The sequence below is a fragment of the Rhizobium herbae genome (assembly GCF_017873135.1).
GTDB classification, from domain to species: domain Bacteria; phylum Pseudomonadota; class Alphaproteobacteria; order Rhizobiales; family Rhizobiaceae; genus Pararhizobium; species Pararhizobium herbae.
The window spans coordinates 1-55261 of the sequence record NZ_JAGGJV010000014.1 but is presented as its reverse complement, the minus strand read 5'-3'; the positions used below and the strand labels follow the sequence as shown (position 1 = coordinate 55261).

62 protein-coding genes are annotated in these 55261 nt (G+C 59.2%); 53 read left to right on the top strand and 9 right to left on the bottom strand.

The genetic code is table 11. The features are described 5' to 3' along the window. Window positions 1–318 precede the first annotated feature (318 nt). On the top strand, window positions 319–1689 hold the full coding sequence (locus J2Z75_RS28205) for a hypothetical protein (RefSeq protein ID WP_209857182.1): 1371 nt from the start codon (window positions 319–321) through the stop codon (window positions 1687–1689). Window positions 1690–2169: 480 nt separating this feature from the next. Here the strand turns inward: J2Z75_RS28205 and J2Z75_RS28200 are convergent, their stop codons facing one another. The 3 genes from J2Z75_RS28200 to traA form a co-directional block, all read right to left on the bottom strand. Next, window positions 2170–3084 carry a nucleotidyl transferase AbiEii/AbiGii toxin family protein gene (locus J2Z75_RS28200; protein WP_209857180.1) on the bottom strand — a complete coding sequence of 305 codons (915 nt, stop codon included), beginning with the start codon at window positions 3082–3084 and terminating at the stop codon, window positions 2170–2172. Further along, window positions 3071–3871, bottom strand: coding sequence for a type IV toxin-antitoxin system AbiEi family antitoxin domain-containing protein (locus J2Z75_RS28195; protein WP_209857179.1), 801 nt, complete (start codon window positions 3869–3871; stop codon window positions 3071–3073). The genes J2Z75_RS28200 and J2Z75_RS28195 overlap by 14 nt, the downstream gene beginning before the upstream one ends. Window positions 3872–4049: 178 nt before the next feature. Continuing rightward, window positions 4050–7367, bottom strand: a complete 3318-nt coding sequence (gene traA / locus J2Z75_RS28190) for a Ti-type conjugative transfer relaxase TraA (RefSeq protein ID WP_209857177.1) — start codon at window positions 7365–7367, stop codon at window positions 4050–4052. Between the two features lie 291 nt (window positions 7368–7658). On the opposite strand from traA, the gene J2Z75_RS28185 reads away from it, so the two are divergent. The 3 genes from J2Z75_RS28185 to J2Z75_RS28175 are packed head-to-tail and all read left to right on the top strand — an operon-like array spanning window position 7659 to window position 9873. After that, a complete protein-coding gene (locus J2Z75_RS28185; protein ID WP_209857176.1) occupies window positions 7659–7958 on the top strand; it encodes a mobilization protein in 300 nt (99 codons plus the stop codon). Next, window positions 7955–9529 carry a type IV secretory system conjugative DNA transfer family protein gene (locus J2Z75_RS28180; protein WP_209857175.1) on the top strand — a complete coding sequence of 525 codons (1575 nt, stop codon included), beginning with the start codon at window positions 7955–7957 and terminating at the stop codon, window positions 9527–9529. The genes J2Z75_RS28185 and J2Z75_RS28180 overlap by 4 nt, the downstream gene beginning before the upstream one ends. After that, complete coding sequence (locus tag J2Z75_RS28175; RefSeq protein WP_209857174.1) at window positions 9526–9873, top strand: hypothetical protein; 348 nt, start codon at window positions 9526–9528, stop codon at window positions 9871–9873. Before J2Z75_RS28180 ends, J2Z75_RS28175 begins: the two co-directional genes overlap by 4 nt. 22 nt (window positions 9874–9895) lie before the next feature. Here the strand turns inward: J2Z75_RS28175 and J2Z75_RS28170 are convergent, their stop codons facing one another. Further along, window positions 9896–10810 carry a LysR family transcriptional regulator gene (locus J2Z75_RS28170; protein WP_209857173.1) on the bottom strand — a complete coding sequence of 305 codons (915 nt, stop codon included), beginning with the start codon at window positions 10808–10810 and terminating at the stop codon, window positions 9896–9898. A 267-nt stretch (window positions 10811–11077) separates the two neighbouring features. Between J2Z75_RS28170 and J2Z75_RS28165 the strand changes: the two genes are divergently transcribed. The 3 genes from J2Z75_RS28165 (at window position 11078) to J2Z75_RS28155 (ending at window position 13032) form a co-directional block, all read left to right on the top strand. Next, entirely contained in the window at window positions 11078–11260 is a 183-nt protein-coding gene (locus J2Z75_RS28165) for a hypothetical protein (protein WP_234937623.1), read from the top strand. A gap of 507 nt (window positions 11261–11767) precedes the next feature. Further along, the gene (locus tag J2Z75_RS28160) at window positions 11768–12004 is read left to right on the top strand and encodes a hypothetical protein (RefSeq protein ID WP_234937622.1); all 237 of its coding nucleotides are present in this window, start codon (window positions 11768–11770) and stop codon (window positions 12002–12004) included. Continuing rightward, window positions 12001–13032, top strand: coding sequence for a tyrosine-type recombinase/integrase (locus J2Z75_RS28155; RefSeq protein ID WP_234937621.1), 1032 nt, complete (start codon window positions 12001–12003; stop codon window positions 13030–13032). Before J2Z75_RS28160 ends, J2Z75_RS28155 begins: the two co-directional genes overlap by 4 nt. Window positions 13033–13610: 578 nt before the next feature. On the opposite strand, the gene J2Z75_RS28150 is transcribed toward J2Z75_RS28155, so the two are convergent. Beyond that, on the bottom strand, window positions 13611–14123 hold the full coding sequence (locus tag J2Z75_RS28150) for a helix-turn-helix domain-containing protein (RefSeq protein WP_209857171.1): 513 nt from the start codon (window positions 14121–14123) through the stop codon (window positions 13611–13613). Between the two features lie 158 nt (window positions 14124–14281). On the opposite strand from J2Z75_RS28150, the gene J2Z75_RS28145 reads away from it, so the two are divergent. From J2Z75_RS28145 to J2Z75_RS28090, 12 genes are all read left to right on the top strand, one after another. Continuing rightward, window positions 14282–14575, top strand: a complete 294-nt coding sequence (locus J2Z75_RS28145) for a helix-turn-helix domain-containing protein (RefSeq protein ID WP_209857170.1) — start codon at window positions 14282–14284, stop codon at window positions 14573–14575. Continuing rightward, window positions 14572–15081, top strand: coding sequence for a hypothetical protein (locus J2Z75_RS28140; RefSeq protein ID WP_209857169.1), 510 nt, complete (start codon window positions 14572–14574; stop codon window positions 15079–15081). The genes J2Z75_RS28145 and J2Z75_RS28140 overlap by 4 nt, the downstream gene beginning before the upstream one ends. Continuing rightward, window positions 15078–15263 carry a hypothetical protein gene (locus tag J2Z75_RS28135; protein WP_209857167.1) on the top strand — a complete coding sequence of 62 codons (186 nt, stop codon included), beginning with the start codon at window positions 15078–15080 and terminating at the stop codon, window positions 15261–15263. The genes J2Z75_RS28140 and J2Z75_RS28135 overlap by 4 nt, the downstream gene beginning before the upstream one ends. Window positions 15264–15390: 127 nt before the next feature. Beyond that, window positions 15391–16374, top strand: coding sequence for a ParB/RepB/Spo0J family partition protein (locus J2Z75_RS28130; protein ID WP_209857165.1), 984 nt, complete (start codon window positions 15391–15393; stop codon window positions 16372–16374). Between the two features lie 2 nt (window positions 16375–16376). Continuing rightward, a complete protein-coding gene (locus tag J2Z75_RS28125; protein WP_209857164.1) occupies window positions 16377–16838 on the top strand; it encodes a hypothetical protein in 462 nt (153 codons plus the stop codon). After that, window positions 16835–18952 carry a Mu transposase C-terminal domain-containing protein gene (locus J2Z75_RS28120; RefSeq protein ID WP_209857163.1) on the top strand — a complete coding sequence of 706 codons (2118 nt, stop codon included), beginning with the start codon at window positions 16835–16837 and terminating at the stop codon, window positions 18950–18952. The genes J2Z75_RS28125 and J2Z75_RS28120 overlap by 4 nt, the downstream gene beginning before the upstream one ends. Before the next feature lie 27 nt (window positions 18953–18979). After that, on the top strand, window positions 18980–19747 hold the full coding sequence (locus J2Z75_RS28115) for an AAA family ATPase (protein ID WP_209857161.1): 768 nt from the start codon (window positions 18980–18982) through the stop codon (window positions 19745–19747). After that, a complete protein-coding gene (locus J2Z75_RS28110) occupies window positions 19747–20349 on the top strand; it encodes a hypothetical protein (protein WP_209857159.1) in 603 nt (200 codons plus the stop codon). Before J2Z75_RS28115 ends, J2Z75_RS28110 begins: the two co-directional genes overlap by 1 nt. Beyond that, window positions 20331–20714, top strand: a complete 384-nt coding sequence (locus J2Z75_RS28105; RefSeq protein ID WP_234937620.1) for a helix-turn-helix domain-containing protein — start codon at window positions 20331–20333, stop codon at window positions 20712–20714. The genes J2Z75_RS28110 and J2Z75_RS28105 overlap by 19 nt, the downstream gene beginning before the upstream one ends. After that, complete coding sequence (locus J2Z75_RS28100; protein ID WP_209857157.1) at window positions 20704–20925, top strand: hypothetical protein; 222 nt, start codon at window positions 20704–20706, stop codon at window positions 20923–20925. Before J2Z75_RS28105 ends, J2Z75_RS28100 begins: the two co-directional genes overlap by 11 nt. Beyond that, window positions 20915–21139, top strand: coding sequence for a hypothetical protein (locus J2Z75_RS28095; RefSeq protein WP_209857156.1), 225 nt, complete (start codon window positions 20915–20917; stop codon window positions 21137–21139). The genes J2Z75_RS28100 and J2Z75_RS28095 overlap by 11 nt, the downstream gene beginning before the upstream one ends. Beyond that, window positions 21136–21786, top strand: coding sequence for a DUF3164 family protein (locus J2Z75_RS28090; protein WP_209857155.1), 651 nt, complete (start codon window positions 21136–21138; stop codon window positions 21784–21786). The genes J2Z75_RS28095 and J2Z75_RS28090 overlap by 4 nt, the downstream gene beginning before the upstream one ends. A gap of 106 nt (window positions 21787–21892) precedes the next feature. On the opposite strand, the gene J2Z75_RS28085 is transcribed toward J2Z75_RS28090, so the two are convergent. Continuing rightward, entirely contained in the window at window positions 21893–22504 is a 612-nt protein-coding gene (locus J2Z75_RS28085) for a hypothetical protein (protein WP_209857154.1), read from the bottom strand. A 367-nt stretch (window positions 22505–22871) separates the two neighbouring features. On the opposite strand from J2Z75_RS28085, the gene J2Z75_RS28080 reads away from it, so the two are divergent. From J2Z75_RS28080 to J2Z75_RS28040, 9 genes are all read left to right on the top strand, one after another. Beyond that, window positions 22872–23264, top strand: a complete 393-nt coding sequence (locus J2Z75_RS28080) for a regulatory protein GemA (RefSeq protein WP_209857153.1) — start codon at window positions 22872–22874, stop codon at window positions 23262–23264. Then, the gene (locus J2Z75_RS28075) at window positions 23261–23653 is read left to right on the top strand and encodes a helix-turn-helix domain-containing protein (protein WP_209857152.1); all 393 of its coding nucleotides are present in this window, start codon (window positions 23261–23263) and stop codon (window positions 23651–23653) included. Before J2Z75_RS28080 ends, J2Z75_RS28075 begins: the two co-directional genes overlap by 4 nt. A gap of 83 nt (window positions 23654–23736) precedes the next feature. Beyond that, window positions 23737–24786 carry a peptidoglycan recognition protein family protein gene (locus J2Z75_RS28070; protein WP_209857151.1) on the top strand — a complete coding sequence of 350 codons (1050 nt, stop codon included), beginning with the start codon at window positions 23737–23739 and terminating at the stop codon, window positions 24784–24786. Beyond that, window positions 24783–25115, top strand: a complete 333-nt coding sequence (locus tag J2Z75_RS28065) for a hypothetical protein (RefSeq protein ID WP_209857150.1) — start codon at window positions 24783–24785, stop codon at window positions 25113–25115. Before J2Z75_RS28070 ends, J2Z75_RS28065 begins: the two co-directional genes overlap by 4 nt. 2 nt (window positions 25116–25117) lie before the next feature. Next, complete coding sequence (locus J2Z75_RS28060) at window positions 25118–25618, top strand: DUF1804 family protein (RefSeq protein WP_209857148.1); 501 nt, start codon at window positions 25118–25120, stop codon at window positions 25616–25618. After that, window positions 25615–27270: a phage terminase large subunit gene (gene terL, locus J2Z75_RS28055; protein ID WP_209857146.1), complete on the top strand. Its 1656-nt coding sequence runs from the start codon at window positions 25615–25617 to the stop codon at window positions 27268–27270. Before J2Z75_RS28060 ends, terL begins: the two co-directional genes overlap by 4 nt. Further along, the gene (locus J2Z75_RS28050) at window positions 27267–28637 is read left to right on the top strand and encodes a phage portal protein family protein (RefSeq protein WP_209857144.1); all 1371 of its coding nucleotides are present in this window, start codon (window positions 27267–27269) and stop codon (window positions 28635–28637) included. Before terL ends, J2Z75_RS28050 begins: the two co-directional genes overlap by 4 nt. A gap of 35 nt (window positions 28638–28672) precedes the next feature. Next, on the top strand, window positions 28673–30193 hold the full coding sequence (locus J2Z75_RS28045) for a PBECR2 nuclease fold domain-containing protein (RefSeq protein WP_327791309.1): 1521 nt from the start codon (window positions 28673–28675) through the stop codon (window positions 30191–30193). Between the two features lie 86 nt (window positions 30194–30279). Further along, on the top strand, window positions 30280–30735 hold the full coding sequence (locus J2Z75_RS28040; RefSeq protein WP_209857142.1) for a phage virion morphogenesis protein: 456 nt from the start codon (window positions 30280–30282) through the stop codon (window positions 30733–30735). 20 nt (window positions 30736–30755) lie between these two features. On the opposite strand, the gene J2Z75_RS28035 is transcribed toward J2Z75_RS28040, so the two are convergent. Then, window positions 30756–31568 carry a HEPN domain-containing protein gene (locus tag J2Z75_RS28035; protein WP_209857141.1) on the bottom strand — a complete coding sequence of 271 codons (813 nt, stop codon included), beginning with the start codon at window positions 31566–31568 and terminating at the stop codon, window positions 30756–30758. 3 nt (window positions 31569–31571) lie between these two features. After that, window positions 31572–32762: a DUF262 domain-containing protein gene (locus J2Z75_RS28030; protein ID WP_209857139.1), complete on the bottom strand. Its 1191-nt coding sequence runs from the start codon at window positions 32760–32762 to the stop codon at window positions 31572–31574. A 334-nt stretch (window positions 32763–33096) separates the two neighbouring features. On the opposite strand from J2Z75_RS28030, the gene J2Z75_RS28025 reads away from it, so the two are divergent. The 17 genes from J2Z75_RS28025 to J2Z75_RS27945 all read left to right on the top strand — a co-directional run bounded on the left by J2Z75_RS28025 (window position 33097) and on the right by J2Z75_RS27945 (window position 46298). Next, the gene (locus J2Z75_RS28025) at window positions 33097–34134 is read left to right on the top strand and encodes a PIN domain-containing protein (RefSeq protein ID WP_209857137.1); all 1038 of its coding nucleotides are present in this window, start codon (window positions 33097–33099) and stop codon (window positions 34132–34134) included. Window positions 34135–34424: 290 nt separating this feature from the next. Then, window positions 34425–35534, top strand: a complete 1110-nt coding sequence (locus tag J2Z75_RS28020) for a phage protease (protein WP_209857135.1) — start codon at window positions 34425–34427, stop codon at window positions 35532–35534. An 11-nt stretch (window positions 35535–35545) separates the two neighbouring features. Further along, window positions 35546–35884 (top strand): DUF2190 family protein, encoded by a 339-nt coding sequence (locus tag J2Z75_RS28015; RefSeq protein WP_209857133.1) that lies wholly within the window; start codon window positions 35546–35548, stop codon window positions 35882–35884. An 11-nt stretch (window positions 35885–35895) separates the two neighbouring features. Continuing rightward, window positions 35896–36846: a major capsid protein gene (locus J2Z75_RS28010; protein ID WP_209857131.1), complete on the top strand. Its 951-nt coding sequence runs from the start codon at window positions 35896–35898 to the stop codon at window positions 36844–36846. Next, complete coding sequence (locus J2Z75_RS28005; RefSeq protein WP_209857129.1) at window positions 36846–37271, top strand: hypothetical protein; 426 nt, start codon at window positions 36846–36848, stop codon at window positions 37269–37271. The genes J2Z75_RS28010 and J2Z75_RS28005 overlap by 1 nt, the downstream gene beginning before the upstream one ends. A gap of 75 nt (window positions 37272–37346) precedes the next feature. Continuing rightward, window positions 37347–37811, top strand: a complete 465-nt coding sequence (locus tag J2Z75_RS28000; RefSeq protein WP_209857127.1) for a phage protein Gp36 family protein — start codon at window positions 37347–37349, stop codon at window positions 37809–37811. A gap of 2 nt (window positions 37812–37813) precedes the next feature. Beyond that, window positions 37814–38305 carry a Gp37 family protein gene (locus J2Z75_RS27995; protein WP_234937619.1) on the top strand — a complete coding sequence of 164 codons (492 nt, stop codon included), beginning with the start codon at window positions 37814–37816 and terminating at the stop codon, window positions 38303–38305. 11 nt (window positions 38306–38316) lie between these two features. Further along, window positions 38317–38535, top strand: a complete 219-nt coding sequence (locus tag J2Z75_RS27990) for a hypothetical protein (protein ID WP_209857126.1) — start codon at window positions 38317–38319, stop codon at window positions 38533–38535. Window positions 38536–38546: 11 nt separating this feature from the next. Then, window positions 38547–39806 carry a phage tail sheath family protein gene (locus tag J2Z75_RS27985; protein ID WP_209857124.1) on the top strand — a complete coding sequence of 420 codons (1260 nt, stop codon included), beginning with the start codon at window positions 38547–38549 and terminating at the stop codon, window positions 39804–39806. 15 nt (window positions 39807–39821) lie between these two features. Next, the gene (locus J2Z75_RS27980; RefSeq protein WP_209857122.1) at window positions 39822–40334 is read left to right on the top strand and encodes a phage major tail tube protein; all 513 of its coding nucleotides are present in this window, start codon (window positions 39822–39824) and stop codon (window positions 40332–40334) included. Between the two features lie 54 nt (window positions 40335–40388). Beyond that, a complete protein-coding gene (locus J2Z75_RS27975; RefSeq protein WP_209857120.1) occupies window positions 40389–40736 on the top strand; it encodes a hypothetical protein in 348 nt (115 codons plus the stop codon). A gap of 243 nt (window positions 40737–40979) precedes the next feature. After that, window positions 40980–43859 carry a tape measure protein gene (locus J2Z75_RS27970; RefSeq protein WP_209857119.1) on the top strand — a complete coding sequence of 960 codons (2880 nt, stop codon included), beginning with the start codon at window positions 40980–40982 and terminating at the stop codon, window positions 43857–43859. After that, complete coding sequence (locus J2Z75_RS27965) at window positions 43859–44068, top strand: hypothetical protein (RefSeq protein ID WP_209857117.1); 210 nt, start codon at window positions 43859–43861, stop codon at window positions 44066–44068. The genes J2Z75_RS27970 and J2Z75_RS27965 overlap by 1 nt, the downstream gene beginning before the upstream one ends. Continuing rightward, a complete protein-coding gene (locus J2Z75_RS27960; RefSeq protein WP_209857115.1) occupies window positions 44065–44553 on the top strand; it encodes a phage tail protein in 489 nt (162 codons plus the stop codon). Before J2Z75_RS27965 ends, J2Z75_RS27960 begins: the two co-directional genes overlap by 4 nt. Continuing rightward, on the top strand, window positions 44550–44819 hold the full coding sequence (locus J2Z75_RS27955; protein ID WP_209857113.1) for a tail protein X: 270 nt from the start codon (window positions 44550–44552) through the stop codon (window positions 44817–44819). The genes J2Z75_RS27960 and J2Z75_RS27955 overlap by 4 nt, the downstream gene beginning before the upstream one ends. Further along, window positions 44819–45817, top strand: coding sequence for a phage late control D family protein (locus tag J2Z75_RS27950; protein ID WP_209857111.1), 999 nt, complete (start codon window positions 44819–44821; stop codon window positions 45815–45817). The genes J2Z75_RS27955 and J2Z75_RS27950 overlap by 1 nt, the downstream gene beginning before the upstream one ends. Next, window positions 45804–46298, top strand: a complete 495-nt coding sequence (locus J2Z75_RS27945; RefSeq protein WP_209857108.1) for a phage baseplate assembly protein V — start codon at window positions 45804–45806, stop codon at window positions 46296–46298. The genes J2Z75_RS27950 and J2Z75_RS27945 overlap by 14 nt, the downstream gene beginning before the upstream one ends. Here J2Z75_RS27945 and J2Z75_RS27940 read toward each other — a convergent pair. Then, entirely contained in the window at window positions 46295–47167 is an 873-nt protein-coding gene (locus J2Z75_RS27940) for a hypothetical protein (protein ID WP_209857106.1), read from the bottom strand. The genes J2Z75_RS27945 and J2Z75_RS27940 overlap by 4 nt on opposite strands. A gap of 122 nt (window positions 47168–47289) precedes the next feature. On the opposite strand from J2Z75_RS27940, the gene J2Z75_RS27935 reads away from it, so the two are divergent. The 8 genes from J2Z75_RS27935 to J2Z75_RS27900 all read left to right on the top strand — a co-directional run bounded on the left by J2Z75_RS27935 (window position 47290) and on the right by J2Z75_RS27900 (window position 54937). Next, complete coding sequence (locus J2Z75_RS27935; RefSeq protein ID WP_209857104.1) at window positions 47290–47697, top strand: GPW/gp25 family protein; 408 nt, start codon at window positions 47290–47292, stop codon at window positions 47695–47697. Continuing rightward, window positions 47690–48823, top strand: coding sequence for a baseplate J/gp47 family protein (locus J2Z75_RS27930; RefSeq protein WP_209857102.1), 1134 nt, complete (start codon window positions 47690–47692; stop codon window positions 48821–48823). The genes J2Z75_RS27935 and J2Z75_RS27930 overlap by 8 nt, the downstream gene beginning before the upstream one ends. Next, a complete protein-coding gene (locus J2Z75_RS27925) occupies window positions 48816–49679 on the top strand; it encodes a phage tail protein I (protein ID WP_209857100.1) in 864 nt (287 codons plus the stop codon). Before J2Z75_RS27930 ends, J2Z75_RS27925 begins: the two co-directional genes overlap by 8 nt. Continuing rightward, a complete protein-coding gene (locus J2Z75_RS27920) occupies window positions 49676–50278 on the top strand; it encodes a phage tail-collar fiber domain-containing protein (RefSeq protein WP_209857098.1) in 603 nt (200 codons plus the stop codon). The genes J2Z75_RS27925 and J2Z75_RS27920 overlap by 4 nt, the downstream gene beginning before the upstream one ends. Window positions 50279–50293: 15 nt before the next feature. After that, window positions 50294–51070, top strand: coding sequence for a hypothetical protein (locus J2Z75_RS27915; RefSeq protein ID WP_209857096.1), 777 nt, complete (start codon window positions 50294–50296; stop codon window positions 51068–51070). Window positions 51071–51085: 15 nt separating this feature from the next. Further along, window positions 51086–51490, top strand: coding sequence for a hypothetical protein (locus tag J2Z75_RS27910; protein WP_209857094.1), 405 nt, complete (start codon window positions 51086–51088; stop codon window positions 51488–51490). Window positions 51491–51503: 13 nt separating this feature from the next. Beyond that, entirely contained in the window at window positions 51504–53960 is a 2457-nt protein-coding gene (locus tag J2Z75_RS27905) for a heparin lyase I family protein (protein WP_209857092.1), read from the top strand. Window positions 53961–54133: 173 nt separating this feature from the next. Beyond that, window positions 54134–54937 carry a DNA adenine methylase gene (locus J2Z75_RS27900; protein ID WP_209857090.1) on the top strand — a complete coding sequence of 268 codons (804 nt, stop codon included), beginning with the start codon at window positions 54134–54136 and terminating at the stop codon, window positions 54935–54937. Window positions 54938–55261 lie beyond the last annotated feature (324 nt).

Sequence of the window (55261 nt, the reverse complement as noted above, 5' to 3'; positions counted from 1 at the left end):
CGGCATACGCTTTTGGTCGCGGGTCCAGTCGGCGATGACGGATGGTCTGGGTGGGTATTGGGAGGGGCAGGTACGTCTTACCTGATCGCTAATGAAACGGGCGGACGTTTCATTGATGCGACGAGGTTCGACATCGAAGCATCACAGGCCGGGAGGATGCAACGGGAGAAGCGTAGCGGGTCTCCCTTGCCAAGAGATGCGTGGTAGTACCACGCACATCTTGCGACCAGCGCTATTTCTATGAATTGATGTAACCCTGAAACCATTCGCCAGTAGTGGCGCGTCAGGATTGTCATGGTATGAAGAATACGAGGAATTATGAAACCCATACCGCTCATTAGATTCGATGCATTTGCGGCCTATGCCCGGCAACCGCTGATCCGATTTCTCTGTGACGAGCTTTCCTGGTTCGAGCATGGGAATGAGCGTGTCCTCGGCCTTACCGTCAAAGATCGGACAGACCATGATTTCGGAGGGCATATTTTCGGCAAGGACCGCAAGGGTCGCTACCGTTGGGTCAGCGGAACGGGATTTTGCGAGCGGAAGCGGCACGCCGAAGTCGAACTGAGACGCGAAATGGAGCGCATGGCGGCGCTTCCGGACGAGGATTATTTCCAGGGCGACGAACAGGGTCAGCCGGTAGATTTTTTCGCAGCGCATGCCGAGGAGAACAAGGTCCACCCGGCATTCAAGGCTCTCCGGGACATAGAGGCTTATTCGGCGGCGCGCGGTATTATCGAACCGATGATGCGATGGTACGAAGATGCCGACGGGAATTTCATCGAGCAGTTTCAAACCACGGGGTTCGATTCTCGTATCTGGGAATTGTATCTTTTCGCGGCATTCACGGAGATGGACTATGAGATTTCGCGCATCCACGCCGTGCCGGATTTTTGCTGCGGCAATCCTGTCGGCGAGTTTACCGTGGAGGCCGTTACCGTGAACGCATCGCGCGACGCTAAAGGAGCGATCGTAGCACCGCCGCCGACCGATACGCCTGAGGAACGCGACGTTTTCATCCGCGAGTACATGCCGACCAGATTCGCCGGAACCCTGAAGGCGAAGCTCGAAAAGCGTTATTGGGAGAAGCCCCATGTTGGCGACAAGCCCCTGCTGTTTGCCATTCAGGATTTTTCTGCGCCAGGCTCTATGACATTTACGCGTTCGGCATTCGAGCGCTACGTCTACGGTTACGAGCCCGACTGGGAACGCGATAAGGACGGCAAGCTTATCATTAAGCCCCGCAAGATCGGGCTTCATCGCTGGGGGGCGAAGCAGGTTCCGTCCGGGTTCTTCGACTTGCCGGATGCCGAGCATGTATCGGCAATTTTATTTTCGAACAGCGGCACGATCTCGAAGTTTAGCAGAATGGGCCTTCTCGCGGGGTTCGGTTCGGAACGTTTGAAACTCGTTCTGGTTGGGACGGCTGTGAATCACGATCCCAATGCGAGCGCACCCGTAACCTTCAAGAAGCAAGTAAGGGATGCCGGGTACGTCGAGACTTGGATCGAAGGGATCGATATCTGGCACAACCCCAACGCCCTGCATCCGCTCGACCCCAACCTGATGCCGGACGTTGCGCATCACTGGCTGCTGCCCGATGGAAATGTCCGAAGCGTTACGCCGAAGTGGCATCCCATGGGCTCGATCACGCTGCATTCTCTGGACGGCGAGGCGGTCAATACCTAGATTTCATTGCTCGTAAGCGTTGCCGATTTGGACCCTGCCTGTTCGGGCGTGCAGTACCGTCGTATGTTCGCGGTCGTCCCTGTTTGTAGGATTTTTATGACAGCCTTTCACCAAGTTGATTTGGGTCGAAATCCCCATGATGAAATCGTGGGCTTTTAAAAGTGCAGAACTACCCCTCAAAAGAGGGACAGTTGTGCGGAAGCCGAGAGTTGGCTTATTGGTCGTTTGTTCTCACTTTAAAGGCAGGCTCAAACACCGTTCGAAGTGGAATTATGATGCCACAGCAACGATTTGGATATCGTAAAAACCGCGCCGCCGGCATCGACGGGCACTAGAGTGGGCGCGCCTTTGCGGAAAGTGCTCGATCTTGCATATCCCACATTGAAGGGTGTTCGTATGGCGCGGTGTTGTCCGCGGTCGCGTCTTGGATTTCCCGACCGAGGTCTCCGATAAACGACCTGTGCGCCAATATTCCAATATTCATCTTAAGCGCTCTTCCAGTTGATCAATCAACCGCGCGCGAGCTTCGACAGTAAGTTTGCCTAGGTTCAACTGCTTCCATCGCACGGCGGGCAGGTCGGCCGCTCCCGGAACGCCGAGAAGCGACCAGTCCGCCTGACCGCGCTTGAATCCCAGGAGAAACTCCTTGTGCTCATCCGGCATGCCTCCCGCCATGGCGGCGATCAGTTCCTCGCGCGCAGCAAGCAGTTCATCGAGGGGAACAGGCTCGGCGGTCATTCCGTCAAAGCCTTGTGCAAACTCGTGGGCGATGTCTTTGCGGTGCGGCACAAGCACCTCAGAGATCGGCCTGTCGTGGCTTATCAGATAGACAACAAAGGCTCGGCGCAGGTCATCGCTGATGCCTTCGTTCGCAAGCAAGTCACGAACGTCAAAGAGATCACGCGGGTGCTGGCGGTCAAGCGCGGCCATGATCTTGCCCGCATACAGGTCGGCAAACGAAACAACCTGCATTTCCGCGAATCCAAAGGCGTCTTCCACACCCGGCGACACTGATCGCATCTCCGGCTCGAAAACGCAGCCGCGTAGAACCGGCGTGACCTCGATTTTGATCTGCGCATCGGGCCGCTGAACGGTCAGCTTGGTGACGATCTGCTCGCGGGCATTCGGGACTTCGGTGACGCGCAGGCCGCGCATTCCCGTTCGCATTTCCACCGCCATGCGCTTCATGGCAGCATCGATCGCGGCCAGGGACTCCGGGCGTGGCGCCACCGGCAGGTAGGTCAGGTCGATATCGACCGACAGACGCGGCATGTCCCGCACAAAAAGGTTGATGGCGGTCCCGCCTTTCAGAGCGAAATCCTTCTCGGCGGCGACGAACGGGAGCACATCGATCAATAGCGCGACCTGGCGCCGATAACGTTCAGACAGGGGCACTGAGGTCCTCCGGGACAGTTATGAGGTAAGTTGGGTCGAGTTTGCCACCCTTGACGAGCATACGCTTGCCGGTGCCGAGACTGATGGCGGCACGGTCTATTTGCTTCAGCCATGCTGGCCGATGGCGATCTGCGAACCAGAAGAACAGCCGCTTGACCTTGACGCTACGGCAGTCGGTGAGAAGCATCTGAAGCCGTCGCGGGCTCAAGGTCCGCAGTCCTTCGACCAGCATATCGACCTGGTGAAAGCTCTCGCGGCCGGGCAGCCCATCAAGCATTTCCAGCAGAGCGCGCTCCGGCGTCGAAGCTATGAGTGGCCAGTCGGACGGTCCTGGCAGTTCCCGCAGCGTGCCTGTCTGCAGAGCTTCTGCCGCCGCCGCGAGAGTCTTGAACAATACCTGCGACCGGTGGAACCGAAACGTTTCTTTCAGGGGAAGCTTCGCAAGCCAGCCCGGGGGCGACTCCATCCCGTACAGGTGAATCGTCGAGGGGCCGGATGCCGACAGGTAGTGGGTGAAGCCCTGCAGGTCGAGTGCGGTTCGCCCGCCGACCGCAAGGTTGCGCCCCATTAGCTTCTGCAGCGAAACGACAGTTTTTTGCCAGTCCAGCTCGCCGAGCGGGCGCTTGTATGTGCCGCGTACCGGCTGAACCAGCCAACCGGCGGAAACATACTGGCTGCGCAGACTCGTTGAGTAGCCGTGCCGCTCCATCCATGCCGCATCAACCAAAAGGCCCTCCGGCAGGGTTCGTTCGAGTTGGTTTAATTTTCCGCTTCTCTGCTCAGTCATACTTAGTAAAATGGCATACTTTCAAACTTAGTTCAAGGTTTGAAAGAATGCCACTTTACGCAGTCAAACTTATCAAAAACGGAAAATTGCAAACCAAACGTTGGAGGCCGTCTCAGGACGCCTCCCTTTCCCAAAATCTGCCCACAGATGGCGTGGCTGAGCTTGATTGTAACCGTGGTCACATCCCCAATCCCAGCCCCTTGTTGAGGCTCCGCTTCAGCTCGTATTGACGCGACAACTCGGCCCGCTGCGCGCGATCTGTTAGGCAGGCGACATGCTTGATCCGATCGAGCTTGGCGGAGACTTCCGGCCCCAGCCGCAGGTTATCGGTCTTCAGATCACGCGGATCGGCGCTACCAAACCGCTGCTCCAGCGCCTGGACGACTTGTCTCGCCTCCTCAAGCGCCTGTTTTCCTTCCGGCGTGCCCGATAGCTGCTCGAGGAGCTTCGGCTTCTCCGCATGGGACAGCCCGTCGAGCTGTTTCAAAATGGCTTCGCTGCGCTGCGTCAGCCCCGGCACCTCGACCACATCCCGCTTCTCACGGTTCCAGGTTTCCGACTGACGCTCTGCTTCAAGCCGCCGCTCCCAGGTTCGGCCGGCTGATGCAACGTAATTGCTGAGTGCGTTGGCGTAATGACGCGCGGCGCGGCGCTCCTTGTTCTCACCCAGAAGCCCAGACTTGCCGCGCAACTCCCCGAGCTGCTCTGGTCGCTCCGCAACCGATTTCGCCAGCGCCTGTCCGTCCATACCCTTGTCCACGATGGCAACGCTGAGCTTGGCCGCGACACCATCCAGATCGGCATAGACATTGCGACCAACGGAACGCACCGCCTCCATGGCCCTCTCAAAGTCCGGCCGTGCCTTTTCGCGAGCTATCTCCTCGACGCTGCGGGAATGTTTCGTCAGCGCCGGCACAAGCGGCTCGACCTTTTCGCCCGGCATCTCGACACCATGCCCACTCCGCTGCGCCTCGGCTGTGGCTGATGGCTGACGAACGGCCTGCGAGCGAACGCGCTCATCCATAGCGCTGTCGTGAGCCGCAGGCCCATCCTCAGCCCGACCAGCCGAAAGGCTGACGGCAATCTCGCTGCGAACGCCAAACTCCTCCGCAAGCCCTCGCCGCTCGGCAAAGGCATGGGTGTAATCCAGCGTCGTTTCCTTCGCCCCCGATCGGCCCATGCTGGCGCTGAGCGCCTTCATGTCCTTCAGCTCGTCGCGGCCGGCATAGAGCTTCACGCTGTCGCGATGACGCGTCATCGCCACATAGGTCAGATGCCGATCCATGGTGCCCGACGCCATGACGAAGGCGCAATCAACCGTCGCCCCTTGGGATTTGTGGATCGTCGTCGCATAGCCGTGATCAAAGGCTTGGTAACTCTTCACGGGTATGGATACGGCACGGGCATTGTTCTGTCCTGCGCCGTCGAGACGTATTTGTAGTGCGCCCAGTTCGACGGCCTCAACGGTTCCCAGCATGCCGTTCTTTACGCCAAGGTCGCGATTGTTTTCCAGCAACACGATCCGGTCGCCTGGCGCGAACGACCGCTTGCCGTCATTGGTCTGATAGACGACTTCACGGCCATGCGGGTCCTGCTCTTGCTCCCCTCGTGCCAGCCGGCCTTGCTCCTGAAGCGAAGCACGTATATCCGCATTGATCGCCCTGACATCGACTCGGCGATGCGCCAACGCAATCCGCGATCCGCTTCGTCGCTCGTCCAGATCGGAGAGATAGTCGCGGACCAAAACGGCCCGCGCCTCATCCCTATTCTTAGAGAAGTTCACAGCCCCGCGATCGGCGTAGCTAGCCAGCGCCTCGCCGGTGCGATGGGTGGCAAACGCAATCGACGCCTCTCGCTGCCAGCCCTCGCTCTGCCGGCGGATTTCGGAAAGCTCGACCGCACCAACACGCTCGGCAATCGCCCGGAACGGGGAGCCCGCCCCGATCGCCTGAAGCTGCTCGTGATCGCCGACCAGAACCAGCTTAGCGCCACGCGCTTCGGCCTCCATCACGAACCGCGCCAACTGCCGGCTTCCAACCATGCCGGCTTCGTCGATAACGAGAACATCGCCCTTGCCGAGCCGTCCCCGCCCCGACTGCCAGCCATACTCCCACGATGCCAAGGTGCGCGAGGCGATATCAGAGGATTCCTCCAATCCCTCAGCAGCCTTGCCAGCCAACGCCGCACCCTGAACCCGATACCCCTGTCGCTCCCAGGCATCGCGCGCGGCGGCAAGCATGGTCGATTTGCCAGCGCCGGCAAAGCCGATCACCGCTGCCACCTGCGCCGACCCGGTGACGTGCTGGACTGCCACGCGCTGCTCCTCACTCAAACCGGAACGCTCGATTAATCGCTCCCGATCCACGAGCAGCATTTCGCCGCGTTCGGCTTTTGCAGACAGTGAAGCCGCGGTTCTTGTCCTGATAGCCTTGTCCTGTAAGCTCAGTGCCTGATCGACATGATGTCGATTAACGCCATGGCTGGAGGACTGTACCAGTCGCTCAGCACTCGCGGCCATGGCGTGCTCGATCTCCAGCATCTCGTAGGTCGAGTATCGCGCAAGCTCGCCATTCTGCCCCGGCCGCAATTCAACCAATGCCGACGATGCCATGACGGCCGCAAAGGCATTCTGGAAACCCTGGCTATCGTCGATGTAACGATGCAGCGCCCGCGCCACATCATGCCGGTCGAACACGCTCTTCTCGTCCGTCAGGATCGACAGCACCTGCTCCGGCTTTTCCCGGATCAGTTCCGCGTTACGGCGTGCTGCCTTCTCGTCGATCCGGGTCCTTGACACATCCAGCCCGCGCCGATCCATCTGCGAGGCAAAGACACCCATATGCTCGGTCGGCTCCACCTCCAGCCCGCGCTCCTGGTGCGAGCGATGATCGATGCGGACATCAAGGCCGGCCCGCACCAGATGACGGTTTGCATGGCTCTCCCAAGACTGGCGGATATCGCGAAGCTGCATATGCGAGGTCGGCTGATCATGGTTCAGCAGCCACTTGTTCTCCCGCTCGATCAGCGTCTTCTCGCCAAGCCCATCAGGCAAAACTGTCCGCGTCGTCATCAGCACATGGGCATGGAAGTTGCGGACATCACCCTCAGTGTGTGGCTGGTGAATGGCGAAGTCCACCGCACCGCCATACCGGTTTGCGAGGTCGCGGGCGAAGTCACGTGTTAGTTCCAGCCGCTGCTCTGAAGTCAGCTCATGCGGGAGTGCGATCTCGAATTCCCGCGCTACCCGCGCGTCCTTGCGTTTCTCCGCATGCTCGACCGCATTCCACAGGCGAGACCGATCAAGAGCCCAATCCGCCTCCACACCGACGGGAAGCACGATCTCTGCATGCTCAACTCCCTTCTTCCGAGCGAAGTCGTGCGCCAGGCCGTCGCGCTCATTCAGCATTATCGTTGCAGTTCGATAGGCGGCAGCCGCCACGGCGCTACGGCCGCCGCTGCGGGCTATCGGCTTCATGCTGCAATGGTAGATCGCCAAAACACGGGGCTCCGGCCGTTACGGCGCATTTCGAACTTGAGTTGCGCAGCAACTCGTAAGTGCGCCCTTGTCATTCCTTCGCTTTGCTCACTCATACGCCGGTGTTGACGCTGCGCTACTCCCAAATTTGCGAGTAGAAATGGCGCTTGCGCTCTGGTCCGATCGCTTCAACGCACTGGGAGATAGCAAAATGAGGCCCGGGCGCAAACATTTCTGACGTGCTGCTTTTGCGCGCATGGGCGGCTGCACAAGCGTCGCAGGTTCCACATATGCCTCATCGGGATGATATCGATGGCCCGCAAGACGATCGGACAACGCATTGTTGAACTGGAAGAGCGAAAGAAGACCCTTGTCGCTCGTCTCGGCAAACAGGAGCGCGCCCGGGACACCAGGCGCAAGGTTCTGCTCGGAGCGCTGGTTCTATATCGGCTCGAGAATTCCAACGATGCAGACTTCAGCCGGCGCCTCGGCGACTGGCTGCGCAAGGAGCTGCCCGGCTTCCTCACCCGTGATGGCGACAAGGACCTGTTCGGCGATATTCTGCAGCCGGCGTCATCGGCCGAAGGGTCTAGCTACGGAAATCCGGAATGAGGTTTTCGCGTTTGCTGAAGTCGATTGTTACGGCTCCGGTCCTCGCCGTCGTATGCACTGTTGTCGGCATATTGTGTTCGGCGCTGCTGCTGCTCGCAAGTTTTCTGATCCATCTGATCGGCGGGTTTGAACCCGGACAGATCAGCGACGTCATCCAAGCCGTCGCCAAATATTTGCCGCTCGTGTTCGGTTCTGTCGGTTGTGTCTCAGCCTTCATCACGGATGTGCCGATTTCCTCTGTCTTCGGCTCCGCTCGCTGGGCAACCGGCAAGGAACTACAAAAACTCGCCGCAACAGTTGATGGTCTGCTGATCGGTCGCGATCCGACAACAAACATGCTGCTGCGTTATGACGGACCGGCCCATCTGCTGACCATAGCACCGACGCGAACGGGCAAAGGTGTTGGCACCATCATCCCCAATCTGCTGAGCGCCGAACGCTCGGTGATCTGCATCGATCCCAAGGGCGAGAATGCCAAGGTCGCGGGCCGCGCACGCGAGCAATTCGGCCCAGTTCACATCCTCGATCCGTTCGGCGTCACGGGCAAAAGCTCCGCTGCCTTCAATCCGCTCGACATGCTCGATCCGGACGGTCTCGATGTCGCGGAAGATGCTAACACGCTGGCCGATGCTCTCGTGTTCGACGAGCCGGGCATGAGTGGCGATGCGCACTGGAATGAGGAGGCCAAGGCGCTCATTGCCGGCCTGATCCTCAAGATCGCGGTGGCGGAATCTACGGGTCGGCGAACGCTCGCTACGCTTCGCGAATATCTCACGTTTGCTCCGGAGCGTTTCCTCGGTCTGATTGCGCAAATGCAAGGCATGGACGAGGCGAATTGTCTGATCGCGCGCGCCGCCAATCGGCACCTTGGCAAATCCGATCGGGAAGCGGCCGGCGTTCTGTCGGCTGCACAGCGTCACACCCATTTCCTCGACAGTCCGCGCATGACTGCGGTAGTTGGCCGATCGAATTTCCGCTTCGCCGATCTCAAGCGCAACAACGTCACCGTGTTTCTGGTCCTGCCGCCCGATCGGCTGTCCACCTATTCCAGATGGCTGCGGCTGCTGATCACCCAGAGCCTTACCGATATGGCGCGGGATCCAGGTGTCCCGGCCCAGCCGGTCCTCTACCTGCTGGACGAGTTCGCTGCTCTCGGCCACCTGGTCCCAGTCGAACGCGCCATGGGCCTCATGGCCGGTTACGGCGTCCAGCTCTGGCCCGTCCTCCAGGATATCCACCAGCTGCGTGCCACCTATGGGAAGCGCGCCGGCACGTTCCTGTCGAATGCCGCCGTGCGTCAGGTTTTTGGAGTCAACGACGTCGAAACCGCCGAACTGATTACCCGCTCGATCGGCAAGACGGATGCGCAGTTCGTGACGAGATCATGGAGCGATGGTAAAAGTTCTTCCTCCGAACATATCTCGGCCCGTGATCTCATCAATGCCGACGAAATCATGCGGCTACCGGAAGATAAGATGATCCTGCTCAGGCAAGGGCAGCGGCCGGCGTGGGTCCGCAAACTCCGATATTATGCCGACCCAGAGTTCAAAGGAGCCTTCGATCCAGTATGAACGACGAAACCGAACTTCTCTCGAAAACTCTGGTCTTCACCCTCAGCGTCATCATCGACAGCGATGCGGAGAAAAGGCGGCGTATCGCGCTGGCCTATCAGGAGGCCGAGTTGCTAGTCGCAACGATACCGCTGGACAATGGCGACGCCCGTTCCCGCATCAAGGCCTGCGTCAAACGCTTTGATCACTACAAGGCCGCAGGAGACGTTGCCAGCGCCGGATGGATGCTGAAAGCGGTCGAGGAACGTATCAGTGAACGAAATCTGCCCGGATGGAGAACATTGCGAGAGGTCGTCGACCAGGCAACCAAGCTTTTGCCCATCGCCATCCCTACACGGCACTGAGACGCTGCATGGCTAGAAGCGATTAGCGCGAGGTTTCTGCCGTAGGCTGTCTTTGCGGCCTAACCAGTGAACGGGCAATATCGATGATATCGTCACGCGATGCCGTTGGATCCTCCATGCTCCAAGCAACCCCCATACCGATCCTGAAATCTACGCCCCTCACTTTGCGAAGCTCGAAATTGCGGTTGGGAAAATCTCTTGTCCATTGCGGCGCAAAGCCGATGCCAAGTCCGGCCGAGACAAGCGATATCAGCGCAAACGTGTCGTCGCAGGTGTAGGCGATGTTGCGCACCAGATCATGCTCGGCGAACATCTCGGCAAAGTACCGTTCGGTGTAGGAGAGGTTCTGGCGCGAGAAAGAGATAATCTTCTGATCGCGGAGGTCCTCAATGCCGATCACCTCAAGTCCGGCAAGCCGGCTGCCCTTCGCGACCGCCAGCATATATTCGTCGCTGGCCATCGAGAAGAAGCGTAAGCTACCAATATTCTCCACAGGCCGGATGAAACCGAGGTTGATCTGGCCGGACTCGAGATTGCGGATAATGTCGCCGGTCGAGCCGCTCTGGATCTGCAACTGGATATCAGGATATTTTCGGGCGATCTTCGCCAAGAACGCGGGAAGCACACCGATGGTGGCCGGGTAGATAGTGCCAATTCTGATCTTCGTTGCGGTTTTGCCAGCAACCGAGCGGGTTACCTCTGCGCTCAGATCGATGTCGCCGAGGATCCGCACACATCGATCATAAAACGTCTCGCCCGCCACGGTCAGCTCAACGCGCCGCGTTGTTCGGACGAACAGCTGCACACCCAATTCACGCTCTAGCGCTTGGATCTGCGTCGACAATGCTGGCTGGGCAATGTGCACCCGAGCCGCCGCCCTGCCGAAATGGAGTTCCTCTGCAACGGCAACGAAGTAGGTGAGTTGGCGGAATTCCATGTGTGCACCTTACAACCAACTGCGTCGCACGTTGTTCGCGACACCAGCCTCAAATGGCAATTCGCCGCAGCCGACGACAACTGACGGGCAAAACAGCGCGCAGCGGCGCGAATCGTTGCGTACCAGACGTTCAAAAGGTAAGTTGAGGTTGTTTAACACTTAAAACTTTTGTTTTCAATACCCAACTTTCGAAAAAAGAAGGTTACGTTGATAAAACCCGCTCAATGTCGCGCCGCGCGAGCTCTCCTTGATTGGACACAAAGCGAGTTGGCCAGTCGTACCGCCATCAGCGCGGTCTCCATCCGTGCGTTTGAGCGAGGTGGCGAAATGCGTGAGAGCAATTTGAGACTCGTGCGATTCACGTTTGAGGCCGCCGGGATCGTGTTCGAGGAAGAAGGTGAAATGGTTCAGGGAGGAATCGGCGTGCGCTTGAAGGCCAGTAACGACTAGTCACTCGAGTGATTCCAACACCGGTACCGTATATTGTTGGTCCGGAGCAGCGTTCCTTCGTCAACATTATTTTAAATGCTGCAGATTTTCCGTCGTTTTCAGCGCGCATGCGTCGCTTACCGGCCCGTGATGTCTCGTTGGGTGACGCTTCGAACCCTATTCGATTGGCCACCTTGACTCCCAAATTTACGAGTTTACCCAGTTTCGAAATTGCTCTTCAATTTAACCTACAGAAAACTCTTGGAGAGCTGCGGCCCAAGTGGAGCCATCAGGCCGCACCGTCAAATTCGGAGAAGCCGCAATCATGCTAGCTAAGCTCAGAATGAAATCGAACTTGGGCATACATTGCGCCGCGTACCGATCGGCGCAAGGTCTCCGCACTCTCGGCTGGACAAAATTGCGCGCAGAACGCTGCTTGACCCCGCCGCAAGCCGGGCCGGCGCTGGTACTCATCGACTGCGAATCACACTTCTCAGTTTGTCAGTGGTCCAAGTGGGGAGCGGAGTAATGGCAAACGCCATGTTGAACATTCGCGTCGTTCAACCTCGAATGATGTCGATTAAACAGGCGGCGGACTATGTTGGGTTACCCTTGAAGCGTTTCCCTAGGGTCTGCTCCGTCAGGCCTATTGCAATGCCGGAAAGCCAGGAGCGCTATGACATCCGCGATCTCGATCTATGGCTCGACCAAGTCAAAGCCGGAAACGCGGGTACGGACGCGGAAATCCTGGAGCGGCTCGGATGACAAAACCTCAGTTAAGGCGCCCCAACAAATACAGAGGCTGGCAGATTTTCAGGGACCACGACGGCGATTGGCGCTGCTATCACCGCAAGACGCGGGTGAAGATCGACTGCCGAAAATTCGAGCCATACACACTCGCGTTTGACATGGAGATTCACCGCATCAACGAGTTGGTCAATGAAAAGCAGACCAAGCCAGGGACGCTGGGTATGTTGATAACCAGGTACCGAGAAAGCGTCAGGTTCCACACCGAACTGGCTCCTCGAACGCGCGCCGACTATCAGAAATGCTTCGACTACCTTCAAGCGATCGAAGACACTCCTCTGGACCGTTTCACGCCTCCCCTGATCGCGAAGATCCGCGACAAGGCGCTGGAGAAGCGCAAATTCCGCTTTGCCAACTATGTGCGCTCTGTCCTGTCGGTGATCTTCGACTGGGGAATTGAGTATGGGTATACGAAGGACAATCCAGCGGCCAAGGTGAAGCCCGCTCGACGACCCAAGAGCCTGCCTGACGCCAACCGACCATGGACCGACGCTGAGCGTGAAACCGTTCTCGCCGCCCTGCCATCTCATATGGTGCTGCCGATCGCGCTGATGATGTTCTATGCACTGGATCCGCAGGATGCGCTGGACCTGCCCAGGTCGGCGATCACACAGGCCGGGCTCGACACACGACGCAACAAGACCGGCCAGGCGATTTACCTGCCGCTGTTCGAGCCTGTCTCTGAAGCAATGGCGAATGCACCGAAGCATGATGCGCTGACGTTGTGCGCCAACAGCAGGGGGATGCCCTGGACCTATAATGGGTTCAGCACGAACTGGAGCAAGCTGAAAGGCAAACTGGAGGCCGAAGGCGTGATCCAGCCCGGGCTGACACTAAAGGGTCTCCGGCACACGGTCGCAACCATCCTGGCAGAGATGGGCAAGGACCACGGGACGATTGCCCTCGTGCTTGGCCACGCCACTGTAGGGGGGTGTTACCTTCTGGACACGGACAAATCCGGACCGATCAGCCCTAACCGCCTGTGAATCAACGAGAGATTGGCCGAAACTCTAACGGCGATCCCAAACCGGAACGCAATCGACCCCACAAAAGTGAGATTAAACTGCGCGATCTTCTGGACAGATTCACGCATTCGCCTCGCATTGTTCTGCCAATCGCTCTGACAAGAACGCATTTAGGCAGAACCGCGCTGGAAAAGGGCCTCTCGCGCCGAAAGCAGCCCATCAAGATCGATCGGACCTGACGGACCTCCGTCCACCCTGCCTCGGCGACGATGGCGCGGCCGCTGCTTAATGGTGGGAACTGGCTTCCCACCTCGGCGGAAGATTTCCCACCATTGCTAGATGATTGATCTGACTAGATATTTTTGATGGCCGGGGATGTCCGGCCGGGTTTTGTGGTGGGAAGACCAAAAGTCCCTCTCCGGGCGGAGGGCACGCATAATGCTGTCTATTCACAGCTGCGTGATTGCGTTCGAAAACGCACCTTAAGGTTAAGTGCATACCATGATGCACGCAAACCCTTGATAGTCAAAAAAGCCGCATGGTGTCCCAACTAGGCAGGGCATACGACGCCGTTACAACCGCCCATCCCCTTACAATCATCAGGCCGAACGTTTGCCAGTGCCGGGTTCGGCAGTTGCCTGCTGCAAACGGCGCTTTAAGCGCAACTCGACTTGGGGAAGAACCGCCATAACCTCCTCCTTGTCGTTAACGTCATCGACGACCGCAACAAGGTCATTGTAGAGGCGGACAGCCTCACCGCTCAATCGGCGCGCGGGAGGTTTTTGACCCAGGTCAAGATAAATGCGCTGAACGCTATCTGTTAGGATTTCCAAGATTTCAGCGTTGACCTGGCCGGGGGGACGATCCCGGTCAGCTTCGAACATGGCTCCCTTGCCGGTCACCACCCAATTGATGTCGATATTGAAGACGGCACGGTAGGAAGCCAGCACGTCCGAATCAGGAATGCGATCCCCACGCTCGTAGTTTGCGAGCGACGCCTTACCAATTCCCAAACGTAGACAAAATTCCTCGCGCTCCGGGTCGCCGAAGTGCGTTCGGATACTCCTAAGCCTTTTGCCTAGTTGAGTTTTTATCACTTCCGGCCGAGCCAATTGCGCACCCCCATTAAACTCCATTTGAGATTTACAAAATCTCATTCGTAGTTTAATTATGCATTCCAGTGGCTCGCTTATGCGGTCCACGATTGTACATCGAGTTCCAACAAAAGGCGGGTGCGCCAACACCCGCCAAACGCCGGGAGAAATCCAAAATGAAGCCCAAGCTAGACTGGCACGACATCAAATCGGAGCTTCACCGCCGCAGCATGACGCTAACGAAGCTTGCCGAACTTAACGGCCTCGACCCAACTGCCTGCAGAAAGGTCAAAAGCCACACCAACCGAAAGGCGGAAGCAGTCATAGCAGCGTTCATCGGGCGCAAGCCGGAAGAACTCTGGCCGGACCGCTATCCCATTCAGACATCCCGCATCTTTGATAGCAAGAAATGGGCAGCGTTAGAAAGTCAAAAAGCGACCACCTCCGCTGACACGAGGAAAGCAGCATGAGCTCCCTCTCGTCAGCTAAGATCGCGCCGTCTGACAACGGTGGCGGCTACTTCGAAAACCTGCCGCGCTACGCCTTGCCAGCACTCCAGACTGCATTCGATCGCACCAAGTCCCGCCAGTACAAATCGCAGGCCATCCATACAGGTCTGAAACGGGATCTGCATGAACTGGGGGTCGAGCCCCCAACCTTTCCCATTCTGAACGAGTGGATCGACGGCATTCTGCATGGCCGGATCGAGCGGCCACTTGGCGCGATTGCCACCAATGCCGAGCCTGCGACCTCCCCCACCGCAGAGCCTGCGCCTGCGGAGCTGTTCACGATGCTAACGCCAGAGACATGGCGGCACACGGCGAAAGCCGACGAGAACGCGCTTAGCGATCTGGTGGCACGGGTGATCGATGAAAAAGCCGCTGCTCTCCAGACTGACGCCCGGCGCTACGCACAACTGCTCATTGCCGAGCAGCTGCGTGAACTTGCCGACGAATTGGAGGCAAGCGGCTCATGAGCGTTTTTCAAACCTTCCTGCTTGGCGGATTGGCTTTGAATGGCGGCGCCATTCTGGCGCTCTGGCTGATGCATCGCGGGCACATCAGCAGCCGCCCCATTTTCCGCCTGCTGTTAGTCGGCGCGATTGTTCTCGCTTTGGGCTCTGGGCTCCTTCTGATCATCGGGGTTCCCCTGATCTGATGCCTGCCGCGCCTTCACTTCTCCCGCGCCGATCCGGTCTTGCGTCCTGCGCGGGGAACAGCGGAGCCGCCGTCCTCCAGAGGCGGCTCCGCACCACAATCTCACTCTTCGCCACATAGGTTCCTGCATGACCAAGCATACGGTGCTCCAAATTCCCGAACTCCGCGTCCTGATCCAAGACGTCAAGCTTTCCGAAATTGATATCCCCGAGGACCGCGCCCGCGACTTCGACCCTGCCGAGGCAGAAGCCCTCGCCCCAATCATCGCAATGCAAGGCCTCCAGCATCCAATCCGCATCCGCTCGCACGGAAATCGCTTCATGCTTGTTGCCGGGCTCCGCCGTTTGGAAGCGGTCCGGCTCAACGAATGGCAGAGCATTCCGGCCACCGTTTCGACCGCCGACAATGACGCCGATGCCCGCATTGAAGAGGTAATGGAAAACCTCGCCCGGCATGAGCTGAAAGTTCTCGACCGCTGCCACCATCTGTACGAACTGAAACAGGCCTATGAGCGCCTTTATCCGGCGATGAAGCATGGCGGCGACCGCAAGTCGGAGATCAAGAGCCCAAATTGGGCTCTTGATCCTGAGCAGCCAGAAATTTTCGGTTTTGCCAGGGCCACCGCCGAGAAATTCGGAATCAGTCAAACCGCGATCAAGCTGGCCGTTAAAATCTGGAAAGACCTTTCCGTCGCCTCCCGCACCCGTTGCGCCGGGACATGGCTTGCCGACCATCAAGCCGGTCTCAAGCAGCTTGCCGAGCAGACACCTGTCAATCAGGCCAAGGTTTTGGACTTGCTTTTTTCGGAGCCGCCCAAGGCGACAAACGTTCCGGACGCCCTGACGATCATCGAGAATGGCCGGGTTCTGACACATGATGAGCGGAAGTTCGCAGCCGTCAACAAAGCCCTGTCGAAGATGCCGGAGAAGGCACTCAATTCTGTCGTTGAGGCGCAGGCCGGACGGATCGACGCCCGGCTTGCCGAAATGAAAAAGTCCATCGCCGTCCTCAGCAAGTTCTTCGCGGATTTGCAGGATGACGAACTGGATAACGTTGTCGCCGACCACGAAGAGCGAATTATCGCCTCGCTGAAGCGCCGGGGTCGCATCTAACCATGACCAAGCGCCGCGATCTCAACACGCTGGACCTGTTCCGCGACTATCAGCCACCAGAAGTGGCCGCACGTTTTGAACCGGATGTCGCCAAGGGCGGCACCTTGGATGTCAAGATCGCGCGGGTGCTGTCCGAGGCGATGTCGATGAGCGGGAAAACGCGGGAGCGGATCGCGGCGGAAATGTCCGAATATCTCGCCCAGAACGTCACCGAGAACATGCTTGATTGCTACGCTTCACCCGCGCGGCGGGATCACAAGATCACGCTTGAACGGCTGATCGCCTTGGTCGATGTGACCGGCTGCTACGAACTGCTGGGCTTCATCTGCGAATTTTCCGGATTTGTCGCCGTGCCGGCGCGCTATGCCGAAGTCATCCAGCTTTGGCAGACCGAAGAGCGCCTTGCCGACTTGGAGCGTCAACGGCAGACGCTGCGCGGCCGGGTCGGAGGTCTGCTGAAATGACCTACATGACCGCGCAGGAAATCGCTGACGCCGCTGTTCGGTTGAAACTCAAGGTCATGCCGCAAACGAAACGTGGGGTGCAGGAGCGCATCAAGGCGCTGGAATGGGACAAGACGCACCATTGCAAACCACGCCCCGGCAGCATCGGCGGCGGCGGGCTTGAATACCATATCTCCCTTTTGCCCGACACCATGCAGGCAGCGCTTCAAGCCGAATTGAGCCGCGAGATCGTCATCGCCGATCAACAGGTCCGGAAGGCGAAGGAGATCGCCAAGCGCGAGGCACTTTCTACGAATGCACTCACGGCACGGCAGCGCGAGGTGATGAACGCCCGTTCTGCGATCCTGTCGGCGATCGAGGTGCACCAGATTTCTAACGGCATGTCGCAGCGGCAGTCCATCCAGCACTTCCTTGCCGATCCGTCACTTTTTGACATTTCCGGCAGCATGATTGTCCGCGCGAATGATCGAGCAACCGCCAAAGCGTCCCTCAGCCGTTCCACGATCTATGAATGGTTCAAACTGCGAGATGGACGAGGGGTTGTGGCACTTGCTCCCCTTCCTACGAAGGAGAAACAAGAGATTCCTTCATGGTTCTGGCAGTTCTTCCGATTTTACGCACAGCCGCAAAAACCTTGCCTGACGGACGCGCTCAATAATTACCACAAGGCGCTCCCAGCGCACATCATGCCGCCGAACTACGATCAGGTGCGCCGGTTGATGGCCCGCCTGGGCAATGTCGAAAAGCACCGTGGGCGGGAAGGACACCTGACCCTGAAAAGCCGTCAGGCTTACGTCATGCGTTCGACGGCTGACTTGTTGCCGACCTGCGTCTACACGGCCGACGGCAAAACCTTCGACGCGGAAATCGCACATCCGATCCACGGCCAGCCTTTCCGCCCCGAGATCACGTCGATTGTCGATGTCGCCACCCGCCGTTGCGTCGGCTTTTCCTTCGGCCTTGCCGAAAACACCATCGGCGTTGTCGATGCCCTGCGCCATGCCTGCGAACAGAATGGCATCTGCGCCATCTTCTATGTGGACCGTGGACCGGGCTTCAAGAACGATGTTCTCGACAATCAGTTGACCGGCATCACCGAGCGCCTGGGCATTACCAAGCTGCACTCCCTGCCGCAAAATTCACAGGCACGCGGCATCATCGAGCGGTTCAACGGTTCCGTCTGGAACCCGCTTTCGAAAGAGTTCGACACCTATATCGGCGCGGACATGGACCGGCAGGCGCGGCAGCGTTCGTTCAAGGAAACCCGCCGCGACATGAAACAGATCGGTACAAGCCGCCGCCTGCCAAGCTGGCAAGAGTTCATCATCGCCTGCAAGAACGCGGTGGCATCCTACAATGCAAAGCCGCATGCCGCGCTGCCGGACGGAATGTCACCAGATCAATACTGGCAATATCACGTCTCTACCGGCTTTGAGACCGTTCCGGTTCTGGAAGCTGAGAGTAACGATCTGTTCCGGCCCTACGTCAAACGCCGCACCCGCCGCGCCCTGATTGAGTTTCTGACCAACAGCTATTTCCACCTCGCCCTGGAAGAGTTCGACGGCGACGACGTTCTCGTTGGCTACGACATTCACGACGCCACCAAGGTTTGGGTCCGCGAGATCGACTGGAAGTCCGGCGAAGAGCTGATGGGCCGGCTGATCTGCGTTGCCATCTTCGCCGGCAACGAGGAACGCTACATTCCGTTGACGATGGAACGCGCTGCGATCGAAAAGCGAGCGGCCTCCCGCGCCCGGCGGCTCAATGACCATCTGGCGGAAGTCGAAGCCGAACTGTCACCAGGCCGGTTCCTCGAAGCATCATCCATGCCGGTCATCGACCTTGAACCGATGCCGGTTCCGGTGAGCAACGTCACCGCCATTTCCGACCATCAACCAGTTTTGGCCCCCGAAGCCATCGACGTTCCGCGCCGCAAGACATTCGCCACTGACGAAGAGCTTGCAGCCTGGGCGCTCGAAAATCCGGAAAACCTAACGGTCAATCAGGTGCGGGTTTTGCGTCAATGCCTCCAGAGGCAAACCGCGATCGACCTTTTCAGACTGTCAGGCATCGACGTGGACGCGCTTCGAAACCTCATCCGCGCCGCTGCCTGACATCACATTAACGAGGAAGTACCTAGCATGAAAAACGTATTTGTCGAAACCAGCAACGTTAAACGCTTTCTGTCCGCGCTTTCGGCGCTTGAAGAACGCGGGGCACAGGAGGCTTGCCTAGTCGTTGTTGATGGACTGCCGGGCCTTGGGAAAACGACGACGCTCAAACATTGGGTCGCCCAAAACGGCTGCATCTATCTACGAGCCAAGAAGGAATGGACACCGAGCTGGTTCATGAACGAACTGCTCGAAACGCTCCGGGTTGACCCACCGCATTCGTTTCAGAAGAAGTACGCCAAGGTGCTGGAAGAGCTTGCCACGCGGCAGGGCATGGCCAGCATGGAACGGCGGATTTTCGGTCTGGTGATCGATGAGGCCGACCACGTCTCATCACGCGCGGCAATCCTCGAAACCATCCGCGATATCTCCGACATGATTGAGCTGCCGACCATCCTTGTCGGGATGGGCCGGGTCAACGACAACCTCGCACGGTTTCCGCAGGTCGCTTCGCGCGTGTCGCAGAAGGTGCGTTTCGAGAAGGCGACGAAGGACGATGTCCGTCAGCTCGTTAGATCACGTTGCGAGGTTCCGGTAGCCGACGATCTTATCGATTTCGTCCTGACCGTTAGCCAGGGCTTCAATCGTGAAGTCCTTGAAGCCATCGCCAACATTGAACGCTTCGGACTGCGGTCGGAACCGGGCGAAGGCGGAGTCACGGTGGCCGATATGGCCGGCCTCGTCATCGTCAACGATCGCCGCACCAATCAGGTGATCAAGGTTCCGGGTGCGCTCTGATGGACGCCGCGAAACTTGAGCCCGGCGAAATCCCGACCACGATCCTGCACCACCTCTGCGAGGGAGAATGCCAAACGATCGATCAGATCGTCAACGCACTAGGACTGACCCACCGTCAGGTATCGAACGGCGCCGGGAAACTGATCCTGCGGAACTATCTCGAACGGGTGGAAATCGGTTGCTACCAGCTCACCCGCGATGGACTTACCGCCAAGCACAACGGAACCGTCATCACATCCGGCCCTTGGCGGCCGGACACGGCAGGCACCAGAAAGCCCGTTAGGGACACGTTCCGCCAACGGCTCTGGACGGCCATGAGGATGTCCGGCGCTTTCACCATCGGCGAGCTTGTCATGGCAGCGTCGCGTGATGACGCTGATCCCGAGAACCATACCGGGCGATATCTGCGTTACCTCAAGGCAGCAGGGTACGTTGTGGAATTGCCGGTGCGTGCCAAGGGGACACATCAGACGTCCAACGGCTTCAAACGCTACCGGCTGCTGAAGAATACTGGCCCGACAGCCCCTCTCTATCAGGCGAAGCGCAAGTCCCTCCACGACTACAATTCCGGGGTGGACGTTCCATGCAACAAGCCACTTTGATTGACCTACCGGACCCGGAGTGGATGGACGTTTTACGGGCCGAGGCCGAGAAGCCGAACACCACGAAACAGGCCATAGCCGACGCCCTGGGCGTATCGCGCACCGCGATCTCCCTTCTGATCGCGGGCAAGTACACCGCCCGCACGGACAAGGTGACCCGGAAGATCGCCGACAAGGTGATGGAGCTTTACGCGCATCGCCGCTGGTGCCCGCATCTTCACCGGTCGATCACGCCAACTGCCTGTGCGGAACATCGATCCATGCCGATGCCGATGAGCGATCCGGTGGCCCTGCGCCATTGGGTCGCCTGCAAGAATTGCCCCCAAAATCCCGCCAGCAAGAAGGACCAAACCGATGCTGTCTGACGCGTTGCATACCATGCGTGAACGGTTCTCCAGCGGCGACATTGGTGCTGATCTTCACGGCGTCACGCTGGCGCTCCGCGCCTTCGAAATCGAAGCGCGGAACATGGAAACCCGTATCGAGATTTTCACCGGCCGTCCGCACGTACCGCTCGACGGCAATCTGATCACCGCGCCGGTCATCGATCTCCACGGAGGCGCCGATGCTCTCTGATCTGCTGACCATGCTTCGCGATCAGATCGCGCAATACCGCCACGATGGCGTCATGGCCACTGCTGACCAGATCGTCACTCTCGCGGCCGTCCTCACCTACGCGGCAAACCAAGCCGCCCTGATGGAGCGCCGCGCCGCCGCCATAGCCGACCGGGACAGCAACGTCGTTGCTCTCCCGAACCGCAATACATCCCAACAAGGACCGAAGAAATGAAGCTCGCCATCTCTCTCACCATTCCCGTCGAAGACTTCCACGGCGTGCCCTACGTGCGCCTGGCTAAAAACGAACTCAAGGCGCTCAGCGCTATCAAGCCGGAGCATATCGAAGAGGACGAGCTGGTGCGCCGGCTCTCGGCGAAAGCAGTGGAGATCAACGAGCGACTCGCGGCCTTCCGCACCGAAGTCTTTGATGAAGTCATGGCTTATCGCGATCTGCTTGCCGAAAAATACGGAGTAAAACGGCGCGGATCGAAGGGCAACATCACCCTATCCACCGTGGACACGACCCTTCGCCTACTGATCCAGGTTGCCGACACTCTGACGTTCGGGCCGGAGCTTGAAGTCGCGAAAGAGATCATCGACGAGTGCATCCGTCGCTGGTCTGACGGTTCCAGCGACAATATCCGGGCGCTGGTCGATCAGGCGTTTCAGGTCGATAAGGTTGGAAAGATCAATGCCGACCGCATCCTTGCCCTTCGTCGCCTCAAGATGACGGACGAGACCGGGCAATGGGAAAAGGCCATGGGTATTATTTCGGATTCAGTCCGGACAATGACCTCCAAGGAGCATGCCCGGTTCTATTCCGTTGATCGAGACAGCGGCGATCAGACGCGCATTGCGCTCGATCTCGCCAACGCGTGAGCGCTGCCATGGCCAAGACCGAACGCCACGACAATGATGCCGCAATGAACAGCATCGCGCCCGCAGGCCAAATGGGGGACGAACGATGAAAGGTTGCAGCTACCCCTCAAGGGTGGACCGACGCACTCAGCTCTTTCAGCGTGTGAGTGTCAGCGAGAAGTTGAACTTTCAAGATGACCTTTGCTCTAGGAGGCCAGTCGCGCAAGATGTCATCGTCCGGGCCAGCAAAAATTTTCAGTTGAAGCGTATGAGGACTTTTGCTTCTGTCTTCCCAGCCACGAAGGGGCATAGGCCACCTGAATTGTCCGAGAGCAACGACTTCTCCGTCAAGTTTTGTCTCATGCAAACCGACATTAGTGGTGAGATTGCTTGCAATTCGATGGACAAGCATGCCTCTACGGTTCCAGTTTACCACCCTTACGACCATGATACGGGAATCGTCCAAGTCCGGTGTGACATCGATTGTGGGCAGCGCGTCGCCAAGCTGAAAATCGGTCTGGCGCCGCACATGCCTAAGTTGTCGGTAAAGCGGCAACATAGTCGCACCTGCAACGATCGCCGCCACCCAGCCGCTCAACGCTCCCAGCCAGTTTCGAACTCTTTCTTCAGTAAGAGCTGGGCCGATCACGCCCCAAACGTGGCTTGCGTAAGCGAAAATATCAATGATCACCCCCAAGGCAGCTGCGCCAGCAATGAAAAACCATCCCGCTCTTGTCATGAAGTTCTCCATGCGACCTTACGACCCAGCGTAGCGAGTATGGCTGCTGTGAAGCAACATGATATTTGCCAGCCTCCTTTACAGAAGGCGTCATCGTGATGGATCGCCTTTCCCTCAATCGGTTCTCGATTTTGCAGGATCAGGGAAATTGCCCTGCCTGCGGTTCCCTCGCTTGGGTCCATTCTGGCGACCAAAAGCTGTTCACGGTGCTCTACAAATGCGGCGCGGTTTTCGATGTGAAGGCGGGCGCTTCCATCAGGCATCTAACCCCATGCCCGGCGCCGTCAGCAGTGGCGGCCGCTGCGCTGGAGCGAGCCGCCATGGCTATGGCTAAGGCCGGCCAAGACATTAAGATTGGAGGTGCCGCATGAACGCAACCGCAATCATCAACATCGCCCGCCAACAACTCGGCATCGAAGAGGAAGCCTATCGCGCACTTCTCGTTCGGGTGACCGGTCTTGCCTCTCTCAAGACCATGTCGGCACACCAGCATATTGCTGTCATGGACGAAATGAAGCGGCTTGGCTTCCGCCTCAAGAAAGGCGGGCGAACCCTGCCGGTGGCGACCAAACCGTATATCCGGCTGGTTCATGCGCTTTGGCGGTCTTGCCACCGGAAGGGTGTGATCGCGGACGGCTCCCGGCAGGCGCTCCGCTCATTCGTCAAATCCCGCGCGTCGGTCGATGACCCGGATTTTCTGTCCTACGATCAGGCAAGCCCGATCATCGACGCATTGAAGGCGATGGAGGCACGCGGATGACCGACGATTCTGTTGCAGTCGCGGGCTTGCCAAAGTCGATCCGCGATGTCGCCGAGACGCTCGGCCTGCCCCTCGTCCTGAACGTGATCCACCACTTCGGTGGTCAGGAAATCAAGTTCCCGAAATTCCTCAAGGAAGACCACCCGGTTTATAGGGCTCTTGGCAAAGACGACGCGACTGCGCTATGTAACTTTCTGTCCGGCGAAATGATCTATGTGCCGCACATGAGGCAGCGCCGTTCGATCCGAATGGACGTGCTGGCGCTGGAGGATGCGGGCCGCGAGCGGCGCGAGATCGCCCGCATCCTCGGCGTCTCCCAGCGCCACGTTCGCCGGATGGCGAACAAGACACCGCCTGCCAATCAACTCAGCCTTTTCGATTTCGACTGACCGGACCTTAAGTCCGGTCTTTTTCATGGCGCCCATGCGCCAGTGTCGCCCGCAAATGCTTCCCCTGCCATTTGCGAGGTTTTATGACCACCTACGTTTTCCGCAAACCTTCCCGGCCGATCAGCCGCGTCTTCGTCCATTGCAGCGCCTCGGACAATCCGGATCACGACAATGTCGCGACCATGGACCTCTGGCACAAGCAGCGCGGCTGGGCCGGCGTCGGCTATCATTTCTTCATCCGCAAGAACGGCATGCTCGAAATCGGCCGCTCCCTGGAGCTGACCCCGGCCGCGCAGGAAAACAACAACATCGGCACCATTGCCATCTGCCTGCATGGTCTGAAGGCAGAGAAATTCACCCAGGCGCAGTTCGCCACGCTGATCACCCTTTGCCGCCAGATCGACGCCGCCTATTCGAGCGCCGTCACGTTCCATGGCCATTGCGAAGTCGCCCGCAAGGCCTGCCCTGTGTTCGACTACAAGCGTGTTCTCGGATTGGACGCCAAGGGCCGGCTATCGGCTAAACCCGTTCTGGCCGATAGCGGTGCGATCGAAATGCCGCGCACCCCTGGCATCGAGCATCTGGAAGAGCCCGGCAGTCTCGGCATCGGCGTGCTGCACATTGGCAGCAAGAGCGGAGCGGTCACCGACCTGCAGAAGAAGCTGGTCGCCCTCGGATACTTCGTCGGCAACATTGACGGCGAGTTTGGCACCCGTACCCGCGATTCCGTCATGGCGTGGCAGGCCGATAATCACCTGACCCCTGACGGCCGCTATGGGCCGCTCAGCCGCGAAGCCATGCGTGATGCGAAACCTCGCCCTGTCTCCGAGACCCGCGCCGTTGCCTCACTCGCCAGCTTGTCGGCCAATGGTTCGGGAATCGCCAGGGCGACGATCGACAGCCGCCTTGCGGGCATTGTCCTTTCCGCTGGTGGCGTCCTCGGCGTCGTCAACGAGGTGACCGGTTTCTTTTCGACCGCCACAGGCTCGCTCGGCGAGATCACCAAGACGCTTGAGCAATACGGCCTGAGTCAGGGTGCCGTCATGATCGCGCTCGGCGCTTATGTCGTCTGGAAGTCGATCAAAGCCGGTCGCGCTCACGTCGAAGATTTTAGGAGCGGCAAGACTGCATGACCGGGCCTGAAACTGTATTCGGCGTGAAGATCGCCACCATGATCTCTGCCTCGATCGCTGCCGTTATCTCGGTGGCGATCGAATGGCGCAGCCACGACAGAGTAACCGCGATCGGCTCGATCGTCGCGGGTGTCTTCGTTGCCGCCGTCGCGACCGAAGCCACGTTAGAATTTCTCGGCGTGGCCAACTCCGGCACGTGGAGCCATGCCGTTGCCGGTCTCTACGGCATCACTGGCCGCAACCTCATCATCTGGGCCCGCCGCGCATCGAACGATCCGCCCGAGTTCATCCGCACTATCCTTGGCATCAAAAAGGACAGCGACAAGTAAGCATGGCCAACGATCAGGAAACCCGCCGCAAGGCCCGCGCCGATTACATCTATCGGCGCATGACCATCGCCACGATCGCGATGACGCTCACCGTTTCCCAGGCGACGATTGGCCGATGGAAGAAAGCCGCCAAGGAACGGGGCGACGATTGGGACATTGCCCGGTCGGCCAGCCTGATTGCGGGCGAAGGCCTTGAGACCGTCGTTTCCTCGGTGGTCGAAGATTTCATGATCATGGCGCAATCGCTGCTGGAAGAGATCAAGCACGGTGCGCTTGGCCTTGACCAGAAGGTCAAGCATCTGGTCGCCCTGGCCGATGCCATGACAAAGATGACGGCCAGCGCCGGCAAGCTCGCGCCAAAGATTTCGGAGTTGGGTGTTGCCCAGGACGTAATGACCCACCTCATCGGCTTTGTGCGCGAGAACTTCCCGCAACACATCGGCGTGATCCTCGAAATCATCGAGCCCTTCGGTGAACGGCTGGCGAGCCTCTATGCGTCATGAACAAGCGCCCGACACTTAAGGCGAAAACCACCGCGAAGGAATTTCGCGAGGCCATCGCAAGCATGGCGGAAGACCTGTCGCGGTGGATCGAGCTTTCGGTTACGGCGTTTCCGGCCGATCCGAAGGCGCGGGCCGAGCGGCTGCGCAAGCTGGCCGACCCGCAGACCGGCTTCCAGTACTTCATGGAGACCTATCTGCCGCACTATGTTCGCGGCGACCATAGTCTTTTCCATCAGCATATCTTTGCCCGCGTGCCGGAGATCCTCGCCACGAAAAAGGGCGGCAGAGACCTGTTTGTCGCGCCCCGCGGTTCGTCAAAATCGACGCATCTTTCGCTGGGCTTTGCCCTCTACTGCATCATGCGCGGCCTCAAACGTTACATCCTTGAGGTTTGCGATGTGTACAGCCAGGCCGCGCTTCTGATCGAAGCCCTGAAGGCGGAAATCACCACAAATCCGCGCCTGCAATTCGACTTTCCAGAGGTGTTCGGCGAAGGCCGCACGTGGCGCGAAGGCGAGATCGTCACCCGCAACAATATCCGCGTCGAAGGGCTGGGCGCCCTTCAGAAAATCCGTGGTCGCCGTCATGGTCCCTACCGGCCGGACCTGATGTTTTTCGATGACCTCGAAAACGACGAAGCAGTGCGCAATCCCGACCAGCGCAAGAAGCTCGAAAACTGGATCAATCGCGCCGCCTTGAAGGTCGGCCCACCTGACGGTTCCATGGACGTGATCTGGGTCGGCACCGTGTTGCATTTCGATGCCGTGCTTGTGCGGGCCGCGAAGTCGCCGGTCTGGCGCGTCATCGAATTCCAGGCGATCGTCAAATGGCCCGATCGCATGGACCTTTGGGAGCGCTTCGAAGAGCACTATCAGAACGATGGCGAAGATGCCGCCCGCGCGTTCTATGCCGAGAACAAAGAGGCTATGGACGCGGGTGCTGTGGTCAACTGGCCGTCCGTGCAGCCGCTCCTCTGGCTGATGTTGGAACGGGCCGGAAGCCATGATGCCTTCCAGACCGAATATCAGAATAAGCCGATCAGCGAGGGCAACCCGTTCGGCAAGCTGATCTATTGGAACGTTAGAACGTCCAACCTGATTTTCTTCGGCTCCGTCGATCCGTCGCTCGGCAAGGCTGGCAAGGGCCGCGACCCTTCGGCGATCCTGATCGGCGGCATGGATCGCCTGACAGGCAAGATGGACGTGGTGGAGGCCTCCATTCGCCGCCGCCTGCCGGACATCATCATTGCCGACACGATCGCCCTTCAGCGGGAATATCGATGCCTGCTCTGGTTTATCGAGGCGGTGCAGTTTCAGGAGTTCTTGCGCACGCAGCTGATGGTCGAAGCTGCCAAGGTGGGCGTCGGCATTTCCGCTGTGCCGATCATTCCGCATGCCGACAAGAACCTGCGCATCGAGCGACTACAGCCGCCTGTCACGGCTGGCCTGATCCGTTTCAATTCCGCCCATACGACCTTGATTGATCAATTGCAGCAATGGCCAAACGCCGACCATGACGACGGTCCAGATTGCCTCGACATGCTTTGGCAGAACGCCCTGTTTTATTCCGGTGGCGGTAACGCGGGCGGCAGTGCTGGCGTCATGACCTCCGCTTCGACCGGAACGAATGCCCTTGGAGACTACCGCCTATGACACAACTCGAACCGGTCACCGACGAGGCCCGCAAGAACCTGCCGGCCGATGCCAAGGTACTGATCGCCAACGCGACCAACGACATCACCATTCCGTTCTACTCCGGCCTGCTTCAGCATGCCGACGATACCCTTATCCAGCGCGGCGGCGGCAAGGGTCTGAAAATCTATGACGAGATCGTTCGCGATACCCACGCCTACGCGATGCTGGAAAAACGCAAAAAGCACCTGATCGCCCGCGAATGGGAAGTGAAGGAGGCGTCGGAACTGCCGCTGGACATCCAGGCGGCCGAGTTCGTGCGCGAGGTTTTTAACGTTCTGCCATTCGATCGGATCACCGAGGAACTGGTGGGCGGTGCCACTCTCAAAGGCTTCGCAGTCTCGGAAGTCATCTGGCAGCGGAAAGGCAACCGCATTGTGCCTGCCGAGATCGTCGCCCACGATCAGCGCCGTTTCTGTTTCGATGTCGATTGGCGTCCTCGTCTGCTGACGTGGACGAACATGACGCACGGCGTAGAACTGCCGGACCGCAAGTTCATCGTCCATCGTTTTGGCGTCATCGGAAACAATCCCTACGGCCTGGGGCTTGGCACACGGCTATTCTGGGCCGTGCTGTTCAAGCGCGAGGGCATCGCCTTCTGGCTTCATTTTCTCGACAAGTTCGCGGGACCGACCATCATTGCGGAAACGCCCTACGGCATGCTGAGCGACGAGCAGGCGAAGCTCCTCAATATGCTGGCGTCGATCCGCACCAGCGCTGCGGCAACCGTACCGGTTGGCACCGAGGTGAAGTTTCTGGAGGCAGCTCGCTCCGGGTCGGTCAGCTATCAGGACTGGCTCGCCTATTGGGACAAGCAGATTTCCATCTGCGTGAACGGCGAAACTCTCACCACGGACATCGGCAATGTAGGTTCCAAGGCAGCATCGCAAACCCATGCCGACATGCTCGATCTGCTGGTGGATAGCGACGCCGACCTGTCGTCCGACACCCTTCGCGAGCAGTTAATCACCTGGCTCGTGGAATACAATTTCCCCGGCGCTGCCGTTCCGTCCGTCTGGCGCGTCCGTCCTTCCAACGAGCAGAAGAAGGCCGAAACCCGTAAAGCCAAGGCAGAGGCAGCCACAGCCGAGAATAGTGCATTGGTCGAGATCATCACTACGGCCGGTCAGATCGATGACGATGACGACGCCCGCGAATACATCACCTCGTTCGGCCTGACCGAGGCACTGTCCGACAAAGCGATCGACCGGCTTGTCGAGGCCCGCTTTGCTTTCATGGAAGGCGGCAAGCGTCAGCGCGATCTACGACAGCAGACCGAGAACAATCCCGCCTTTGCAGCGCTGTTCGGTCCCGTAAAAAAAAACTGAATAATTCGGTCAGCTTCGCGGCCGATCCCGACCCGGTGACCGATCTTTCCGATTCGATAGAGGATCGGACAAGCCCCTATCTCTCCCGCCGCCTGGGCGCGATCCGGGCGGCGCTCGATGCGCCCGATCCTCAGTCAGTCGCCCAGGCGCTTCTCGGGCTTGCCGCCAAATGGACGCCCGACGCCTTCGCCCAGATACTCGGCCAGGGACTTGAGCTTGCCGCCTACCACGGCCGCGAAGCCGTCTTCGTCGATGCGGACGAAACCGGCAGCTTTGCCGACCCGGATGTCTTCAGCCAGCCATTCAAGGAACAAATCGACTTCCTGCGCCAGAAGCGCGGCAAGCCGACGAAGACATGGCTTGATGCCATGCACGGCACCCATGACCGCGCGTTTGTCATTGCCGGCGCTACTGACATGGCGATGCTCTCGGATTTCCAGAACGCGCTGGCCGACGCGATGGAAAAGGGCACCACCCTCGACGCCTTCCGCAACGAGTTCGACAGCATCGTTGCCAAGTACGGCTGGGCTTATAACGGCGAGCGCGGCTGGCGCACCCGTGTCATATTCGAAACCAATATGCGGACTTCCTACATGGCCGGTCGCCTGAAGCAGATGCGCGATCCGGACGTGCTGAAGCTCCGACCCTTCTGGGAGTATCGCCACGGCGAAACCCGCACACCGAAGTCGCCGCGTGCGTATCACAAAGCTTGGCACGGTAAGATTTTCCATTGCGACGATCCGTTCTGGGAGACACACTTTCCGCCTAACGACTGGCTTTGCTCATGCGGAGTGCGTTCCCTCTCGCTGCGAGACCTGAAGCGGAGGGGCATGGATGGGCCGGACAAAGCGCCGGCTCCCCTCTATCAGGCCGTCCGCGATCCCGCGTCGGGCCAGCTTGTCGAGCAACCGCAGGGCATCGGTTTCGGCTGGGACTATCAGCCGGGCCATCTTTGGGAACAGGGACTGGTGCCGTCCTCACTGCTCGACCAACCGGGCACCCTGTCATTCGACGGTCGTCATGTCGTGTCGATCGACGTGCCGGAACCGTTGGAGGATTTGCTGTGCTCAGCTGTTCCGTTCAAGTCCGCGCCACTCGCTGAAGGCTTGGAGCCGGAGGAATACATCCAGTCGTTCCTCAAGCCGTTCAACACTGATATCGGCCAGGGCGTCCTGTTCGAAGACAGGGCTGGTGCCATGATGCCGGTGTCGGACCAGCTCTTCCGCGATCGGCGCGGCGACCTGAAGGTAGCGAAGGGCGACCGGGCGACGATGACGCCGCTGCTCGCCGAGGCGCTGCTTGATCCCGATGAAATCTGGCTGGGCGTGGCGCGAAAGAAAGACCCAGTTGATCCAGACCAGGGCGAGCTGCTGCTCGATCGCCGCTACATCCGTGCCGATCCGAAAACCGGGCTGCTGATCGTGTTCGAAGTTGGCGCACGGTTCTGGGAAGCGGTCACCGCCTACAACACCACCACCAAGAGCGGAAAGCCGGATTTGACGGCGCTCGACAAGCGCCGGGGCGGAAAGCTGCTGTACAAGCGCCCGAAAAAGTAAAAGGCCGGGGTGATCCGGCCTTAGTCTCGGCTTGCAAACTTGACCCATCACCAGTCTGACGCATCACCGATAGGGGAAATTATAGCATGAGCGGCATCAGTTACAAGACGACCGTCAACGACGCCGATATGCGCGCCGAGCTTACCACCTTGATCGACCGGATGGAGAACAAGCAGGGTTTCTACAAGAACGTCGGCGAACATCTGTTGAACTCCGTTGGCGATAATTTCGACAACGAGGAAAGTCCGGACGGCGAAAAATGGGCTCCGCTTTCGCCGGTCACCGTTGCGCGACGTGAGGCTCAAGGACACGGGCCGACACCGATCCTTCGGTTTTCCGGCGCTCTGCGAGGCTCAATCAACTTGGAGGCGTCCGCCGATGATGTCAGAGTGGGCACGGCGAAGGTCTACGGCGCGATGATGCACTTTGGCGGGGAATCGAAGGGCTACATGAAAGCGACGATCCTGGCCCGGCCTTATCTTGGCATGGGAGCCGACGACGAACAGGAGATCGCGGCTATCGCTGCGGAGTGGCTCAGATAAGCGGCGTCAGTGCCCGAGCGTCAATTCGCTGGGCCGGCCGGCGGCACTTCCGGCGCTCCGACCATCGTAGCAAGGGATGTTGTCGCTTCTCCGGCCACCAAGGCTGGAAGTGAATATGGTAGTGGCGCTGCCGTCCCCAGGGTTTCGCAAAGGGCTCGCCCAAAACTCTCCAGCATTTCGATATCGGTAGTGATCTGTTCAGGACTGCTCGACTGTTTTGCGTTGAGAGAGTGGGCAATTTCATTGCGGCGCTCGAAGAAGTTTTCCAAACTTTCTACGAAACGACCGTGCGCCTTACCTGCGTCGGTCACGCCGAATGCATCGAGCATGGGCTGCTTATCGGAAGCCATCGAACAGACATCTTTAAGCCCACTGACTTTAAATAGACCATTGATCTCTCGTGGCCGCATGTTGTTCTCATTATGAATGAGTTCGCGGTAGATATCCTTCGAGAGGTCGCCCTTGCAGAATTCATATATCATTGTGAAACGCGCCTGCGCGGCGCCAAAGATATTTTCGGAACCGGCCTTCTTGGCATTGTCGAATTTGACCTTTGCAAGGCCATCCATTGTGCGCTTCCAAGCGGTGCTCGCTAGGTTCGCAGGAAGTTTGTCAAAACTCTCTGTTCCCGCCACGACCGCCCGCGCAAATTCCCGCGCCATTTCGCGTACAAATTCTTCAAACGTCGCCGCCACCAGCAGAGTAGCGGAGTTGGCCGCTGCAATACGCGCTTTGGACAATTGCTTTGGATCTGAGAATGTAACGACTAGAGAGCGGATCGCCTCCATGTCGTCGATGAATTCCTCGGCTATTACCTCAAACACAGTTGTCATCACTTACTCCGGGCGAAGAATCTGCCGCAACACCCTTATGCGTTCCTTGATTGCGTTGGCGGTATTCGCTTGGCCCGTGAGAATTGTTACTATGTTGGCGTCAGCCATTGCGTTGATCATGCGCCCGCGTACGCCAGGCGCGTCCGCGGCAATGGTTGCACGCGACGCCCAAAGCTCATTTATCGCGACCATTGAGGCATCGTAAATGGCCGCAGATACCCGTTCGCGCCCCTTCTCATCGGCGGGTAGCAAGAAAGGCTTACCGTCAAAGAGGGTGTACAGGAATGTAAACCGCTCAATGTACTCCAGTTTCATAACATCGGCTTGCGCATCAGTGAATTGCAACTCCATTGCACGATCTAGGATCGCCTTCATTGAACCACGAATGTTCGTGTCGTCTTTTAGAGCGAAGTAACGCAGCACGAGTTGGCAATCTGCCATGCTTGAGTAGAGCGTATTTTTTTGCCGTAGAGGGTTTTCATAGTAGTCGTTTGGATCGGTCTCGATGTACGGCGGGATGTCGAAGACCGCGGTAAAGAGATTATTTCTCGTAAGTTCCACAATGATCCGATTGAGGGGCCCTGGATTGAGCGCATTGCGGATTTCCTGCGGATTGAGCTTGGTGCCTCCCGTATTCAATCGGTCGAAGATGAAGCGCCGGATATCCGTCATGGTGAGGCGGCTTTGAGCTGCCGTTTCAGCTTCGCTTTCAAGAAGAAGTACAATCGCTGACAAATTGGAGCGCTCTAACGCTCGCTTGATGCGAGGCGGGCATCGGGAGTAACGAATCCCGTTCAACGGCTTAAGCACAGGTAGAGAGGTAAGCGCAAAGTCGCCTGCCAAAAACTCTTTAACAGCGTTCAGCCGCTGCTGTCCGTCCATAACCTCGTACCTCGCCGCGTCGCTCTCGTACAGGAACACGGGCGGTACTGGGATGTTTAAAAGCAGAGATTCGATCAGTTTCGATTTCTGAGCAGTGCTCCAGCGTAACCGGCGCTGATATTCGGGACGGAGATTCAGAACCTCGCCCTTTTCAATCAAGTCTCTGATCTGCGGCAAAAAGAAATTATTCGTTTGGAACACGATGCGAAAAGCGTTCTTAGCGAAAAACTCATCCGGATCGACACCTTGTGCTTCTGGCGCGGCAATTTCGGGACCGTCTTCCGGATCGCCCAAAAGGACTTCGATATTCATGCACAGCTCCTCACAGATCGGGTCTTCATGCAATAGAGCGCGATATCTAGGTTAGCAAGCCGCATCGAGATCAAGGCCCCTTCTGCGCGCCGTCTCCGATCCTCAATTTTGGCTAAATTAAGCTCGGCGGAAAAACGACTGGGTTTGTCCGGGGAACGGCAAGTGCGTTTACAGAGGCGGTGACACGGAAATTTGGAAAGACGCCTGTTACCCCCATCGGAAATCCACTTTGACGCGGATGCGGGGTCGGCTCCCGCTACCGCGATCGCTCGTTTTGTTTAATCGAAGGATGGGCTATAAACCGCAACCCGCCGCCTAAGCCCAGGAAGGCTCCATGACAACCAAGATTCTGATTGATACGTGCGTGTGGCTCGATTTAGCCAAGGACTACCGGGCAGTCCCCGTGTTGACCGCCATCGAGGACTTAGTCGACGCCGATGCTATCCAACTGATCGTGCCTGAAACCATTCCCAGCGAGTTCGCCCGAAACAAGGATCGGGTGGTCGATGACACTAGGCGTGGCCTCAGTTCCCATTTTAAGCGAGTACGGGAAGCTATCACGCAGTTCGGTGAAAATGACACCAAGTCCGCAGCTTTGTTGACCCTCACCGAGATTGACCACAAGCTTTCGATCAATGGTGACATGGCCAAGCGAACGGTGGAAACAATCGAAAAGCTGTTCGTTACCGGGCCCACTATCGACGTTTCCGATTCCGCTAAGCTGAAGGCTGCCGACCGGGCTCTAGCGAAGATAGCGCCGTTCCATCTTGCGAAAAATTCTATGGCGGATGCCATTCATTTGGAAGTTTATGCCGAGGCTATGGCTGCAGAGACGGATCAAGAGACGGCGTTCGTATTTGTCAGTTCCAACTACCGCGACTTCTCGCAGCACAACGGCGACCGTCGGCTACCCCACGACGATCTGGTTCCATTGTTTCCGAAGCCGAAGTCGACTTACTCGATCAACATCGTGGACGTCATTCGAGCGATCGACGGCGAAATGCTCGACAATTACGAATTCGAACACAATTGGCAGGAGCAGCCGCGCCGATTGTCGGAGATTCTAGACGCTCAACACCTTCTATCTCGCCAAGTCTGGTACAACCGGCACTGGGGCCTGCGGACTAGTGTGGAAGACGGTGAAACCGAGATTATAACAAACGAGGAATTTCGAAAACTTGACGGATATCACCCGTATGTCGTGGTCGATAAAATCTGGAAGGGCGCGCTGGCTGCCGCCAAGAAGACGGAGGACGAAATAGGTCTCGACAATCTCGGGCCGTGGAGTGATTTCGAATGGGGCATGATTAATGGCAAGCTTAGCGCCCTACGGTGGGTCACGGGCGATGAGTGGGACATGCTCGACACTTGAGGGTGATATGAGGCCAAGTTTCGTACTTGACCAAGGACGCTGTCCTCCCCGACACTGGGCCGGTGATCCCAATATTTGACGCGAGGCCCGTTAGACCCCCGTTAGAAATCGACTGTGGCGCTATTGCCGCCCCAATCCGTCACCTCAGATGTCGCGAAGGCTTGCATCGTCCAATCAGCTGACGCATTGTGTGCCCGCAACCCCGAATGCCACTGACCGGACCTAACGTCCGGTCATTTTTGTTTTCGGCATCCCGCAAGGTCGTTCTCAGCAAATGAGCTGAGGACCGCATGACCAAAACCGCCCGCATCGAAGTTTTCCGGACCGGCACCTTCACTCCGATGGAAGGCCCGGCGATCAGCTATTCGGCTGCTGACCTGAAAGCGGTCGCGGATGCTTACGACGAAGCGACGGCTCCGGCCCCGATCGTCGTCGGTCACCCGACCACAGACGCCCCCGCATTCGGTTGGGCGAAAAGCTTCGACTTCGACGCCGCAACCGGCATTCTCCATGCGACCGTTGGCGAGATCGCTCCGGCGTTTTCCGAGGCAGTGAAGGCCGGCCATTACAAAAAGGTCTCGCTTCAGTTCCACCGGCCGGAGGGCGTTGCCAATCCAGTGCCGGGCACTTGGTATCCCAAGCACATTGGTTTTCTCGGTGGCATGGCTCCGGCCGTGACCGGCTTGAAGAACGTCGCGTTCTCCGGCGATGCCACCGACAGCGTCACCTTCAGCGCCAGCTTTGGCGAGCGCGGCTTTGAGCAGACGTCATCGCTGCTGCGCATGCTGCGTGAATTTCTAATCGAGAAATTCGGGATGGAAGACGCCGACAAGGCGCTGCCCAGCTACCAGCTCGAATGGCTGAACGACGCCACAATTTCCAACCCTCCCGCACGCCCCGCTTTTTCTACGCCCGCGCCTGCGCCGACAAAGGAGAATGACTTGACCCTACAGACTGACCCAGCTTTCGCAGCGCGGGAGGCCGATTTTACCACCCGCGAAGCGAACCTGAAGGAACGCGAGCAAAAGATTGCCCACGCCGACAACGTCTCTTTTGCCGAAACCCTCGTGACTGAAGGCAAGATCATCCCGGCGTCGAAAGACAAGATCGTCGCCTTTCTCGACGCCGTGCCAATCGAGACATCGGTTTCGTTCGCGGCCGGTGAAGCTGCCGTGCCGCTCGCCCAGGCATTCCGCACGATCCTCTCCGAGCAGCCGAAGGTCATTTCCTTCGGTCGCACCGAACTTCCTGCCCCAGGCTCGGAAGCCGGTTCGGCCTCGTTCGCGTCGGACGGCAAGCCGGTCGACGCCGAGCAGCTCGATATCCACGCGCGGGCAATCGCGCATCAGCTTCAACATCCCGGCATGGCCTTCCTCGACGCCGTGCGTGCGGTTTCTTAAGGAGCCAGCCCTTGCAGTATTTTCACGACGTTCTGTCCTTGACCGCGACGGCCACCAGTCTGTTCGACGCCCTCGATCTCGTGGGCTTCACAGATGCCAAGGTCACGACCGACGACGCGCCGGTCAAGGGTATCGCCAAACATCCGGCCACCGAGATCGGTCTGGACGTGGCGCTGCTGGCCATCGGTATCGCCCGCGTTCGCGCTCGCGGGATCGTCACCAAGGGTGATCGACTGATGTCGGCCGCTGCCGGTGGTGTCAAGAAGATCGGCGCGTCTCCCGTCAATGATTTCGCCTGGGCGCTCACGACCGCTGCCGATGGCGAATTCGTCACCATTCTCGTCCGTTAGGAAACCCGCCCATGACCAAAGCCCTCAATCAGCGCACTGCTGCCGTGATCGACCCGATCCTTTCGACCCACGCACGCGGCTATCGCAATTCCACTTTCATCGCATCCACGCTGTTTCCGCGTGTCTCGATCCCGAACCGCTCGATGCGCGTCATCAAGTTCGGCAAGGAAGCTTTTCGCATGCTGAACACCCGCCGTGCGCCGGGCGCGGACAAGAAGCGTATCCAGTACGGCTACGCCTCCGACCCGGTTTCGCTGGTGCAGGACGCGCTTGAAGGCGTGGTGCCGGTCGAGCATCAGGAAGAGGCGGAAAGCGTGCCGGGCATTGATCTCGGCGCGGGTGCCGTCAACATGGTGCTCGACGCGATCGACCTCAATCTCGAATACGAGAGCGCCCAGATCGCCCGCACAGCCGCGACCTACGACGCGAACCACAAGCTCGCCCTTGTCGGCGCCGATCGCTGGACCGATCCGGCGAGCGATCCCAAGGCCGACTTTGACGCCGGCAAGGAAGCCATTCGCCGCTCCATCGGCCGCTATCCCAATACGGTCGTTTTCGGACCCAACGCCGGCAACGCGCTGAAGAACCATCCGAAGATCAAGGAGCAGTTCAAGTATACGTCGAAGGACAGCATCACGGTCGAAATGATCGCAGCTTATCTCGACATCAAGAAGGTGGTCATCGGCGCGGCCGTCTTTCTGCCGGAGACGGCCGACGATAGCGCGCTCGCCAACGATGTCTGGGGCGACGATGCCATTCTCGCCTACGTGCCGGAAACCGGAGACAATTTCCAAGTTCCGTCCTTTGGCTACACCTATGAACTGCGTGGCTATCCGCAGGTCGAGCAGCCGTATTTCGAGCGCAGCAACGACAGCTGGATTTACCCCACCAAGGTCGAGCGCCGCGCCATCCTGACGGGGGCGGAAGGCGGCTTCCTCTTCCAGAATGCGGGAGCGCAATAATGGAGGAGCGCAACATCAGCCTGCGCCTGTCCGGGCCTGCAAAGATCGACGGCAAATTCCGGAAGTCCGGCGAGAAGGTCAATGTGACCGAGGGCGTGCTGGCCGCCCTGATTGCTGCCGACGTGGTTGATCGCGATAGCGTCAAGATGATCGGCGCTGACGTTCTGACCAGTGTCGATTTCGATAACGCGGTCGCCCACGCGGTGGCCGAGCAGGTCGCCGACATCCGCGCCATCACCGAGCGCATCGAAGCGGAAGCCACCGACAAGGTGGCAGAGGCAGAGCGCCGCGTTAGCGCCGCCCAGGCGGAAGCTGCCACGGCGATCGAAGCCGCCCGAACCGATGCGGCGGAGAAGATCGCTGCCGCTGAAGCGCGCGCCACGGCCGCCGAAAAGGCGAAACCCGTCAAAGAGCCCCGACCCTAAGCCTCTCAAGCCGGGCTCTTGCCAGCAGGGCGGCGACATTTGCCGCCCTGCATCCTCTCAATCGAGATTTGATCCGTGACCCGCTTTCTGACGATCGAAGAATTCAAGACCACCGTCGGACTGGACGAGCTGCTGCAGGTCGCCGGTTACGGCAACCTCAATGATCCCGCAGGCCGGGCGTTGATGGTCGACAAGATCGAAGAGGCTATTGTGTTTTCCGAAGAGCTGCTGATCGGATATGCGCGGGCTCGTTATGCCGTCATCGAGACACTGAACCCGGAAACGACGCCTCCGGTTGTCAAAGGCCATATCAGCGACGTGGCGCGATACCGGCTCCGGTCGCGCCCAGGCGCTCAAGGCCAATCCGACGAGACCGTGAAAAAGCGCCATGACGACGCGCTTGCCTTCTGGAAGCTCGTTGCCACCGGCAAGGCTGAGCTGCCGATCGCCGGTGAACCCGTTAACGGCGAGGCAGGTGGATCGAAGGTCGAGGCGATCATTCCGCCTTCGCGTGTCAGTCACATCCTGAAGGGCTGGTAGCGATGACCGAGAGCCTGCGCACCATCCGCCCACCGCTGATCATCGAGAAGGTCGAGAACGGACTGCTGGAGCGCCTAAAAGAGGATGTTTCCGGGCAATGCAAAGTCGAGGTCTTCCCGGCCGACCCGAAAACCTATGATTTCGGCAATCTGCCAGCCGCATTGCTGATCCACTATTCCGGGTCGCGATTTGCCGCCGCCAAGGGTCCGGCCAACACCGCCCAGTCGCGGCGCATGGAATTCGCCCTGGTACTTTTGTGCCGGTCGCTGCGTGGCGAAGGTGGCGCTTACAACCACCTCGAAGACGTTCGCCTCTCGATCCAAGGCAACAGCTTTGCCGGTGCAGGCCCAGCCGAGATCGTTCGCGATTTCCTTGATGATGAAAAGGACGGGGTTTGGCGCTGGCAGACGGTTATCGCCCTGCCGATCCCGGCCGTTCCTCGCGTCCGTCAGCCACCGGCTCCGCTGATGCGCCCGGCAATCTCTCAATCCTAGAAAGGACCAACGTGGCAAAGCAAGCGCTCAAAAAAGGGCTGATCTATTCAGGCCCGACCACACCGCTCGACATCGAAGGCCGGGCCGAACCGGTGATGCTGATCCCCGGCAAATCCTACGCCGATCTGCCGGAGACGCATCCGATCGTCGCCAACCTCACCGAACGCGGCCTGCTGAAGCCCGCGCCGGAAACCGCAACGGAAATCGCGCCGGAAGGCGCTGCCAATTAGGAGCCCTGCCCATGGCGGCAACATTTCATCACGGCCCGGAAGTCGTCGAGCATAAAGACGGTGTAACCGTCGTTCGCGACGTGAAGTCCGCCGTCACCTATCTCAACGGCACAGCGCCCATCCACCTCATTCACACGACGCCGGAGGAACGCGCCAAGTACATCAACAAGCGCGTCATCATCCGCAGCCTTGCGGAGGCTGCTGCCGCATTCGGCCCGCATGCGTCAGGCTACACGATCCCGGCCGCGCTCGATGCGATCTTTGACCAGGGCGACGGCGGCACGATCATCGTCAACAACGTCTTTGATCCGGACGTCCACAAGGAAGGCGTCACTCCCGACGTTTCGAAGGTGACCACGGCCGAAATCAACGGCACCATCAGCGCCGGCGGCGCGGCCTCGGGCTTCAAGGGCGCTTACGAGTGCTACAACAAGTTCGGCTATTTCCCGAAGCTGATCCTTGCACCTGGCTATTCGCCGACGGCGACGGTGCGGGCGGAGATGGACGTGGTTGCCGGTCGCCTCAACGCCATTGCCATTGCCGATTTGCCGCTTGGCCTGACCAAGCAGCAGGCAGTTGAGGCACGCGGCACCACCGGCAGCGCCAACACGTCCAGCGCCCGCGTCATCCTCACCTATCCGCATGTGCTGATCGAGGACGTTGCGAACAGCGGCACGCGCCTTGACCCGCTGTCGTCGCGGCTGGCTGGCGTCATCATCGCCACCGACCTTGAGCAGGGCTACCACCATTCGGCGTCGAACCGCGAAATCAAGGGCGTCGTGGATCTCGAAGTCCCGATCAACTTCTATCCGTCCGACTACCAGAACGACACCAACTTCCTCAACGAAGCGGGCATCGTCACCGCGATGCGATCGTTCGCCACCGGCTTTCGGACGTTCGGCAACCGCTCGGCCGCGTTCCCGTCATCGGCACATGTCGAGAACTTCATTCATGCCCGGCGCATTCTCGACATGACCCACGAGGCGATCATCTTTTTCCTCATGAACTACGTCGATCGCCTCGGCACTCGCCAGAACGTCGAAGCGGCGGAAGAAGGCGTCAACGCCTACCTGCGGGCAAAGACCGGCGACGGCGTTTTCTACGGCGCTGACTTCCGCTTCGACACACAGAAGAACACGCCCGAGCAGATCGCGGACGGCAGGTTCTTCTACAAGCTGCGCTGCCATCCGACCTCGGTCATGGAGCGCATCACCGTCGACAGCTACGTCGATACGAAGTTCATCACCGACGCGCTCTCGCTCGCGGCTTAACGGGAGGCAATCCACATGACACGTAAAATTGGCCAGATCACCGACGCCGACATCTATATCAATGGCGTCGATGTTTGCGGCCGTGTTTCCGAAATCGACCTGGGCGAGATCGGACATCAGGAAGTCGAGCATTCGTCGCTCGGCATGATCGGGGTGCTGAAGCTTCCCGGTCGCCCGGTGCAGGCGATCGAAGGCAAGATCACCTTCGAATGGCTGGACGAAGGCGTTAGCCGCACCATCCTCAACCCCACGAAGATGACCAAGCTCCAGCTGCATTCCTACGTCGATATCTTCGACGGCGAGGGTCGCAACGACACTGAGTCTCACACGTTGGTGACTCACATCGGTTTCCAGATGATGAAAACCGGTGGCCGCACCGCCAAGCTTGGGGAGCAGATGGGACAGGAACACGACATTTCCATCGGCTACTTCATGCAGAAGGTCTACGGCGCCGACACCCCGATCATCGAATACGACGGCTGGAACAACATCTACCGCATCGATGGCGAAGACGTCTGGCCGCGTTAGCCACGCGGCCGGCACTCCCTTTCTAACGCCTGAACCGTCACAAGGAATTGACCCATGACCACCAAAACCCAATCCGCCGTTGTCGACAAACTGCGAGCGCACAAGGAGGCCAATACGGGCACTTACGAAGTGCCTCTGAAAAAAAGCGGCGTCGTCTGCACCGTGCCGAAATTCATCAATCACGGCCTCTGGATGCGGGCGCAGCGGATCGGCAAGGGAGATATCGCAAAATCCCAGGCCGCGTACATCACCGAAACCGTGCAGTTCGAAGGTGAAAAGATCACTCTGACCGATCTCTCCGAACTGGTTCCGGCCGCCGACAGCCTTCAGCTGATCAACGAACTGTTCGGCGGCGAGGATGACGCGGACAGCGAGGGAAAGGCCAGCAAGACAGCCAGCTAAGGCTGTCCGCGCCGGTCCAACATCTCTTCCTGTTAGAGCGCGGCTGGACCCATGCTGATCTAAATGCAATGGATGAGGACGAGTTCGGCTGGTGGTACGATGAAGCTGTCGCCCTCGAAGAGGCCAAGGCCGAAGCCATCCGCTCCGCCAATGGCAAAGGCTGACCGGACCAATCGTCCGGTCATTTCCCCCCGCATATAATGTCACCTCTGGTCTGGAATTCCGGGCCGGAGGCTTTCCAAAATGAAGTTCATGATGATTTTCGAGGGGGTCGATCGGGCCACCAAGATCATGAACAAGATCATGACCGCCGAGAAGCGCACCGCCGCTTCCGTGAAGGCTGGCGGAAAAGCCACTGAAGCTTCGTCCAACGCGGCAACACGTGCCACCGAACGCGCGGCCGCAGCTTTCAATCGCGTCGGCTCAGCGGCCCGTTCCGCTTTCAATGTTGTCGTCTCCGGCGCTCAAGCGGCCGGGCGTGCGATAGTCAGCTTGCATCAAAAGACTGTCGCGTTGGGGAAATCCGGGTTCAACCAGATCACGACCGGAGCCGGAAAGGCTTTCCGTGGCTTGACGGTCGCGGCAGGTATTGCCGCCACTTTGATGGCGAGTTCGGCCCTTGCCGCCAACCAACTGGTCGGTACAGCATCGAAATTCGAAAAATTCCAGACCATCCTTGAAACCACCGAAGGTTCTTCCGCGAAGGCGAAGGCCGCGATGGGCTGGGTGACTGATTTCGCCGTCAAGACGCCGTATGAGCTTGATCAGGTCATGGATAGCTTTGTGAAGCTGCGGGCCTATGGGCTTGATCCGACAAACGGGCTTCTGCAAGACCTTGGCGACACAGCGGCGGCGATGGGAAAGCCGCTTGAAATGGCGGTCGAAGCAATCGCCGACGCCGTAACCGGCGAGAATGAGCGCCTGAAGGAATTCGGCATCAAGGCTGCGGTCAAGGGTAATGAGATTTATTACACCTACACCGTCAACGGGCAAAAGAAGATCGCCAAGGCGCTGGCATCTGATCCGGGGGGCATCCAGGCGGCGATTACCGGTATCATGCGCGAGCGCTATGGCGGCGCAATGGAGAAGCTGGCCCGCACGTGGGACGGCATGGTCTCCAACCTCTCCGATATCTGGTTGAAGTTTCAGCTCGCCATCATGAATGCGGGCCTTTTCGATTGGATGAAGGGCAAGCTGCAAGGCGTGCTGGATACCGTCAACCGACTTCAGGCCACGGGCGAACTCGACAAATGGGCGGCGAAGATCGGGGCAGCGATCCAATCCGTCCTTGAAGGCACGTGGACGTTCGCCACCCGCGCTTATGAGATTTTCAGCAAACTTGCCGTTTATTTGCAGGCAGCATCCGATTATGTGGGCGGGTGGGAAAACCTCGCAATGGTGCTGGCGGGCTTCGCGTTTGCGCCCACGCTGATCGCCACGGCCGCTGGCCTCGTTCAAATCGCCTATGGCCTAACGCTTCTCGCCACGGCGCTTGCTGCAAACCCCATAATCTTGGCAATCGTCGCGATCGCGGCCGGCGCTGCGCTGATTTATGCCAACTGGGATAAGATCGGCGCATTCTTCAGCAACCTTTGGGCCTCGATCACGGCGGGCATTGCGACCGCCTGGGCGGCCATCACCGATTTTCTCGGCTTCGATCCGCTGGCGATGCTGTCGGCCGGTTGGTCCGACCTGACCAGTGCCATCTCGGCGGCATGGGATTCGCTGCCATCGCTGGAATGGTCCGGCATGATCCCGACGCTGAGCTGGTCGAATTTCGTGACCGTGCTGGAATGGGCGTCATGGCTGCATCCCTTGCGCTGGCTTGACCTTATTCCCGGCTTCAGCTGGGCGGCGATTATCAAGACCGGGCTCAATTGGGCCGACTACATCGCAAGCCTCGATTGGGCGGCTTATCTGCCGTCCCTTTCGTGGTCGGGCATCGTCTCGGCCCTCAGCTGGTCGAACGTGCTGACGGTCATCAATTGGGCCTCATGGCTCCATCCGCTGCGCTGGCTCGACTTCATTCCTGGCTTCAGCTGGTCGGGCATCATCCAGGGCGGGCTTGATTGGGCGAGTTACATCACCGGGCTCAAATGGTCGGACTATCTGCCGTCGTTTTCTTGGCCTGCCTTCCCCGCGTTTTCGTGGCCTGATCTGCCAGCCTTCAAGTGGCCGGACTTCCCGGCGCTCGACTTGCCGGAGATGCCCGATATTGCCGGATGGATCGGGAGCCTGGGCGACAAAATCAGCGTGGCGATCGACGGGCTTGCCACGCGGGCGACCGCCGCCTGGGCCAAGGTCAAGAGCGTTTTCACCTTCGGTGCTGACGCGGAGATGCAGGCGTCTGTCAACGTGACCGATCCGGCGACGATCAGGGCAACGGCGGCGGCGACCGCCGCCCTGAAAACCGACATGGAGGCGGTCGCGGCCATCGACACTGGCCCGGCCATGGGGCGGCTTGCGGCGCTGGAAGCGGCGGCAAAGCGGGTCAGCGATACGGTCATGTCCTCGATCCGCCAAGCGCAGGCGTTCCTCGGCGCTGTCAGCTTCTATCCGCAGGGCGTTGCGCTGATGGATACGCTCGCGGCCGGTATTCGTGCGCGTGCCGCCGTGGTGATCGAGGAAATCCGCAAGGTGACGCAGCTGGTGCGTGATCATCTGCCCTCGTCACCGGCAAAGACCGGCCCGCTATCGGACATCCACCGGCTGAAATTCACAGAGACCATCGCGGGCTCGATCCACGCGGCTCCGATGGTCAAGGCGATGCGGACCGCTGCGGCGGCCACCATGGCGGCGGCGGCAATTGCCATGCCCGCGCTTTCCGCCCAGGCAGGCCCGCAAATGCCCGCGACGCAACAGGCGGCAAATGTGCCGCCTTCCGATGCCGCGCGGAACGAGGCGGCACGCGCTGCCGTCGCCCGCGTCAGCGTCCAGTCGCAGTCCGCCGCGCAACCGGCCGGGTCGCCGATTGCCATTCACTTCAAGGCGGAAACCAAAATTCAGGGCGGCAATGCCGACGAGGTGCGGCAGCAGTGGGACGACCTGATGAGCCAAAGCGGACGCAAGATTGCCGAGCTGGTCGATGAGGAATTGCGCCGCCGCGCTCGGAGGAACGTGTGATGGGCAAGCGATCGGAAGCCGACGCCCGCATCATGGTGCGAAAATTGCCATATTGCGTGACTTCGCCGGAGGGCCGGTTCTACGCGCTGGTGGACGGAAAGAAGGTGGCCGAGCGCGGCCGTTTGTACTGGCACACCAAGCCCGATGCCTTTCGTTGCGGCGTCCGGTTTCTAACGGCTCGCCTCGCCTCGGAAAGGCGGACCCGATGATTTACCTGCTCGGTTCCATCCCGTTAGGAATTGCTGGCCCGGCCGGGCCGGTCGGCCATACGATCGAGCGGGCCGCGACGTTCGCGCAACACGACACGACGCGGGGCAAACCCGCGCTTCAGGCGATCGGCGAAGAGCTGGACCGGCAGACGTTCGATTTCTTTTTCTCGGAAGAGTTCTGCGATGTGCCGGCGGAGCTGGCGAAGCTCGAGACAGCCTTCGCGCTCAAATCGCCGATGCCACTCGTCCTCGGCAATGGCGATTACACCGGCAAACGCTACGTGGTCGAAAGCTTGTCGATCGGCATCACCAAGACCGACCGGCTCGGTGTGCCGGTTCGTGTCGAGGCAACAATAAGCCTGCTTGAAGACCCGATAGCCGGCGGATTGTTCGGGCTGATCATGTCGATTGCCAAGAGCCGCGCACCGGCCTTGTCCGGCGCTGCCGCCAATAATCCGCAGGTTCGCAAAGGTGGTGGGCAATGACGGCTCTAACTGGTGATTATTTCGAATATCGCACGATCGCGGGCGACCGGTGGGATTTGCTCGCCTATCGCTACTATGGCGACCAGAACAAGCAGACGGTGCTTTTGGAAGCCAACCGGCATTTGTATCTTGATGATCTCGCCGTGCCGCCGCTGGTGCTTCCCCAGGGCGTTACGCTCATCATCCCGGTGATCGAGCAAACCGCCACCAACATCGATCTGCTGCCGCCGTGGAAGCGCGACAACCCCTCTTATGGGAGCGTCTGATGGCCTCAGGCCCCTATTTCAGCCTGATCTATCAGGGCGTCGATATCTCGTCCGAACTTGATCCGATGACCACGTCGATCAGCTACACCGACAATCACCACGGCAAGATCGATGAGATTGACGTGACGGTGCAGGACAAGGACGGCCGGTGGAAAGGCGCATGGAAGCCGGAGCCCGGCGATACCATGACGCTCACCATCTTTGACGGCCTGGGCGGTATCCTGCCCTGCGGCACGTTCGAAATGGACGAGCCGGACGCCGAGGGCGACCGTGGCGGCGACCGCATGACCATGCGCGGCCTCGCCGCTCCGATCACCAAGCCCCTGCGGACCCAGAAATCCCGCGCCTTTGAAAAACAGTCCCTGAAGGCGATCGTCAGCAAGGTTGCCGGTGAAAACGGCCTTTCCCTGGAAGGCGAAGTCGAAAGCCTCAATTTCGAGCGAGTGAGCCAGCGCCGGGAGCGAGATCTCGAATTTCTGACGCGGCTGGCCGAAGAGACCGGGCATTATTTCAGTGTCAGGGGCACCCGCGCGATTTTCACCAGCATCAAGTCGGTGGACGGCCGCGCCGCCGCCTTGACCGTCAGCCATTTATCTCTCGGCACATCTCTCCTGTCCTACCGACTGAAGGAACAGACGGCCGACACCTATTCCAAGGCAAAGGTTTCCTATCTCGACCCGAACAAAAAAGAGACGGTCGAAAGCGAGGAAACCGACAGCCAGGTCAAAACCGGCGACGTGCTGAAGATCGCGGGCGAACGCACCGAGAGCCCCGCCAATGCCAAGGCGCTCGCCCGATCGCGGATGCACTTCAAGAATCGCAAACGCCGCTCCGGCTCGTTCTCGCATGTTGGCGATGTGCGGGCCGTGGCGGGTGTGACCGTCAACATGGCGGATTTCGGCAAGTATTCCGGCCTTTACCTTATCGACCGCTCGACCCACCGGATGACGCGCGGCGGATACACAACCGACGTGGAGCTGCTCGATGCGCGCAAATAACGACTACCAGCAAAACAACGCCAACAAACGCGGCATCGTGGTCGATCGCGACCCGAAGAAAATGCGGGTGAAAGTCCAATTCAAGGACGAGGACGATACGGTATCTTTCTGGGTCGATGTCCTGTCGCGGTCATCCGGCAAGACGAAGAGCTTCATGATGCCGGATGTTGACGACGAGGTTTGGTGCGCCGTCGATCTGAAGGGCGAGGACGGCTGCATCATCGGCTCCAAATATAATGACAAGGACACGCCACCGTTTGAGGGAAACGATGATGTGGGCATCACCTTTCCGGGCGGGTCAATTCACATCGATCGCGAAGCTGGCGCGGTAACAATCAACGTTAGAGGTGCTGTGAAAATCCAAGGATCAAGCATCGATCTTGTTAGCGAAACTCTCACCCACAACGGAAAGAACGTGGGTCACGATCATCTGCACACGGGCGTCATACCCGGAGGCGACTTGACCGGAGAGCCGGCTTAACGATCGTCGTCAGCAAATCGCACCATTTCGCTAAGTAAAATGCCAAGGTGGTCGCTAAATTCCTGAAAGTGGCCGGCATTCGCTTTTACTTGGTGTGACGGTGATAAAAGCGCGATCATATCAACCATGGCATTAATTTCAGTCAAGGTTTGTCTAAATTCGTCTACCACTTCATTAGGAATCCGGTACTCGGGATGGGAACGGTCCGTTAGGAACTCGATAGCGCGTGCCATTTGAATCAAGCTGGATTCCGCATCGCTCCCATAAAAGCAAGAAGTGAAAGTTGGCGGAAAAATAAGGTATGCGTCGGCCGTAGTGCCTTTGACGAGGCCTCCTTCGGGACCGTCAACGAGAATGTCATACTTATAGTAGACCCGCACCCCTCTCCCGTTCCGTATGGATTGTTCAAAGTAGGCCTCGCGCGCATCAAACTCTTCATCGGCCTCTTGCTGATCTCGCAATTGCTGCTGTCTTCGCAATATTCCGGTTTGTTCATTGAAAAGCGCTGTAGACGCCCGAGTTTCCGCTACCTGCTCTTTCATCACTTTCCTCGTATCATTCAGCTCTTCTCGCTGGGCTCTGAGTTCTTGCGATTGGATAAAGACGGCACCAGCCAGCCAGAGAAATGCGACGGGGGCGAACGCACCCGCAAGTGCGCCGCCGAGCTGGTTGATATCTTGGCAAGCGAGATAGCGATCAAAAAATCCGGCAAACGCAGAAGTGGAAACGACCACTCCCTGACACTGTTTAGTCTCGACAATCAACAAATAGTAGAGAAAGCAATATGCCAAGGTCAGTGCCACGAGCACCCAAAACGCTCGCGTATTTCTAGTCTTTTGGGCCTCGGCCTTGATATCACTATCGGTCATCTTGCTCTTCATCGCCTCTTCGACTAGTTTTCAACGACCGATAGCAGGAAATGCGGATTGGTTGCACTGACCGGACCTCACGTCCGGTCATTTTTGTTTGGGGCGGCGGCTACCTTCGCCCCATGTTCGACAAAGACAAAATCCCCTATCGCCACTGGTCGCTCAAGGTCGGCCGGATCAACCCGGATACGGGCGAAGCGCCTGATGTGGTGGGCGCGATCGTCTTTGCCATCGACGATCTCAATCAGTCCATTGCCAACATCGTTTTGACGCCGAAAGGCTCCGTACCGACCGAGCCGGAGAAGGGTTGCGATCTGCACGGCGCGATCGACAGGCATCCCAACATCGGCATTCCGCATCTGACCCGCGAAATCTGGGACGCGCTCACCATCTGGGAGCCGCGTATCGTCGTGCAGAAAGTCAGCGTCTCTATAGTGCAGTTTTCGCATTTCACGACGCAGGTTTTCTGGCGGCCGATCGAGAGCGTGATTGATGATATCCGCGTGACGGAGGTCACCTATCGTGGCTGATCCCGTCAAGCGCACCCTTGAACAGCTTCGCGCGGCCGGTGCGCCATCGTTCTTCGAACGCGACCCGGCCGCACTGAAGGCATCCTTCAAGGCTCAATTTGAAGTCGTTTCCGGCCGCACGCTCTATCCGGCCCAAACCGAAATGTTCCTGATCGAAGTCGCGGCCTATGCGCTCTCGATCCTACACGAGGCGGCGCAGACCGCGACCGTGCAGAACACGGCCGTGTTTGGCCAGGGCGTCCATCTGGAAAATCGCGGCGCCAACGTTTCGACCTTCCGGCTCTTGGCGCAGCCCTCGAAAACCACGCTGCGGTTCACTCTGTCGGCCGTCCGGCTGATCGACGTGGCCATTCTTAAGGGCACGCGGGTCGCATCCGGTTCGGCCGTGACGTTCGCCACCGACAAGGATTTGATCATCCCGGCCGGGATGCTTTCGGCCACGGTATCGGCGACGGCCGAGACGCCCGGCGCTGCCTGGAATGGCCTTGGCATCGGCGCGGTGACCGATCTGCTCGATCCGGTCGCCTATGTGACCACGGCCACCAACACCGTGGCCGTTTCGGGCGGGACCGACATCGAGGACGAGGACCGCTTCCGGCTCCGCGTCGTCAATGCCCTGTTCACGATCGCCAAGACCGGCCCGAAAAACGGCTACCGTGAACACGTGATGGCGGTTGACCCGGAAATCACCGACGTTGCCGTGGTCCGGCCGGAGCCGGGCAAGATCAACATTTTCCCGCTGATGCGCACCGGCCTGCCGACATCAGCGCTCAAGAACGCTGTGCTTGCCTATCTCGACCCGGAAACACGCCGGGCCATGGGCGACGATGTTACCATCCTTTCGCCGGAGCCGGTTGATTTCGACATGGTTTTAACGGTGCGGGTCGCCCAGGCGATCGCCGGGATGGAGGCAAAAGCCCGCGCTGCCGCAATCGCCGCTTTCACGCCATGGACACAAACGCTCGGCAGTCAGGTAGCGCCGTCGGTCATCATCGCGGCCGTCAAGGCGGTGCCCGATGTCACCGACGTTTCCTTGACCGGTTTTGCCTTTACCGATCTCGCCGCACACCGCTTCGCAGCCCTTGCCAGCCTGACGGTCAATGTCGTGGTGGCCGCCGATGTCTGATCCCTTCATCCCGGCCTCGCTTGTCCCTCCCGGCGTCAATGACCAGCGCGGCCGCGACTTCGCAGCCGCCTTGAGCAATGTGCTGTCCAGCTTCAGCACCTCGGCGCTGCTCATCCAAGACCCGCTGACGGTTGACGCCCGGCTGTTGCCGATCCTGACCGTCGAACTTGGCATGACCGAATTCATGACGCCCGGCTTGCTTGAGACCCATGTGCGCGAGCTGCTGGCTCGTGCGCCGGAAATCCACGCCTGGACCGGCACGGTCTACGGCACCAAGCGGGCGCTTGGCGCGTTAGGAATTACCGTCGATTGGACGCAGTGGTGGCAGACGACGCCGAAAGGCCCGCATGACACCCATACCGTCATTGCCTACGTCAACGATCATCTGACGGCCGGAAACGACAACCTCTTCAGCGCCGCCACGCAATACGCCGTCAGGCGGATTATCGAGGCCACGCAACGGTGGTCGCAAGAGATCAGCTTTCTGCTCGGCATCAAGTTCGGCAATTCGGCCGGTCTGACGAGCGCTGTCCAGAACGTGGCCGTAGTGCGCCCCACGGCCGAAGCTGTGCCGCCCGTGCCGAATGCGCGGGCGGGCCTTGCTGCCGTTATCCAGAGTTTTGTCGGAGTGCGGCGCTCGGCCGACGCAGCTGCACCGCAGACCGCCACGCGGGCCGGGCTGGCTGCTTCCCTTTCCAGTCTGTCATGCGTTCGGGCGGTCATGCACGTGTTCCTGCCACCCGCCGCACTGGAGCCGCTGCCGGGCGGCCACGCCTTCGTGGTCGATACGCCGACCGGCGACAAATTCGTGATTGATCACGGTGATCGATTCATTTTCAGCAAGGTGAACCCATGAATGCTTTGATACCGATGCTGACCCGCGAGGGCATGAGAGCGGTATTCCGCGCCGACAGTGAGGGGCTTTCCGCCCGGGTCTCGCATATCGCTTTTGGCGATCAGGCTTACCAGCCGGACGGTTCCGAAACCGAATTGGGAAACGAGCGCATGCGCGTTCCCGTCGCGGGCGGCAGTTGGGTGGGTGACTTCACCATTCACCTCACGGCGCTGCTCGACAGCGGGCCGAGCTTCTGGATCAAGGAAGTCGGCTTCATCCTGACCGATGGAACGATGCTGGCCGTTTGGTCAGATACGGACACGCCGCTCGCCTACAAGACGGCAGGCGTGCCGATCGTCACTGCCTTCGACCTGACGCTTGAAGCGCTGCCCGCGTCGGCCGTGACCGTCGAGGCTGGCGATGTCGATCTGACGCTCTTTTTCGGTTCCGACTTCGCCCAGATGGGCGCTGCCATCATGGGCAACGCCAGCCGCCTGATGGCCTTGCGAGACCGGCTGGACGCCGTGGAAGCCGACGAGCGGGTGGAAGGGGCACTCGCGGAAATCCGCCGCCTCTCGATCGAAGTTGACAACATCCGCGCCGCGATAGCCGCGCTCTAACCCAAAGGAACCGACATGAGCCTTACAAGTGACATCGCAACCCTCGTTGGAAGAGCGGATGCGCTCATCAACATCTTCGACGCAAAGAAAGCCGCGATCGACGCCGCTGTCGCCGCCGCGATTGCAACGCTGCCGGAAATGTCGCGGACCTACTACGTCGATCAGGTCGCCGGGAACAATGCCAACAGCGGGCTGGTGCCTGAGCAGCCTTTTCAGACCATCGACCGGGCGCTTTCCTTGGCCGGAGCCGGCCGATACGTCGATATCAGGCTGATGGCGAACTACACGTTCACGTCGCCGCGTATCGGCCTTCGTGCGGGCCAGCATCTGAAGCTTGGCTCTCACCTCTCCGTGTCCGGCAGCATCCGCTACAAGGTCTTCCTCGGTGTCCACGCCCGCCCTGAACCGGAAGTCGTCGGCGACTGGGAGGTTGGCGGCTTTTATTGCCCGTCCTTTGGTTCCAACAGCATCAACGCGTCTTCGATCGAGATCGTGTTTCCGGCCGCACCGGGAGCCGGTGTCATGGTCAACGACAGCTATAACGGCTTCCTCGCTGGAAACGTCACGGATGGGCCGCCTGTGATTGGTCTGGAACTGAACGGGTGCACAGTCACCCGCCCGGCCGGTTCCGTTGGCGTGATCTTTGGTGCCCGCACGCACTTTGCTGCCCTGATGGTCAAGAACACCACCTTTGTCACCCCCGATATGGCGGGCAAATGGGTCGCCGGTGTCGCGGGCGGCTCAACACCCGCATCGGTTGGCTGGGTCGCATCCAACCTCGCAACCCTTTAATCGGAGAACACGACGATGCAGACTTTCACCATCGAATACCAGGGCGTGACCTATGCCAACTTCAGCGAAGGTGCCCTCATCGCCTCCGGCGTGCCTGCCGCCGTCCTTGACGCGGCGAAGGCCGCCAACAGACGCGAAGAGATCAAGACCGAATGCCGCCGACGCATCTATGGCACCGCAAGCGCCGAAGCCCAGATGAACATCAGCGGGGCGGCTTCGCTTGCCTCGGCCAAAGTTGCTGCCGATCGCTCGGCCGAAGAGACGGCGCTGCTCGAAACCTTCGCCCTGGCGCTGAAGTGGATCTCTGACATGCGGGCATCGGTCGAAACGCTTTCGGCTGATCCGGTATCCGACTTCCTGACGGAAGACGCCTGGCCGGATTGCCCCGCCGCTGTTCTCGCGCTCTGCGATCAGTTCTAACGAGGAGCCACGGATGGAGCCGCCACGTATCTACCTCACCCAAGCCTTGCTCGGTGACTTGGAAAACCCCGCAGCCGCCGCAGAACTTGCGGCGACACTCACGCCGCCGCTTCTCGCCACCGGCCCGATCGCCGCCCGCTTCGCGGCGGTCGAGACGGCCGCCAATGGCGCGGACCCGCGCCGACTGGTGTCGGACCTCTATCAGTCGATGCTTGCCTCGGCAGCGAACGCCGCCATTGCCGCCGCGCATGTCAGTCCCGGCTTCTACGATTTCAAACGGCGAATATATAAAGAGAACGGCTTGGCGGCGGGCCGAGCCGAGGCGGCGATCGTCTCCGTTGCAAGGCCCAGCCAAGGCTACGGGCCATTGGGCGCTCTGCCCCAGGTGACTTATCCGGCCAACACGCCGAGATGGGGCAAGAACGGCCTCGAAGTCTATCGCGCCCACGCCAATCTCATGGCCAATTCGGAGTTTGCGGGCGGCAAGGTCGGCGTCATCGGCGCGGGCGGCATATTGCCTGATGGCTTCAATCTCAGCGACAACGGCTTTGCGTGTGAAATCCTCGCCATTACCGAAGAGGGCAACGCGCAGCGCATGCGCGTTAGACTTTCGCGCACAGGCGCCAATCCGAACAAGTCGGTGACGTTGCGGCCTGTGCCCTATGTTGGCGAAACGCTTGCCGCCGCTTCCGGCCGTGCCGCCCACGCGCTCGTCCGCGTGCTGGCTTCGGACAATATTGCAGACTTCCGGCTCACGATCGCCGAGATCAACAGCGGCGTGCACCGAGAATCGGACAAAATCCCGCTAACCGGCGAGTGGAAACATATCGTGGCATTCCTGCGTGGCGAGGTCGGGAACCGGATCAATTGGGGCTTTATCGCTAATCCCGCCGAAGCCCATAGTTTTTCCATCGAGTTCGAAATCACGACCTTGATGTATCAGCAGGCCAATGCGATCGACGATATCACGCCCTGGGCACCGGGACCGCGCCGGACCCTGGCCAACAATCTCGTGACCAACATCACCGCCGCTGGAGCGGTCGCGGGTGTCATTGGTTCCGGTGGCAGCGTCCCGACCAGTTGGGAGCGCAGTAACACCATGCCGCTCGAAATCATCAGCGTGACAACGGTGGGTGGCGTAAAGCGCGTCAGGGCGAAATTCAGCCGGACGGGCGGGGCACCCGTTCTCGCCACCTGCGCGTTGCGCCCCATCGGCTACGCGAACCGGCTCGTACTGTCGAACGACCTTTATGGAGCCGTGGCCAACGCTCGCATCATTGCCAGCACCGGCATCAACAATACGCGTCTTCTCTGGACAGAACTGACATCGGCCGATGTCCTTGTTACCAATCACGTGGTGGACATTCCGAGAGACGGCGAATTCCACAAGGTCGCGGCGGTCGCAACACCCGTCAACGCCAACGGAAAGGGATACGTGCAGTTCGTCTTCGAACCGCTGACGACGACGAACGATTTCTCCGTCGAGTTTGAATTTGACGCCGAGGTCGAATTTGGCATCGTCACCTATCCAATCATCAATGTGGCGGCCGATGACGCGACCCTTTCGCTGCCAAGCGGGACGTTTGACATTCATTTGCCAGGCGAACGCGGCGGCCACATTCTGCTCAATCAAACCGGCGTTATTCCCCTAACGCCTCCCGCAGGTCAGAGCAGCCTGATTGCCAAACTGGCGACCTTGATGGAAGTCGGCAGGGCGAACGTGGACCGCGCTGATTTTGCCGAGGCTTTGGACCGGCCCGTGTTTTCGGAAGCACTCATCACCACGCAAGTGCCCGCCGAATGGGGCGGCGTTCATTGCCGCCCTGACGCCGATTATGCAATTACGCGGGCGACCAACAAGCGCAACCGCCTGCGCTTCGAATGCCGCCCAGGCGACCGGCCGGTATGGAACGCGCCCGACACGGAGCGGTCGGAAGTCTTTCAAAACGGCCTCGTTCCGTTTGTCGAGCGGCGGTACTTTTCGTTTTCGACGATGATCGAGCCCGCAACGGTGATCGACGCGAAAAGCTGGTTCCTCTTCGCACAGCTTCACAATTCGCAAGATGCCACCGACGGCGTGACATCGCCCGCCTTTGCCTTTGAATTGCAGGCAGGCAGCCAGCTTGCCATCGTTGTTCGCTCCAGCGCTCAAAATCCATTGGTGGTCAATCCCGGATCGAAGGCCCTTTTCCGCGACCCATATTTCAAGCTCGGCCGCTTCTATAATTGGGTTATCGAGCTGCGCTACGACAACAACGCGCAAACGTCGATTTTTCGGGTTTGGCGCGATGGAAAGCTGCTCTTCGATTACGATGGCCCGCTTGGCTACATCGACGCTATGCCGCCCTACATGAAAGCGGGCATCTACCGGAATAACTCCAATCGCATCGACGTGGTTCACCTCGTCAATTACGAATATGGGAATGACAGTTTGCTGGAGCGCATCAACGCGCCGCTTCCGATTAGCTGACCTTTGACCGGCGTTTGCCGGTCAGCTCCAGGTGCCCGGAGTGGTCGCCCACTCCGGAAACGGGGTCTTCTTTGCGAGAGCGGCCCCGTCGACAGCTCTCAAAGATAACCGTCACACCCGTTACCCCGCCGAAGCGAGGCGGGCCTGTGTGACCGATTCGTGCAAGGTTTGAAATGCCCCTCGACCACAATTCAATAGACGTCCCCACGACCCAGCCTCCGGCCGCATGGATTGGCGGCAAACGCCAGCTGGCCGCCCGACTTGTCGGCATGATCAATGCCACTCCCCACGTCTCCTATGCCGAACCGTTCGTTGGCATGGGCGGAGTGTTTTTCCGGCGCACCAAGGCTCCGCGATCGGAAGTCATCAACGATCGAAACGGTGAGGTCGTGAACCTGTTTCGCATCCTGCAACGGCACTATCCGCAGTTCATGGACACTCTCAAATTCCAAATCACATCGCGGCGGGAATTCGACCGCCTGAAGGCGTGTGACCCGGTGACACTGACCGATCTGGAGCGTGCGGCACGCTTCCTTTATCTCCAGAAACTGGCCTTCGGCGGGAAGGTGTCGGGCCAGAGTTTTGGCGTCAGTACCCGTGATTCGGCGAGGTTCAATCTCAATCGTCTTGCACCGCTTTTGGAGGACGTGCATGAGCGGCTTTCCGGCGTTGTGATCGAGAACTTGGATTGGCTGGCCTTCATTGATCGCTATGACCGGCCGGGCACCCTGTTCTATCTCGATCCGCCGTATTTCGGGAATGAAGACGACTATGGGAAAGCCCTGTTTGGGCGTGACCAGTTCGTCAAAATTGCAGAAAGGCTGCGCCGGATCGAAGGGAGCTTTATTCTCTCGATCAACGATGTCCCTCCGATCAGGGAAATCTTCTCGGCCTTCGATTTTAACGGAGCGGCTTTGAACTACTCGGTCGGCGGTGGCAAAGGCACTCCCGCGAAAGAGCTAATTGTTACAGGATAACAGCACTAGTCATGTTCCACCGGACTGACGGCGATCACGCCGGCCGGGACGGTTTCTGCAAAGCGCAAGCGCGTCGAACATGCGCTTGACGCGTCCATGTTGAGGTATACGGTGGTCGGGGTCAGGCGTAGCCAATCTCTAGACCCGGCGGAGTTGGATGGGGAGCACGAGACAATCGCGAGCTAAAGAAGCTTTTCCGATGATCTTCAATCACTGACTGTAGGGGCGGTTGACTGGAGGTCAGAAATGAACATTAAGAGCCTTCTTCTCGGCTCCGCTGCAGCTCTCGCAGCAGTATCCGGCGCCCAGGCAGCTGACGCAATC

Excerpts from the sequence above, each read along its gene's own strand:
- J2Z75_RS28205 (WP_209857182.1), top strand. The coding sequence starts at position 319 with ATGAAACCCATACCGCTCATTAGATTCGATGCATTTGCGGCCTATGCC.
- J2Z75_RS28195 (WP_209857179.1), bottom strand. The coding sequence starts at position 3,871 with ATGACTGAGCAGAGAAGCGGAAAATTAAACCAACTCGAACGAACCCTG.
- J2Z75_RS28185 (WP_209857176.1), top strand. The coding sequence starts at position 7,659 with ATGGCCCGCAAGACGATCGGACAACGCATTGTTGAACTGGAAGAGCGA.
- J2Z75_RS28180 (WP_209857175.1), top strand. The coding sequence starts at position 7,955 with ATGAGGTTTTCGCGTTTGCTGAAGTCGATTGTTACGGCTCCGGTCCTC.
- J2Z75_RS28175 (WP_209857174.1), top strand. The coding sequence starts at position 9,526 with ATGAACGACGAAACCGAACTTCTCTCGAAAACTCTGGTCTTCACCCTC.
- J2Z75_RS28170 (WP_209857173.1), bottom strand. The coding sequence starts at position 10,810 with ATGGAATTCCGCCAACTCACCTACTTCGTTGCCGTTGCAGAGGAACTC.
- J2Z75_RS28160 (WP_234937622.1), top strand. The coding sequence starts at position 11,768 with ATGGCAAACGCCATGTTGAACATTCGCGTCGTTCAACCTCGAATGATG.
- J2Z75_RS28155 (WP_234937621.1), top strand. The coding sequence starts at position 12,001 with ATGACAAAACCTCAGTTAAGGCGCCCCAACAAATACAGAGGCTGGCAG.
- J2Z75_RS28145 (WP_209857170.1), top strand. The coding sequence starts at position 14,282 with ATGAAGCCCAAGCTAGACTGGCACGACATCAAATCGGAGCTTCACCGC.
- J2Z75_RS28140 (WP_209857169.1), top strand. The coding sequence starts at position 14,572 with ATGAGCTCCCTCTCGTCAGCTAAGATCGCGCCGTCTGACAACGGTGGC.
- J2Z75_RS28135 (WP_209857167.1), top strand. The coding sequence starts at position 15,078 with ATGAGCGTTTTTCAAACCTTCCTGCTTGGCGGATTGGCTTTGAATGGC.
- J2Z75_RS28130 (WP_209857165.1), top strand. The coding sequence starts at position 15,391 with ATGACCAAGCATACGGTGCTCCAAATTCCCGAACTCCGCGTCCTGATC.
- J2Z75_RS28125 (WP_209857164.1), top strand. The coding sequence starts at position 16,377 with ATGACCAAGCGCCGCGATCTCAACACGCTGGACCTGTTCCGCGACTAT.
- J2Z75_RS28120 (WP_209857163.1), top strand. The coding sequence starts at position 16,835 with ATGACCTACATGACCGCGCAGGAAATCGCTGACGCCGCTGTTCGGTTG.
- J2Z75_RS28115 (WP_209857161.1), top strand. The coding sequence starts at position 18,980 with ATGAAAAACGTATTTGTCGAAACCAGCAACGTTAAACGCTTTCTGTCC.
- J2Z75_RS28110 (WP_209857159.1), top strand. The coding sequence starts at position 19,747 with ATGGACGCCGCGAAACTTGAGCCCGGCGAAATCCCGACCACGATCCTG.
- J2Z75_RS28105 (WP_234937620.1), top strand. The coding sequence starts at position 20,331 with ATGCAACAAGCCACTTTGATTGACCTACCGGACCCGGAGTGGATGGAC.
- J2Z75_RS28100 (WP_209857157.1), top strand. The coding sequence starts at position 20,704 with ATGCTGTCTGACGCGTTGCATACCATGCGTGAACGGTTCTCCAGCGGC.
- J2Z75_RS28095 (WP_209857156.1), top strand. The coding sequence starts at position 20,915 with ATGCTCTCTGATCTGCTGACCATGCTTCGCGATCAGATCGCGCAATAC.
- J2Z75_RS28090 (WP_209857155.1), top strand. The coding sequence starts at position 21,136 with ATGAAGCTCGCCATCTCTCTCACCATTCCCGTCGAAGACTTCCACGGC.
- J2Z75_RS28085 (WP_209857154.1), bottom strand. The coding sequence starts at position 22,504 with ATGACAAGAGCGGGATGGTTTTTCATTGCTGGCGCAGCTGCCTTGGGG.
- J2Z75_RS28080 (WP_209857153.1), top strand. The coding sequence starts at position 22,872 with ATGAACGCAACCGCAATCATCAACATCGCCCGCCAACAACTCGGCATC.
- J2Z75_RS28075 (WP_209857152.1), top strand. The coding sequence starts at position 23,261 with ATGACCGACGATTCTGTTGCAGTCGCGGGCTTGCCAAAGTCGATCCGC.
- J2Z75_RS28070 (WP_209857151.1), top strand. The coding sequence starts at position 23,737 with ATGACCACCTACGTTTTCCGCAAACCTTCCCGGCCGATCAGCCGCGTC.
- J2Z75_RS28065 (WP_209857150.1), top strand. The coding sequence starts at position 24,783 with ATGACCGGGCCTGAAACTGTATTCGGCGTGAAGATCGCCACCATGATC.
- J2Z75_RS28060 (WP_209857148.1), top strand. The coding sequence starts at position 25,118 with ATGGCCAACGATCAGGAAACCCGCCGCAAGGCCCGCGCCGATTACATC.
- terL (WP_209857146.1), top strand. The coding sequence starts at position 25,615 with ATGAACAAGCGCCCGACACTTAAGGCGAAAACCACCGCGAAGGAATTT.
- J2Z75_RS28050 (WP_209857144.1), top strand. The coding sequence starts at position 27,267 with ATGACACAACTCGAACCGGTCACCGACGAGGCCCGCAAGAACCTGCCG.
- J2Z75_RS28040 (WP_209857142.1), top strand. The coding sequence starts at position 30,280 with ATGAGCGGCATCAGTTACAAGACGACCGTCAACGACGCCGATATGCGC.
- J2Z75_RS28035 (WP_209857141.1), bottom strand. The coding sequence starts at position 31,568 with ATGACAACTGTGTTTGAGGTAATAGCCGAGGAATTCATCGACGACATG.
- J2Z75_RS28030 (WP_209857139.1), bottom strand. The coding sequence starts at position 32,762 with ATGAATATCGAAGTCCTTTTGGGCGATCCGGAAGACGGTCCCGAAATT.
- J2Z75_RS28025 (WP_209857137.1), top strand. The coding sequence starts at position 33,097 with ATGACAACCAAGATTCTGATTGATACGTGCGTGTGGCTCGATTTAGCC.
- J2Z75_RS28020 (WP_209857135.1), top strand. The coding sequence starts at position 34,425 with ATGACCAAAACCGCCCGCATCGAAGTTTTCCGGACCGGCACCTTCACT.
- J2Z75_RS28010 (WP_209857131.1), top strand. The coding sequence starts at position 35,896 with ATGACCAAAGCCCTCAATCAGCGCACTGCTGCCGTGATCGACCCGATC.
- J2Z75_RS28005 (WP_209857129.1), top strand. The coding sequence starts at position 36,846 with ATGGAGGAGCGCAACATCAGCCTGCGCCTGTCCGGGCCTGCAAAGATC.
- J2Z75_RS27995 (WP_234937619.1), top strand. The coding sequence starts at position 37,814 with ATGACCGAGAGCCTGCGCACCATCCGCCCACCGCTGATCATCGAGAAG.
- J2Z75_RS27985 (WP_209857124.1), top strand. The coding sequence starts at position 38,547 with ATGGCGGCAACATTTCATCACGGCCCGGAAGTCGTCGAGCATAAAGAC.
- J2Z75_RS27980 (WP_209857122.1), top strand. The coding sequence starts at position 39,822 with ATGACACGTAAAATTGGCCAGATCACCGACGCCGACATCTATATCAAT.
- J2Z75_RS27975 (WP_209857120.1), top strand. The coding sequence starts at position 40,389 with ATGACCACCAAAACCCAATCCGCCGTTGTCGACAAACTGCGAGCGCAC.
- J2Z75_RS27970 (WP_209857119.1), top strand. The coding sequence starts at position 40,980 with ATGAAGTTCATGATGATTTTCGAGGGGGTCGATCGGGCCACCAAGATC.
- J2Z75_RS27965 (WP_209857117.1), top strand. The coding sequence starts at position 43,859 with ATGGGCAAGCGATCGGAAGCCGACGCCCGCATCATGGTGCGAAAATTG.
- J2Z75_RS27960 (WP_209857115.1), top strand. The coding sequence starts at position 44,065 with ATGATTTACCTGCTCGGTTCCATCCCGTTAGGAATTGCTGGCCCGGCC.
- J2Z75_RS27955 (WP_209857113.1), top strand. The coding sequence starts at position 44,550 with ATGACGGCTCTAACTGGTGATTATTTCGAATATCGCACGATCGCGGGC.
- J2Z75_RS27950 (WP_209857111.1), top strand. The coding sequence starts at position 44,819 with ATGGCCTCAGGCCCCTATTTCAGCCTGATCTATCAGGGCGTCGATATC.
- J2Z75_RS27945 (WP_209857108.1), top strand. The coding sequence starts at position 45,804 with ATGCGCGCAAATAACGACTACCAGCAAAACAACGCCAACAAACGCGGC.
- J2Z75_RS27940 (WP_209857106.1), bottom strand. The coding sequence starts at position 47,167 with ATGACCGATAGTGATATCAAGGCCGAGGCCCAAAAGACTAGAAATACG.
- J2Z75_RS27935 (WP_209857104.1), top strand. The coding sequence starts at position 47,290 with ATGTTCGACAAAGACAAAATCCCCTATCGCCACTGGTCGCTCAAGGTC.
- J2Z75_RS27925 (WP_209857100.1), top strand. The coding sequence starts at position 48,816 with ATGTCTGATCCCTTCATCCCGGCCTCGCTTGTCCCTCCCGGCGTCAAT.
- J2Z75_RS27920 (WP_209857098.1), top strand. The coding sequence starts at position 49,676 with ATGAATGCTTTGATACCGATGCTGACCCGCGAGGGCATGAGAGCGGTA.
- J2Z75_RS27915 (WP_209857096.1), top strand. The coding sequence starts at position 50,294 with ATGAGCCTTACAAGTGACATCGCAACCCTCGTTGGAAGAGCGGATGCG.
- J2Z75_RS27910 (WP_209857094.1), top strand. The coding sequence starts at position 51,086 with ATGCAGACTTTCACCATCGAATACCAGGGCGTGACCTATGCCAACTTC.
- J2Z75_RS27905 (WP_209857092.1), top strand. The coding sequence starts at position 51,504 with ATGGAGCCGCCACGTATCTACCTCACCCAAGCCTTGCTCGGTGACTTG.
- J2Z75_RS27900 (WP_209857090.1), top strand. The coding sequence starts at position 54,134 with ATGCCCCTCGACCACAATTCAATAGACGTCCCCACGACCCAGCCTCCG.